Genomic DNA, 57,671 nt, shown 5'->3' on the forward strand with positions numbered 1-57,671 from the left:
GCGCGATTCCGAGCGGGAAGAACGCGTGGTGACCACGGGAACGACGGCCGCCGCGCTCTTCGAGGGCGACCGTTCCGTCGTCGCCGTACGCGCCGGGGACCGGCTGCGTGACCTCGCCTGGGAGCCCGCCGACGGCGACGTGGTCGAGCCCGTGACGCTCGACTCCCCGGACGGTCTCGACATCCTGCGGCACTCCACCGCGCACGTCATGGCCCAGGCCGTGCAGGAGCTGTTCCCCGAGGCCAAGCTCGGCATCGGGCCGCCCATCAGGGACGGTTTCTACTACGACTTCGACGTCGCCGAGCCGTTCACGCCCGACGACCTCGGCCGCATCGAGAAGCGGATGCAGCAGATCCAGAAGCAGGGGCAGCGCTTCGAGCGCCGCGTCGTCAGCGACGACGAGGCGCGCGCCGAACTCGCGGGCGAGCCCTACAAGCTGGAGCTGATCGGCCTCAAGGGCGCCGCCGCCGACGCGGCCGACGGCGCGGGCGCCGAGGTCGGCGCGGGTGAGCTGACGATCTACGACAACGTGGACGCGAAGAGCGGCGACCTGTGCTGGAAGGACCTGTGCCGGGGCCCGCACCTGCCCACCACCCGCCTCATCCCCGCCTTCAAGCTGATGCGCAGCGCCGCCGCCTACTGGCGCGGCAGCGAGCGCAACCCGCAGCTCCAGCGCATCTACGGCACGGCCTGGCCCTCGCGTGACGAGCTGAAGGCCCATCTCGCCTTTCTCGCCGAGGCGGAGAAGCGTGACCACCGGCGGCTCGGCACCGAACTCGACCTGTTCTCGATCCCGGAGGAGCTGGGTTCAGGGCTCGCGGTGTTCCATCCGAAGGGCGGGACCGTCCGCCGGGTGATGGAGGACTACTCGCGGCGCCGTCACGAGGAATCCGGCTACGAATTCGTCAACACGCCGCACATCAGCAAGCGGAAGCTCTTCGAGATCTCGGGGCATCTGCCGAACTACGCGGAATCCATGTTCCCGCCCATGGAATTCGAAGGCCAGGATTATTATCTCAAGGCCATGAACTGCCCGATGCACAATCTGATTTTCCGGGCACGCGGCCGGTCCTACCGTGAATTGCCGCTGCGGCTGTTCGAGTTCGGCACCGTCTACCGGTACGAGAAGTCGGGCGTCGTCCACGGCCTCACCCGTGCCCGTGGGTTCACCCAGGACGACTCCCACATCTACGCCACCAAGGAGCAGATGCCGGACGAGCTGGACGCCCTGCTCACCTTCGTCCTGAACCTGCTGCGCGACTACGGCCTGTCGGACTTCTACCTGGAGCTGTCCACCCGGGGCGACTCGGAGAAGTTCATCGGCGAGGCCGAGGAGTGGGCCGAGGCCACCGACGCGCTGCGCGAGGCGGCGGGCAAGCAGGGCCTCGAACTCGTCCTCGACCCCGGTGGCGCCGCGTACTACGGCCCCAAGATCTCCGTGCAGGCCAGGGACGCCATCGGCCGCACCTGGCAGATGTCCACCATCCAGGTGGACTTCCAGCAGCCCAAGCGCTTCGGCCTGGAGTACACCGCGGCCGACGGCTCCCGGCAGACCCCGGTGATGATCCACCGGGCGCTCTTCGGCTCCATCGAGCGCTTCTTCGCCGTCCTGCTGGAGCACTACGCGGGCGTCTTCCCGCCGTGGCTGGCCCCCGTGCAGGCGGTCGGCATCCCGATCGGCGACGGGCACGTCCCGTACCTGGAGGAGTTCGCCGCCGAGGCGAAGGCGCTGGGGCTGCGCGTCGAGGTGGACGGCTCGTCCGACCGCATGCAGAAGAAGATCAGGAACGCCCAGAAGGCCAAGATCCCCTTCATGGTCATCGCGGGCGACGACGACATCGCCCAGGGCGCGGTCAGCTTCCGCTACCGCGACGGCTCGCAGAAGAACGGTGTCCCGCGCGCCGAGGCCCTCCAGGAGATCGCCGAGGCGGTCCGCACCCGCGCCCAGGTCTGAGCGGCACGTCCCGGGGCGGCGGTCGTCCGCCCCGGGACCCCGCACCCGGCAGCCGCGTGCCGTCCGTACGCCATATGCTGACGGCCATGAGCAGCGAGCCGGAGCAGCAGATCGGAGTCGGGACGCCGGACGCGTTCCAGCGCCTGTGGACCCCCCACCGGATGGCCTACATCCAGGGCGAGGGGAAGCCGACGGGACCCGGCGCCGGCGACGGCTGTCCGTTCTGCGTGATCCCCGGCAAGAGCGACGAGGACGGGCTGATCACCGCCCGCGGCGAGAGCGTCTACGCGGTGCTGAACCTGTACCCGTACAACGGCGGGCACCTCCTGGTGGTGCCCTACCGGCACGTCGCCGACTACACGGACCTGACCGGTCCCGAGACCGCCGAGCTGGCCGAGCTGACGAAGCAGGCCATGACCGCGATCCGTACCGCCTCCGGGGCCCACGGCTTCAACATCGGCATCAACCAGGGCGTGGCCGCCGGGGCGGGCATCGCGCCGCACCTGCACCAGCACGTCGTGCCGCGCTGGGGCGGTGACGCCAACTTCATGCCGGTCGTCGGCCACACCAGGGTGCTGCCGCAACTGCTCGCCGACACCCGGCGGATGCTCGCCGCCGCCTGGCCCGCCTGACCCGCCCCGTCCCGCCGCGCGGCACCACCGCGCGGCGGCGGGCTCACATGTTGTACTCGTCCGCCTGACGCGGCTCGGCGGCCTCCACCTGGCCGCTCAGCGCCTGCGAGCGGCTGTCGAACGGCGCGACCTCGACGCCGTTCTCCGCCAGCACCTTTATGGCCGCCGCGTGCGCCACGCGCAGCACGGGCGTCGCCGTCCGCAGCACGTCGTCCACCATGAAGCGGTGCCGCCACGGCTTCTCCGCCCAGGTGTGCCGCAGGCCGAACGGCTCCGGCAGGCTGATCGTGCCGCCCCACTTGTCCAGCTGCGCGGGGAACCACGTCAGCGGCGCCCGCGCCGCCAGCCGCACCACCTCGCGCGGTTTCACCAGCGGCAGGTCCTGCTTGCGCTTCTTCCACGGGCGCAGCGGGTCGCGGAACTCGCGGCTCTCCGTGGAAGGACCCTTGCGGAACCAGCCGTTCAGCGGCCCGAGGGCGTGCCCGGTCACCTCGATGCGCAGCGTGTGGTGGAGCACCGTCACACTGATCATCATGGTGATGATCAGCTCACCGTCCCACAGCACGAACTGCGCGCCGACGTAGTGCCGGTCGCCCTTGTCGTACTGCTGCTCGTTGCAGATGCGCTGCACCTCGATGTTGCTGAAGCTGAACCCGTCGGCCGCCGGGCCGTCGGGCCGCGACACCTCGCCCGCGCCCTCGCCCACGTGCCGCACGACCCAGTGCACTATCGACGGCGGCGTGAAACCGCCCGTGTGCAGCGGACCGCGCTCCAGCATCCGCAGCTGGTCACCGATGGCCCGCGCGACGTCCCAGCTGCGGAATGGGTCGATCTCCCGGCCCGCGGCCTTCGGGCGCAGCTCCTCGGCCAACTGCCAGCTGCCCCAGCGCACGCCCATGCCCAGTATCCCCTTGGGCCCGGCGTAGTGGACCATGTTGCTGGCCTGCTCCGCCCGCAGCTTCGCGAGGCCGACGCGCAGCCGCTCCGCCTCGGCGTCGTTGGGGTTGCGCGGCACGGCCTCGGGGATGCGCGCGCCCGCCCCGCCGCCGCCGAGCAGCGCCGACCAGTGCGCCCGCAGGTTCTTCGCCGTGCGCTCGCAGATCTCGCGCGCCAGCAGCCAGCCGAGGACAGGGGCGGGCAGCACCGCCCACACGTACAGCTGCACCACGCCGTCCACGGGCAGCCGCAGCACCGCCAGCACGGCGAGCCCGGCGATCATGAACAGCAGCAGCGTGCCCAGCGCGCCCGCGCGGCGGCCCTGGGAGCCCGCGAACGTGCGCCGCAGCTGGAACAGCCCCAGCCACACCAGCACGCCTGGCAGGAAGAGCACGCCGAACGCCACCATGATCGCCGTGAGCTGCCGGTCCCGCTGCTTGCGGATGCGCTTCGCGTTGAGCGCGTGCTCGACGACCGTCTGCGGGTCCACGCCGAAGGACTGCACGAGCGGCTTGCGGCCGTCCCCCAGCATCCGCTTCTCCACGGCGCGCGTGAACGCCTCGCCGAGGTTCGGCTCCAGCAGGGAGAAGCGGCCCGTCTTGACCTCGGCCGCCTCGTTGGGCGTCCTGATCTCCTCGGGCGGCGAGTCCCGGTACGCCACGGAGGCGATCGCGCTCGCCACCCCCGTCAGCCCGCTGCCCACCCCTGACAGGGGCACCTGGGCGCCGGGCGCGAAGTCGAACTCCACTCCCGTCGCGCCGCCGTCCAGACCCGCCATGGGCACCCCCAGCTCTCGACCACCGCCGAACACCGGCCGCTGACAGGGCAGTTCCCCAGCGCCGGGCCGCACACACCTGAACCGCCGCAAGCCTAGCGGCGCCGAGCCCCCCTCACCCGGCGCGCGGACCATCTCCGGCCAACTTCCCGCACCCCCGCCGTCCCCCCGCCGACGGGCGCCGCACGGGCCAGGCGGCGGCGTGACTACGATGGGGCACCCCGGTGGCCGCCCGACAGCGCGGTCGCTCCGAACCCTGGGAAGGACATGCTCAACAAGTACGCGCGGGCCTTTTTCACGCGTGTCCTCACGCCGTTCGCCGCCCTGCTGATCCGCCTGCGCGTGACCCCCGACATGGTCACCCTCATAGGGACGGCCGGGGTGATGGCGGGCGCGCTGGTCTTCTTCCCCCGGGGCGAGTTCTTCTGGGGCACGGTCGTGATCACGCTGTTCGTCTTCTCGGACCTCGTGGACGGCAACATGGCCCGCCAGATCGGCACGTCGAGCCGCTGGGGCGCCTTCCTCGACTCCACACTCGACCGGGTCGCCGACGCGGCGATCTTCTCCGGCATCGCCCTGTGGTACGCCGGGCAGGGTGACGACGAGACGCTGTGCGCCGTCGCCCTCTTCTGCCTCGCCAGCGGCCAGGTCGTCTCCTACACCAAGGCACGCGGCGAGAGCATCGGCATGCCGGTCAAGGTCAACGGTCTCGTGGAGCGCGCCGAACGCCTCGTCATCACCCTCGTCCTCGCCGGCTTCGCCGGATGGGAGCGCACGTTCGACGTCCCGCACATCGGCGTCCTGCTGCCGATCGCCCTGTGGGTCGTCGCGGCGGGCAGCCTCGTCACGCTCGTCCAGCGCATGGTCACCGTGCGCCGGGAGGCGGCCGAGGCCGACGCGGCGGAGGCCGCGGCGAAGGGACACGGCACGGCATGAGGGAACGCCTCTCCGACGCCCTCTACGGCCTCGGCTGGAGCGCCGTCAAACGCCTCCCGGAACCGGCGGCCATGGCCCTGGGCCGCCGCATCGCCGACACGGCGTGGCGCCGCCGGGGGAGGGCGGTGCTGCGCCTTGAGTCCAACCTCGCCCGCGTCGTCCCCGACGCGGACCCCGCGCGGCTGCGCGAGCTGTCCCGGGCCGGGATGCGCAGCTACCTGCGCTACTGGATCGAGTCGTTCCGGCTCCCCGTCTACGGACCCGAGCGCCGCAGGACCGCCTTCGCGCCCGCCGACGCCCACCTGCTCACCGACGGGCTCGCCTCGGGACGCGGCGTCGTCCTCGCCCTGCCCCACATGGGCAACTGGGACCTCGCCGGGGCCTGGGTCGTCACGGCGCTCGAAACGCCCTTCGCGACCGTCCAGGAACGGCTGAAGCCCGAGTCCCTCTTCGACCGGTTCGTCGCCTACCGCGAAGGGCTCGGCATGGAGGTGCTGCCGCACACCGGCGGCGCCTCGTTCGGCACCCTCGCGCGGCGGCTGCGCGCGGGCGGCCTCGTCTGCCTCGTCGCCGACCGCGACCTCACCCGCTCCGGGGTCGAGGTCGAGTTCTTCGGCGAGACGGCCCGCATGCCCGCGGGCCCCGCGCTGCTCGCGCAGCAGACCGGCGCGCTGCTCCTCCCCGTGAGCCTGTGGTACGACGACTCACCGGTGATGCGGGGACGCGTCCACCCGCCGGTCCCCGTGCCCGACACTGGTACGCGTGCGGAGAAGACCGCCGTCATGACGCAGGCCCTGGCCGACACGTTCGCCGGGGCCATCGCCGCCCACCCCGAGGACTGGCACATGCTCCAGCGGATGTGGCCGGGCGACATCCCCCCACGCGCCGGGCGGTGACGTGGCACGGCGGACGGGAGCGGTGGTCGAGGCGGAACCAGCTGAAGCGGGCGAGAAGGAGCACGGCATGAGGATCGGCATCGTCTGCCCCTACTCCTGGGACGTGCCGGGCGGTGTCCAGTTCCACGTGCGGGACCTCGCCGAGCACCTGATCAGGCTCGGCCACACCGTCTCCGTACTGGCCCCGGCCGACGACGACACCCCCCTGCCGCCGTACGCCGTGTGCGCCGGGCGCGCCGTGCCCGTGCCCTACAACGGCTCCGTCGCACGGCTCAACTTCGGCTTCCTGTCCGCCGCGCGCGTCCGCCGCTGGGTGCACGAGGGCGACTTCGACGTCCTGCACGTCCACGAGCCCGCCACCCCCTCCCTGGCGCTGCTCACCTGCTGGGCGGCGCGCGGACCGATCGTCGCCACCTTCCACACGTCCAACCCGCGCTCCCGCGCGATGATCGCCGCCTACCCGATGCTCCAGCCCGCGCTGGAGAAGATCAGCGCCCGCATCGCCGTCAGCGAGTACGCCCGCCGTACCCTCGTCGAGCACCTCGGCGGCGACGCCGTCGTCATCCCGAACGGCGTGGACGTCGGCTTCTTCGCCCGCGCCGAGCCGAAGCCCGAGTGGCAGGGCGACACCATCGGGTTCGTCGGGCGCATCGACGAGCCGCGCAAGGGCCTTCCCGTCCTGATGCGCGCCCTCCCCGCCATCCTCACCGAGCGGCCCCGCACGCGGCTCCTCGTCGCGGGCCGCGGCGACGCCGAGGAGGCCGTCGCCGGACTGCCGCGCGAGATGCGCGACCGCGTCGAGTTCCTCGGCATGGTCAGCGACGAGGACAAGGCGCGGCTCCTGCGCAGCGTGGACCTGTACGTCGCCCCCAACACGGGTGGCGAGAGCTTCGGCATCATCCTGGTCGAGGCGCTGTCGGCGGGCGCGCCCGTCCTCGCCAGCGACCTCGACGCGTTCGCGCAGGTCCTGGACGGCGGCGCCGCGGGGGAGCTGTTCCCGAACGAGGACGCCGACGCCCTCGCCGCGGCGGCCGTGCGGCTGCTCGGCGCGCCGGGGCGCCTGGCCGAACTGCGCGCGCGCGGCAGCGCCCACGTACGCCGCTTCGACTGGTCCACGGTCGGCGCCGACATCCTCGCCGTCTACGAGACGGTGACCGCGGGCGCGGGCGCCGTCGCCCCCGACGACAGGACCGGGCTGCTGGGGCGGCTCGGCTTCGCCCGCGACTGACCACTAGGGTGGCCCGGCGTGACCACCGTCATCTGGATCGTCGTCGCGCTCGTCCTCTTCGCGGGCTACCTCAGCTGGACCGCCGGACGGCTCGACCGCCTGCACGCCCGCTTGGACGCCGCCCGCGCGGCCCTCGACGCCCAACTGCTGCGCCGCGCCTCCATCGCGCAGGAACTCGCCACCGCCGGGGTCTTCGACCCCGCCGCCTCGATGGTCCTCTACCAGGCCGCGCACACCGCGCGCCTGGCCCCGGAGGAACAGCGGGAGGTCGCGGAGAACGAGCTGAGCCAGGCCCTGCGCGCCGTCCTGTCCGACAGCACCCAGTTCCGCGTCGTGCAGGACGCGCCGGGCGGCGACGCGACGGCCGACGAGCTGGCCGCCGCCGTACGCCGCGTGCCGATGGCCCGGCGCTTCCACAACGACGGGGTCCGCGCCACGCGGGCCCTGCGGCGGCACCGGATGGTCCGGTGGTTCCGGCTGGCGGGCCACGCGCCGTTCCCCATGGCGTTCGAGATGGACGACGAGCCGCCGCCCGTCGTGGTCGAGTACGCGGCCGGGCGGCTCGGGCCCGGCCAGGGCTCCGCGCCGCGCGGCTGAGGCGCGGGCCGGCCACCGGTCCACCCGGGGGTGATTGGCCCTTTCCCCGGGGGCCACCGGCGCGGTTCCCTGGAGAGGTGGCACCGGCCGTCCACGCGCCACCACGGCCCCGTGGACGCCGTACGAACGGGCTTACGATGGAGTGGGCGTCCCGTCGCGTTTTCCGGCGGTACGTCCCGAATCGCCGCCCGTCCGTCCCATCCGTCGAACCGCCGAGTGAGGTCGAATCCGTGAGCACGCCCCCCAGCACCCCGCAGGCCCCCGAGACCGGCACCGCCCGCGTCAAGCGCGGCATGGCCGAGCAGCTCAAGGGCGGGGTGATCATGGACGTCGTCACCCCGGAGCAGGCGCGGATCGCCGAGGACGCGGGCGCCGTCGCCGTCATGGCGCTGGAGCGCGTCCCGGCCGACATCCGCAAGGACGGCGGCGTGGCCCGCATGTCCGACCCGGACATGATCGACGGCATCATCGAGGCGGTCTCCATCCCGGTGATGGCCAAGTCCCGCATCGGCCACCTCGTCGAGGCGCAGGTCCTCCAGGCGCTCGGCGTGGACTACATCGACGAGTCCGAGGTCCTGACCCCGGCCGACGAGGTCAACCACACCGACAAGTGGGCCTTCACCACTCCGTTCGTCTGCGGCGCCACCAACCTCGGCGAGGCCCTGCGCCGCATCTCCGAGGGCGCGGCGATGATCCGCTCCAAGGGCGAGGCCGGTACCGGCAACGTGGTCGAGGCCGTCCGCCACATGCGGCAGATCAAGGGCGACATCGGCCGCCTGCGCGCCCTCGACAACAACGAGCTGTTCGCCGCGGCGAAGGAGCTGCGCGCCCCGTACGAGCTGGTCCGCGAGGTCGCCGAGCTGGGCAAGCTGCCCGTCGTCCTCTTCTCCGCGGGCGGCGTGGCCACCCCCGCCGACGCCGCCCTGATGCGCCAGCTCGGCGCCGAGGGCGTCTTCGTCGGCTCCGGCATCTTCAAGTCGGGCGACCCGGCCAAGCGCGCCGCCGCCATCGTGAAGGCCACCACCTTCTTCGACGACCCGAAGGTGATCGCGGACGTCTCCCGCGGCCTCGGCGAGGCGATGGTCGGCATCAACATCGACGTCCTGCCCGAGGGTGAGCGCTACGCCACCCGCGGCTGGTGAGCGGGGGGCCCGCGCACGTGACCGGTCCCGTCGTCGGCGTCCTCGCCCTCCAGGGCGACGTCCGTGAGCACCTCACCGCGCTGGCGGCCGTCGGCGCGGTGCCCCGGCAGGTCCGCAGGCCGGAGGAACTGGCCGCCGTGGACGGCCTGGTGATCCCGGGCGGCGAGTCCACCACGATCTTCAAGCTCGCCGCCGCCTTCGGGCTGCTGGAGCCGCTGCGCGAGCGGGTGCGTGCCGGGCTGCCCGTCTACGGCTCGTGCGCGGGCATGATCATGCTGGCCGACAAGATCCTCGACCCGCGCTCGGGCCAGGAGACGGTCGGCGGCATCGACATGATCGTGCGGCGCAACGCCTTCGGGCGGCAGAACGAGTCGTTCGAGGCGGCCGTGGAGGTGGCCGGGGTGCCCGGCGGCCCGGTGGAGGGCGTCTTCATCCGGGCCCCGTGGGTCGAGTCCACCGGCGCCGCCGCCGAGATCCTGGCGGAGCACGAGGGCCACCCCGTCGCCGTCCGGCAGGGGCGTCTGCTCGCCACCGCGTTCCACCCGGAACTGACGGGCGACCACCGTGTGCACCGGCTGTTCGTCGGGATGATCACCGAAGCCGGTGGCGCGACGGGCGCGGACGGTGCGTGACCCGTGGTAGCGGGCTGCCGGTAGGATCACCACGTCGGTTGAAGTTCTGGTGACATCGAAGGAGCAGCGCTGTGTCCGGCCACTCCAAGTGGGCAACCACCAAGCACAAGAAGGCCGTGATCGATGCCAAGCGCGGCAAGCTGTTCGCGAAGCTGATCAAGAACATCGAGGTCGCGGCCCGCACCGGCGGCGGTGACCCGGACGGCAATCCCACGCTCTACGACGCCATCCAGAAGGCCAAGCGGAGTTCCGTCCCGAACACCAACATCGACCGCGCGGTCAAGCGCGGCGCCGGGCTTGAGGCCGGTGGCGCCGACTACCAGGCGATCACCTACGAGGGGTACGGCCCGAACGGCGTCGCGGTGCTCATCGAGTGCCTCACCGACAACCGCAACCGCGCCGCGTCCGACGTACGCGTCGCCATGACCCGCAACGGCGGGTCCATGGCCGACCCCGGCTCGGTCTCGTACCTCTTCCACCGCAAGGGCGTCGTCCTGGTGCCGAAGAACGACCTGGCCGAGGACGACGTGCTCGGCGCCGTGCTCGACGCGGGCGCCGAGGAGGTCAACGACCTCGGCGACTCCTTCGAGGTCGTCAGCGAGGCCGGTGACCTCGTCGCCGTCCGCAGCGCGCTCCAGGACGCCGGGATCGACTACGACTCGGCCGAGGCCAGCTTCGTGCCCGCCATGCAGGTCGAGCTGGACGAGGACGGCGCCCGGAAGATCTTCCGCCTGATCGACGCGCTGGAGGACAGCGACGACGTCCAGAACGTCTTCGCGAACTTCGACGTCACCGACGAGATCATGGCCAAGGTCGAGGTCTGACCCACCTCATGGCGGCGCCGGGACCTGCGCCGCTCCCCGCCGTTGTCGGTGCCGGCCGGTAGCCTGCCGGGCAGGCCGGTCGGCACGGACCGGGACGGGGACACGAGGGAGGCCGTCGGTGCGCGTACTGGGAGTTGACCCCGGACTGACCCGCTGCGGCGTGGGGGTCGTGGACGGCTCGGCGGGCCGCAGGCTCGCCATGGTCGCCGTGGGCGTCGTCCGCACCCCCGCGGATCTCGACGCCCCGCGCCGACTCGTCCTCGTCGAGGCGGGCATCGAGGAGTGGCTCGACACGCACCGGCCAGAAGCGGTCGCCGTGGAACGGGTGTTCAGCCAGCACAACGTCCGCACCGTCATGGGCACCGCCCAGGCCAGCGCCGTCGCCATGCTGTGCGCGGCCCGGCGCGGCCTGCCCGTCGCGCTCCACACCCCGAGTGAGGTCAAGGCCGCCGTCACCGGCTCGGGCCGCGCCGACAAGGCCCAGGTCGGCGCGATGGTCACCCGGCTGCTGCGGCTCGACGCACCCCCCAAGCCCGCCGACGCCGCCGACGCCCTGGCCCTCGCCATCTGCCACCTGTGGCGGGCACCGGCCGTCTCCCGCCTCCAGCAGGCACACGCCGCCGCGCGCCTCGGCGCCGCGGCCCCCGCTCCGAAGGGCATCCTCCCGTCATGATCGCCTTCGTCACAGGACCGGTCGCCGCCCTCGCCCCCGACACCGCGGTCGTCGAGGTGGGCGGCATCGGCATCGCCGTCCACTGCACGCCCGGCACCCTCGCCGGACTGCGCGCGGGGGAGGAGACCAGGCTCGCCACCTCGCTCGTCGTCCGCGAGGACTCGCTCACCCTCTACGGCTTCGCCGACGACGACGAGCGCCAGGTCTTCGAACTCCTCCAGACGGCCAGCGGCGTCGGCCCCCGGCTCGCCCAGGCGATGCTCGCCGTCCACAGCCCCGACACGCTGCGGCGTGCGGTCGCCACGGGGGACGAGAAGGCGCTCACCGCCGTCCCCGGCATCGGCAAGAAGGGCGCCCAGAAGCTCCTGCTCGACCTCAAGGACCGCCTCGGCGAGCCGGTCGGCACGCACCGGGCCGCCCTGCCCGCGCAGACCCCGGCGGGCTGGCGCGACCAACTGCTCGACGCGCTCGTCGGCCTCGGCTACGCCCAGCGCGAGGCCGACCGCGCCGTCACCGCCGTGACGCCGGACGCCGAGGCCGTCACCGCCTCGGGCGGCGAGCCCTCCGTCCCCGCCCTGCTGCGGGCCGCCCTCCAGACCCTGAACCGCGCCCGCTGACCACCCCGCACACCCCCGCCAGGAGGCGATCCCCGTGACCCGGGACGAGTACGCGACCGAGGACGAGGACCGACTCGTCCGGTCGGCGGCGGACGGCGAGGACCTCGCCGTCGAGGCCGCCCTGCGCCCCCGGGACCTCGGCGAGTTCATCGGCCAGCACCGCGTCCGCGAACAGCTCGACCTCGTCCTGCGCGCGGCGCGCGCCCGCGGCGGCACCGCCGACCACGTCCTGCTCTCCGGCGCCCCCGGCCTGGGCAAGACGACCCTGTCCATGATCATCGCGGCCGAGATGAACGCGCCCATCCGCATCACCTCGGGCCCGGCCATCCAGCACGCGGGCGACCTCGCCGCGATCCTCTCCTCCCTCACCGAGGGCGAGGTCCTCTTCCTGGACGAGATCCACCGGATGTCCCGTCCCGCCGAGGAAATGCTCTACATGGCGATGGAGGACTTCCGGGTGGACGTCGTGGTGGGCAAAGGTCCCGGCGCGACGGCCATTCCGCTCGAACTCCCGCCGTTCACCCTTGTCGGCGCCACGACCAGGGCCGGTCTGCTGCCGCCCCCGCTGCGCGACCGCTTCGGATTCACCGGCCACATGGAGTTCTACGGCACCGGCGAACTCGAACGCGTCGTCCACCGGTCCGCGGCCCTTCTCGACGTGCGCGTCACCGAGGGCGGCGCGGCCGAGATCGCGGGACGCTCCCGCGGCACACCCCGCATCGCCAACCGCCTCCTGCGCCGCGTCCGCGACTACGCCCAGGTCAGGGGGGACGGCGTCATCACCGACGACGCCGCGGCCCGCGCCCTCGCCGTCTACGAGGTGGACGAACGCGGCCTCGACCGCCTCGACCGCGCCGTGCTGGACGCCCTGCTGCGCCTCTTCGGCGGCGGGCCCGTGGGCCTGTCCACGCTGTCCGTCGCGGTCGGCGAGGAGCGTGAGACAGTGGAAGAGGTCGCCGAGCCGTTCCTCGTGCGCGAGGGGCTGCTGGCCCGCACCCCGCGGGGGCGGGTCGCCACCCCGGCGGCCTGGCGGCACATGGGTGTGGAACCACCGGTTCCCGGCGGGAACGGCGGACAAGAAGGATTGTTCGGGCCGTGACGCCGTCGGATTTCGCCGTACCGGAACTCGGATAGTCTCCTGGACGTTGTTCCGGCGGCGAAGCCTCGCCTAGACTCCGCCGATGCCATCCCCTCTACAGGACGGCATGCCCACCCCCCCCCATAGTCGGACCGCGTCAGCGGCCATGTAAGGAAATTCCTGCATCGTGGATATCGCGATTCTGTTCCCCCTCATTATGATCGTCGGCGTCATCTTCATGATGCAGCGCGGCACGAAGGCCCGGCAGCGCCAAGCCATGGAGATGCGGGACGCGATGGAGCCAGGTGCCGGCGTCCGCACCATCGGGGGCCTCTACGCCCAGATCAAGGAGGTCCGCGAGGACACGCTGCTGCTGGAGATCACCCCCGGCGTGCACGCCGTCTACGCGAAGGGCTCCGTCAGCGCCGTCCTGGACGCCGAGGAGTACGAGCGGATCGTCGATGACGAGCCGCTCTACGACGCCGACGACGCCCCGCTCGTGCCGGACGACGCCTCCTCGCTGACCCAGGACGCCGACGACGCGACGCCCGCGGACGCCGAAGGCCGCGTTGACCTGGGCAAGTCCGACACCGAGGAGACGGTCGCCCGCACGGACGACGACAGCGAGCACGGACCCAAGTCCTGACGACGACGGCACGGGCCGTTCGTCAGTCATCCCGCTGAGCCGCGCGGCGATCCCCCTGGCGCGGTCGTTGGACAGAGAGAAGACGACAAGGTGGCGACACCGAAGAAGGGCGTCAGGCCCTCCAGGAAAAGGGGCCCCTCGTCCCGCGGCGCCCACGGGCACCCGGGCAGGTCCCTGCTGTTCGTGCTGTTGGCGATCGTGGCGCTCACGGGAGGCATGTTCCTCTCCGGGCACACCACACCACGCCTCGGTATCGACCTGGCCGGCGGTACGAGCATCACGCTGGAGGCTCGCGTCGATGACGGCGACGAGTCCGCGATCAACGCGACCAACATGAACACCGCCGTGAACATCATCGAGCGCCGGGTCAACGGCCTCGGTGTCTCGGAGGCGGAGGTCCAGACCCAGGGTGACCGCAACATCATCGTCAACATCCCCCGGGGCACGGACGAGCAGCAGGCGAGGGACCAGGTCGGCACCACGGCCCAGCTGGGCTTCCGGCCGGTCCTGACGGCCGTCCCCGCCCAGGCGCTGCCGGAGGAGGAGGCCCCCGCGGACGGCGGCGAGTCCCCCGCTCCCGAGGAGTCGCCCGACGCCTCCGCGACCGACGAGCCCTCCGAGGACGCGGGCGAGCCCACGGACGACGCCTCCGCCGGTGACGACGCGGCCACGGACGACGCCGCGACGGACGACGCGACCGACGACGCGCAGGGCATGTCCACCCCGGGCGGCGCCACCACCGCGAACACCGCGAGCTTCACGTCCTTCCGCGCCGACGAGACCGACGCCCCGGCTGACGACGCGACGGACGCCCCGGCGGACGAGGCCCCCGCCGACGACGCCACCGAGGCCCCGGCGGACGAGGCCCCGGCCGAGGACGGCGGCGAGGCCGCCCAGGCCGCCGCCGACATCCAGGCCAGGCTCGACGCGCTCGACTGCTCCACCCCCGAGGCCCGCCTCGTGGCGGACCGCGAGGCCGCCGCGGCCGACGAGGGCGACAACATCATCACCTGCGACACCGAAGGCCAGTGGAAGTACGCCCTCGGCCCGGTCGCCGTCCCCGGCACCGACATCCAGGACGCCAGCTCGGTCTACGACACCCAGCGCGGCCAGGGCTGGATCGTCCAGATGGAGTTCACCGACGGTGGCTCCGACCGGTTCGCCGACATCACCGAGCAGCTCGCCACCCAGGCCCAGCCGCAGAACCAGTTCGCGATCGTCCTCGACGGCGAGGTCGTCTCCGCGCCCAGCGTCTCCCAGCGCCTGGGCGGCGGCAGCGCCGAGATCTCCGGCAGCTTCACCCAGGAGTCCGCCGAGGACCTGTCCAACATGCTCAGCTACGGCGCCCTGCCGCTGAGCTTCGACGAGGCCAGCGTCTCCACCGTCTCCCCGACGCTGGGCGACGAGCAGCTGCGCGCCGGTCTGATCGCGGGCGCCATCGGCCTCGGCCTGGTCGTCCTCTACATGGTGGTCTACTACCGCGGTCTCGCGCTGATCGCCCTCGCCAGCCTCGTGGTCTCCAGCATCCTGACCTACACGATCATGGCGCTCCTCGGCCCGGCCATGGGCTTCGCGCTCAACCTCCCGGCCGTCTGCGGCGCCATCGTCGCCATCGGCATCACGGCGGACTCGTTCATCGTGTACTTCGAACGGATAAGGGACGAGGTACGCGAAGGCCGTACGCTCCGGCCCGCCGTCGAACGGGCCTGGCCCCGCGCGCGGCGCACCATCCTCGTCTCCGACTTCGTCTCCTTCCTGGCCGCCGCGGTCCTGTTCGTGGTCACGGTCGGCAAGGTGCAGGGCTTCGCGTTCACGCTCGGCCTGACGACGCTGCTCGACGTCGTGGTGGTGTTCCTGTTCACCAAGCCGCTGATGACGCTGCTGGCGCGCCGCCGGTTCTTCTCCTCGGGCCACCCGTGGTCCGGTCTCGACCCCAAGCGGCTCGGCGCCAGGCCCCCCCTGCGCCGCAGCCGTCCCGCCCCCGTCCCGTCCGACCCAAAGGAGGCGTGAGATGTCACGGCTCGGCGCATTCGGTGCCAAGCTCTACCGAGGCGAGGTCGGCGTCGATTTCGTCGGTCGGCGGAAGTTCTGGTACCTCGTCTCCATCGCCATCACGATCCTCGCCTTCGCGGCCGTGCTCCTGCGCGGCCTCACCATGGGCGTCGAGTTCCAGGGCGGCGCGGTCTTCACCACGCCGGAGACCGACAAGCTCTCCATGAGCGAGGCCGAGTCCATCGTCGAGGAGACGACCGGGCACAGTCCCATCGTCGTGGCGCTCGGCGGCGAGGGCGCGATGCGTATCCAGGTCAGCGGCCTGGACACCGACCAGTCCAACGCGTCCCGCGAGGCACTGGCCGAGGAGCTGGAGATCCCGACCGATCAGCTCAACGCCGAGGTCATCGGCCCGAGTTGGGGCGACCAGATCGCGAACAGGGCGTGGCAGGGCCTCGGCATCTTCATGGTGCTTGTGGTCATCTACCTGGCCATCGCCTTCGAGTGGCGGATGGCCGTCGCCGCCCTCATCGCCCTGATCCACGACATCACGATCACCGTCGGCGTGTACGCGCTGGTCGGCTTCGAGGTGACGCCGGGCACGGTCATCGGTCTGCTGACGATCCTCGGTTACTCGCTCTACGACACCGTCGTCGTCTTCGACGGACTCAAGGAGCAGACGAAGAACTACACGCGCCAGACCCGGTTCACCTACGCGGAGCTGGCCAACCGCAGCCTCAACGGCACGCTGGTGCGCTCCATCAACACCTCGGTGGTCGCCCTCCTGCCGGTCGCGGCGCTGCTGTTCATCGGCGGCGGGCTCCTCGGCGGCGGCATGCTCAACGACATCGCGCTGTCGCTGTTCGTCGGCCTCACCGCGGGCGCGTACTCCTCGATCGTCATCGCGACCCCGCTGGTCGCCGACCTGAAGATGCGCGAGCCCGAGGTCAAGGCCCAGGACCGCCGTGTGCTGTCCCGCCGCGCGAAGCGCGCCGAGGCAGGGCAGGACGAGGACGACCTCGACGGCGAGTTCACCGAGGACGACGCGCGGGACGGTGAGCGCGCCGCCGAGGAGGAGCACGAACCGGCCGACGACGCCGTCGAGCACGAGCCGGAGCCCGCGGGCGCCGGCGCCGGGGCGGCGGCCGTACGCGCCCCGCGCCGTCAGCCGCCCGCCCGCAACCGCGGCCGTGGCCGTCCCTCGGGGAAGCGCCGGTGACCGGTACCGAACCCGGGCCCGCCAGCCCCCCGTCCCCGCTCCAGGGGGACGGGGGGCTGGCGCGCCTGCTCGCCGACCGCATCAGGGACGTGCCCGACCACCCGAAGCCCGGCATCGTCTTCAAGGACATCACCCCCCTGCTGGCCGACCCGGTGGCGCTGACCGCGCTCACCGACGCACTGGCCGCCTTCGGCACCGCGCACGGCGCCACCAAGGTCGTCGGCCTGGAGGCGCGCGGCTTCATCCTCGGCGCGCCGGTCGCGGTCCGCGCCGGGCTCGGCTTCGTCCCCGTGCGCAAGGCGGGCAAGCTGCCGGGGGCCACGCTGTCCCAGACCTACGCGCTGGAGTACGGCACGGCCGAGGTCGAGATCCACGCGGAGGACCTCGGCCCGCAGGACAGGGTCCTGATCGTGGACGACGTCCTGGCCACCGGCGGCACGGCCGACGCGGCGATCCAGCTGATCCGCCGCACCGGCGCCGAGGTCGCCGGACTGGCCGTGCTGATGGAGCTGAGCTTCCTCCCGGGCCGCGCCCGGATCGAGGCCGCGCTCGACGGCGCGCCCTACCAGGCGCTCCTCACCGTCTGACGGCGCCACGTCACCGAAGGACACCGGCCGGGACCCCCGCCGCCCGCGGGCGGTCCTGGCCGATGCGTGACGTGGACGGGAGGGTTCGCCGCGGGCTCGTTACCATGGCAGTCCGATCGTTTTTTGGCCGGACTCTCCCACGGCCGTCGCGGCCCCGGAGGACCGCTCCCTCTCCGGCCGCCCATGGCGGGGAGGGGCCTCGTAAAGGAGTGCCCTTGCCTGACGACGCCAAGCCGCTGACCTCGACGCAGCGGAAGAACGCGAAGCCGCCGGTGTCCCTCAGCCGCCGGGACGGCGCGGAAGGCCGCCCCCAGCCGCCCGCCCCGCCGTCCAGCCCGACGGTCTCCGGCGTCTCCGGCCGTTCCGGCTCGTCCAACCGGGTACGGGCACGCCTCGCGCGCCTCGGCGTCCAGCGCACCACCCCGTACAACCCGGTGCTCGAACCGCTGCTGCGCGTCGTCCGGGTCAACGATCCCAAGGCGGACACCGCCGTCCTGCGGCAGATCGAGCGGGCCTACCAGGTCGCCGAGCGCTGGCACCGGGGCCAGAAGCGCAAGAGCGGCGACCCGTACATCACGCACCCGCTGGCCGTCACGACGATCCTCGCCGAACTGGGCATGGACGCCGCCACCCTCATGGCCGGGCTCCTGCACGACACCGTCGAGGACACCGAGTACGGCCTCGACACGCTGCGCCGCGACTTCGGCGACCAGGTCGCGCTGCTGGTGGACGGCGTCACCAAGCTGGACAAGGTCAAGTTCGGCGAGGCGGCGCAGGCCGAGACGGTCCGCAAGATGGTCGTCGCCATGGCCAAGGACCCGCGCGTCCTGGTGATCAAGCTCGCCGACCGCCTGCACAACATGCGCACCATGCGCTTCCTGAAGCGCGAGAAGCAGGAGCAGAAGGCCCGCGAGACGCTGGAGATCTACGCCCCGCTCGCCCACCGCCTCGGCATGAACACCATCAAGTGGGAGCTGGAGGACCTGGCCTTCGCCATCCTCTACCCCAAGATGTACGACGAGATCGTCCGCCTCGTCGCCGAGCGCGCGCCGAAGCGGGACGAGTACCTGGCCACCGTGATCGACGAGGTGCAGGCCGACCTGCGCGGCGCCCGGATCAAGGCCACGGTCACCGGCCGTCCCAAGCACTACTACAGCGTGTACCAGAAGATGATCGTCCGCGGCCGGGACTTCGCGGAGATCTACGACCTGGTGGGCATCCGCGTCCTCGTGGACACCGTCCGCGACTGCTACGCGGCGCTCGGCACGGTGCACGCGCGGTGGAACCCGGTGCCCGGCCGGTTCAAGGACTACATCGCCATGCCCAAGTTCAACATGTACCAGTCGCTGCACACGACGGTCATAGGGCCTGGCGGCAAGCCGGTGGAGCTCCAGATCCGCACCTTCGACATGCACCGGCGCGCGGAGTTCGGCATCGCGGCGCACTGGAAGTACAAGCAGCAGGCCGTGGCGGGCTCCTCCAAGGTGCGCTCGGACACGCCCCGCCAGGGCGGCAGGAAGAACGGCCACACCACCGTCGATGACATGACGTGGCTGCGGCAGCTCCTCGACTGGCAGAAGGAGACGGAGGACCCGGGCGAGTTCCTGGAGTCGCTGCGCTTCGACCTGTCGCGCAACGAGGTCTTCGTCTTCACGCCCAAGGGCGACGTCATCGCCCTGCCCGCCGGGGCGACACCGGTGGACTACGCGTACGCCGTCCACACCGAGGTCGGCCACCGCACCATAGGGGCCAAGGTCAACGGCAGGCTCGTGCCGCTGGAGTCCACGCTGGACAACGGCGACACCGTCGAGATCTTCACCTCGAAGGCCGACGGCGCCGGGCCGTCCCGCGACTGGCTCGGCTTCGTCAAGTCGCCCCGGGCCAGGAACAAGATCCGCGGCTGGTTCTCCAAGGAGCGGCGCGACGAGGCGATCGAGCACGGCAAGGACGCCATCGCCCGCGCCGTCCGCAAGCAGAACCTGCCGTTCCAGCACGTGCTGAGCGGCGATGCGCTGGTCACCCTCGCGCACGAGATGCGCTACCCGGACATCTCCTCGCTCTACGCGGCCATCGGCGAGGGCCATGTCTCCGCGCCGAACGTGGTGCGCAAACTGGTCCAGGCCGCCGGTGGCGAGGAGGCCGCCAACGAGGACGTCGCCGAGTCCGCGCCGCCCGTACCCGCCCGCACCAAGCGCCGCAGCACGGCGGACCCCGGCGTGGTCGTGAAGGGCGTGGACGACGTCTGGGTCAAGCTCGCCCGCTGCTGCACCCCGGTGCCCGGCGACCCGATCATCGGCTTCGTCACGCGCGGCAGCGGCGTCTCCGTGCACCGCGCCGACTGCCTCAACGTGGACGAGCTGTCCCGGGAGCCCGAGCGCATCCTCGACGTCGAGTGGGCGCCGACGCAGTCCTCCGTCTTCCTCGTCGCCATCCAGGTCGAGGCGCTCGACCGCTCACGGCTGCTGTCGGACGTCACCCGCGTCCTGTCGGACCAGCACGTGAACATCCTGTCCGCCGCCGTCCAGACGTCGCGCGACCGGGTGGCCACCTCGCGGTTCACCTTCGAGATGGGCGACCCGAAGCACCTGGGGCACGTCCTGAAGGCCGTGCGCGGCGTGGAGGGCGTCTACGACGTCTACCGCGTCACCTCGCCCCGCAGACCCTGAGCGGCCCGGCGGGCACGACGAACGGCGGCGGCGCCGGACCACTCGGTCCGGCGCCGCCGCCGTGCGTGGGGTACCACGGGGCCGTGTCAGCCGCCGAACTCCTGGAGCCCCTTGAGCGCCTGGTCCAGCAGCGCCTGCCGCCCGGCGCGCTCCTGCTCCAGCTTGTCCGCCTTCGCCGTGTTGCCCGCCGCGCGGGCACGCTCGGCCTGCTCACGCAGCCGGTCCACGGCGTCCTGGAGCTGCCCCGTCAGCCCGGCGGCACGGGCACGCGCCTCCGGGTTGCTGCGGCGCCACTCCGCGTCCTCCGCCTCCGCGACGGCCCGCTCGACGGCGTGGATACGGCCCTCGATCCCGGCCCGCGCGTCCCGCGGCACATGCCCCACGGCCTCCCAGCGCTCACCGATCGACCGCAGCGCGGCCCGCGCCGCCCGCAGGTCGGTGATCGGGAGGATCTTCTCGGCCTCGGCCGCCAGCTCCTCCTTGCGCGCCAGGTTGTCCCGCTGCTCGGAGTCCCGCTCGGCGAACGCGCCGCCGCGCGCCTGGAAGAAGACGTCCTGCGCCGCCCGGAAGCGGGTCCACAGGTCCTCCTCGGCGTCCCGCTGGGCACGCCCGGCGGCCTTCCACTCCGCCATCAGCTCGCGGTACCTGGCGGCCGTCGTGCCCCAGTCGGTCGAGCCCGACAGCGACTCCGCCTCGGCGATCAGCTTCTCCTTGCGCCGCCGCGTCTCCTCGCGCTGGGAGTCCAGTGCGGCGAAGTGCGACTTGCGGCGCTTGGAGAACGCCGACCGCGCCTGGGAGAAGCGGTGCCACAGCTCGTCGTCCGCCTTGCGGTCGAGCCGGGGGAGCCCCTTCCAGGTGTCCACGAGGGCGCGCAGCCGGTCACCCGCGCTGCGCCACTGCTCGCTGGCGGCCAGCTCCTCGGCCTCCGCGACCAGCGCCTCCTTGGCGGTCCTCGCCTCCTCGGTCTGCCGCGCCCGCGCGGCCCTGCGCTCCTCGCGCCGGGACTCGACGACGGTGACCAGCCCGTCGAGCCGGGTCCCGAGCGCGGCGAGGTCGCCCACCGCGTGCCCCTCGTCCACCTGCGCGCGCAGGTGACCGATGGCCGTCGTGGCGTCCTTCGCGGACAGATCGGTCGTCCGGACCCTGCGCTCCAGGAGGTCGATCTCGACCACGAGGCCCTCGTACTTGCGCTCGAAATAGGCGAGTGCCTCGTCGGGCGACCCTGCCTGCCAGGAGCCGACGGTCTTCTCGCCCTCCGCCGTCCGTACGTAAACGGTCCCCGTCTCATCGACGCGGCCCCATGGCTCGCTGCTCACAGCGCCTCCTCGTTTGATGCGCACGACGGGGCGTGACGCCCCCGGCATCGTCCACACTTCTCGCCCGGTCCCACCGGCTGCCGGGTCCCCCCGGCCGGTGCCGACACCTTGCAGAGGCCAACATAGGCGACAGTCCGCCCGGCTGTCCGCACCTTGCCGGGCGGAACTTCCGGGCGGACTCCCCGGTGAGGGGCCTACGCGCCCTCGACCCGGGACACCGTCGCCTCGTCGATGACCACCGTCGCGTACGGCGCGGTGTTGCCCGAGGTCGGGTCGGGCGCCGCCGCGCCGGTCGCGGCGATGGTCTGGAGGACGTCCATCCCGGCCGTCACGGTCCCGAAGGGCGTGTAGTCCGGCGGGAGCTGGCTGTCCTCGTAGACGAGGAAGAACTGGCTGCCGCCGGTGTCACGGCCCGAGTCCTCCGTCGCGTTGTACTGGTTGGCCATCGCGACGGTGCCCGCCGGGTAGACGCTGTCCGCGATCTCCGGGGCGTCCAGGTTCTCGTCGGGGATGGTGTACCCGGGGCCGCCCGCGCCGGTGCCCTGCGGGTCACCGCACTGGAGGACGTGGATGCCCTCGGTCACGAGGCGGTGGCAGCGCGTGTGGTCGAAGAAGCCCTCGCCCGCCAGGAAGTTGAAGGAGTTCACGGTCTCGGGCGCGAGGGACGCGTCCATCGTGATCTCGATGTCGCCGCAGGTGGTGGCGAGCGCCATGGTGTACATGGCCTCGGCGTCCACCGTCATCTCGGGCGCCTCCTCCCACTGGTCCCCCGACGGCTCGCCAGGCGCGGGCGCGGCGCACGGGTCGTCGGGCGGGTCGCTCGCCTCGGGCGTCGGCTCCTCCGACGCCGCGCCGTCCGCTGCGGCGGTGGCCGTGTCGTCGTCGTCCTGGTTCACCAGGACGAGAGCCGTGACACCACCCGCCACGACGATCACCATCAAGGCGGCCATCAGCACGCGGAGCCTGCGGCTCCTGCGCTGCCGTACGGTCCGGCGCTGCTGCTGCCGTTCCCACTTGGCCCGTGCGAGCTGTCTGCGCCGCTGATCCTTGGTGGACACCGCGCTCTCCCTCTCTCGGCCGGTCCTCGACCGGCTAGCTGGACCCGTCGTGGCGTCACCGTATACGGGTTCGCCCGCGCTGCACCGCCGCCGGTAGGCTCCTGTCACGTCAGACCGCCGACGACCGAAGGACGACCGTGCTCATCGCTGGGTTCCCGGCCGGTGCCTGGGGGACCAACTGTTACCTGGTCGCGCCCGCCGCCGGCGAGGAGTGCGTGATCATCGATCCCGGTCACCGGGCGGCGCCCGGTGTCGAGGAGGCCGTCACCAAGCACCGGCTCAAGCCTGTCGCCGTCATTCTCACCCATGGGCACATCGATCATGTCGCCTCGGTGGTCCCGGTCTGCGGCGCGCACGACGTCCCGGCCTGGCTGCACCCGAAGGACCGGTACATGCTCGGCGACCCGGAGAAGGCCCTCGGCGCCCGCATCGGGCAGCCCCTGCTGGGCGAGCTGACCGTCGGCGAGCCCGACGACCTGCGGGAACTCACCGACGGCGCGCGGCTCGACCTGGCGGGCCTGTCGTTCTCCGTCGCGCACGCGCCCGGCCATACCGGGGGGTCGGTGACCTTCCGGCTGCCCGAGCGCACCGACGTCCCTCCGGTCCTGTTCTCGGGCGACCTGCTGTTCGCCGGCTCCATCGGACGCACCGACCTCCCCGGCGGAGACCACGCCGAGATCCTGCGCTCGCTGGCCCGTGTGTGCCTGCCGCTGGACGACTCGACGGTGGTCCTGTCCGGGCACGGTCCGCAGACGACCATCGGCCGTGAGCGCGCCACCAACCCGTACCTGCGGGAGACGGCCGCAGGCCAGGGCGCCGACGCCGCGCCCCCGCGACGAGGAATGTGAAGAACCTTTCGTGAGCACCTTCTCCGCCCCCAAGGGCACGTACGACCTCCTGCCGCCCGACTCCGCCGCGTTCCTCGCGGTGCGCGAGGCCCTCGCCGCCCCGCTGCGGCGCGCGGGCTACGGCTACGTCGAGACGCCCGGCTTCGAGCACGTCGAGCTGTTCTCGCGCGGCGTCGGCCAGTCCACCGACATCGTGACCAAGGAGATGTACACCCTCACCACCAAGGGCGGCACGCACCTCGCGCTGCGCCCCGAGGGCACCGCCTCCGTGCTCCGCGCGGCGCTCCAGGCCAACCTGCACCGGGCGGGGGGCCTGCCGGTCAAGCTCTGGTACTCCGGCACGTACTACCGGTACGAGCGCCCGCAGGCCGGTCGTTACCGCCACTTCTCCCAGGTCGGGGCGGAGGCGATCGGCGCGGAGGACCCGGTGCTCGACGCCGAGCTGATCGTCCTGGCCGCCGACGCCTACCGCGCGCTCGGGCTGTCCGGCGTCCGCCTGCTCCTGAACTCGCTCGGCGACCAGGAGTGCCGCCCGGCGTACCGGGCCGCCCTCCAGGACTTCCTGCGCGGCCTCGACCTGGACGAGGAGACCCGCGCCCGCATCGAGATCAACCCGCTGCGCGTCCTCGACGACAAGCGCGCCGAGGTGCAGCGTCAGCTCGCCGACGCCCCGCTCCTGTCTGATCACCTGTGCGAATCCTGCAAGGAGTACCACGAGCGGGTGCGGGAGCTGCTGTCGGCGGCGGGCGTCGCGTTCACCGACGACCCGCGGCTCGTGCGCGGCCTCGACTACTACACGCGCACGACGTTCGAGTTCGTGCACGACGGCCTCGGCTCCCAGTCGGCGGTCGGCGGCGGCGGGCGGTACGACGGCCTGTCCGAGCTGATCGGCGGGCCGCCGCTGCCCTCGGTCGGCTGGGCGCTCGGCGTGGACCGCACCGTCCTCGCGCTGCGGGCCGAAGGCGTGGAACTGCCGCTCCCGCGCGCCACGGACGTGTTCGCCGTCCCGCTGGGCGAGGAGGCGCGGCAGGCGCTGTTCGGCGTCGTCACCGAGCTGCGGCGGGTCGGGATCGCGGCGGACTTCGCCTACGGCGGGCGGGGCGTCAAGGCGTCGATGAAGGCGGCCAACCGCAGCGGCGCCCGCTTCGCCGTGGTCGCGGGGGAGCGGGACCTGGCCGAGGGCGTGGTGCAGGTGAAGGACCTCGACAGCGGGGACCAGACGCCCGTGGCGCTCGACGCGCTCCTCACCGACCTGACCGCCAGGCTCTCCGCGGGGCCGGGCGGCGCCTGACCCCGCCGTCACCGCTTCTGGGTCGCTCCGTCACTGGTGCAGAATGGCGGTACGGGCCGGACGACCGTCCCGTAACCGGATCAACCGGCCGGATCGGACGGAACGGATGGGCGGCATGGCGGCATCGGCTGTGGACGAGGTGCGGACGGGCGGGCCCGCCGCGGCGGGCCCCGCCCGGCGGCCCGGCACCGGCGCGGCGCGTGGCTTCGCGCTGCTGCTGGTGATCACCGGGGCGGCGGGTCTGCTCGCGTCCTGGGTCATCACGCTGGACAAGTTCCACCTGCTGGAGGACCCCGACTTCACCCCGGCGTGCAGCCTCAACCCGGTCGTCTCCTGCGGCTCCATCATGGAGAGCGACCAGGCCGAGGCGTTCGGCTTCCCCAACCCGATGCTCGGGCTCGCCGCGTACGCCGCCGTCGTCGCGATCGGCACGGGCCTGCTGGCGGGCGCCAGGTACGGCCGCTGGTTCTGGCTCGGCCTCCAGGCCGGGACGCTCTTCGGCGTCGCCTTCTGCACCTGGCTCCAGTACCAGTCGCTGTACGAGATCAACGCGCTGTGCCTGTGGTGCTGCCTCGCCTGGGTCGCGACCTTGACCATGTTCTGGTACACGACGGCGCACAACGTCCGGCACGGCATCCTGCCCGCCCCCGCGGGTGCGCGGCAGTTCCTGGCGGAGTTCACCTGGCTCCTGCCCGTCCTGCACACCGGGGTCATCGGCATGCTGATCCTGACGCGCTGGTGGGACTTCTGGACGAGCTGACCGGCGGGCGGCCCCGCCCCCGCACCGCGCGCCCGGCTGTCGGTGGGGTGGCTTAGGGTCGGGAGGTGTGGAGCCCGATCTGTTCACCGCCGCGGCCGAGGAGCGTGCCGAGAGGGACCCGTCCGGCCGTCCCCTCGCCGTACGGATGCGTCCGCGCACGCTCGACGAGGTCGTCGGCCAGCGTCATCTCCTACGCCCGGGGTCGCCCCTGCGGCGGCTCGTCGGCGAGGGCGCGGGAGGTCCTGCCGGTCCCTCGTCCGTGATCCTGTGGGGGCCGCCCGGCACCGGGAAGACGACGCTGGCCCATGTCGTCAGCCAGGCCACGGACAAGCGCTTCGTGGAGCTGTCCGCGATCACCGCGGGCGTCAAGGAGGTCAGGGCCGTCATCGACGGCGCGCGGCGCTCCTCGGGCGCCTACGGCAAGGACACCGTGCTCTTCCTGGACGAGATCCACCGCTTCAGCAAGGCGCAACAGGACTCGCTCCTCCCGGCCGTGGAGAACCGCTGGGTCACCCTCATCGCCGCCACGACCGAGAACCCGTACTTCTCCGTCATCTCGCCGCTCCTGTCGCGCTCGCTGCTCCTCACCCTCGAACCGCTCACCGACGACGACCTGCGCGGCCTCCTGCGCCGCGCCGTCGCGGACGAGCGGGGCCTCGGCGGCGCCGTGACGCTGCCCGCCGCGACCGAGGCGCATCTGCTGCGGATCGGCGGCGGGGACGCGCGCCGCGCCCTCACGGCGCTGGAGGCCGGGGCGGGCGCCGCGCTGGCCAAGGGCGAGGAGGAGCTGACGCTCGCCACCATGGAGCAGGCCGTGGACCGCGCGGCCGTCACCTACGACCGGGACGGCGACCAGCACTACGACGTCGCCAGCGCGCTCATCAAGTCCATCAGGGGCTCGGACGTGGACGCGGCGCTGCACTACCTGGCCCGGATGATCGAGGCGGGGGAGGACCCGCGCTTCATCGCCAGGCGGCTGATGATCTCGGCCAGCGAGGACATCGGCATGGCGGACGCGACGGCCCTCCAGACGGCGGTCGCCGCGGCGCAGGCCGTCGCCATGATCGGCTTCCCCGAGGCGGCGATCACCCTCGGCCACGCGACGATCGCCCTCGCCCTCGCCCCGAAGTCCAACACGGCGGTCGTCGCGATCGGCGAGGCGCAGGCCGACGTACGGGCCGGGCTCGCCGGTCCCGTCCCCGCGCATCTGCGCGACAGCCACTACGGCGGGGCGTCCGACCTCGGCCACGGCAAGGGCTACCAGTACCCGCACGACGTGCCGGGCGGCATCGCGGCCCAGCAGTACGCGCCGGACGCCGTGCGGGACAAGCGCTACTACCGTCCGACCACCCACGGCGCCGAGGCGCGGTACACGGAGGTCCTGGCGCGCGTCCGCCGCCGCCTCGCGGGCGAGGGCTGAGGCGGGGCGGCGCCGCCGGGGCGGTGAAGGCCGCGGGTCAGGACGCGGCGGCCTCGAAGAGGTGGTGCATCGCGCGGCGCAGCCCCGTGATGTCGCCGACCGGCTCGGGGAAGTCGAAGCGTGCGTCCCAGACCGAGGCGTCCGAGCGCAGCCGCACCCGCAGCCCGAAGCGGTCGAGGCTGAGCGGCGTGATGCTGTCCCAGGCCGGGCAGGTCGCCTCGCCCTCGTCGTTCTCGCCCTCGTCCTCCAGGAGCGCGCACAGCGACCGCAGTTGCTCCGTGTGGGCCGCGGCGAGGTGCTGGAGCAGCTCGGCCTCGTGACGCGCCAGCGGGTCGGCTGCCGCGGCGGCGAACTCCTCGGGCTCCACGTGCGCCTCGCCCCACAGGTCGTCGGCGAACGCCTCGCCGACCTCCAGGCGCAGCAGCGCCCAGTCCGCGCCGGGCGCGGGCCCCGCCGGGTGGCGTTCGGCGAGCAGGCGGGAGGCGGCGCAATGCTCGTCCTGGTCGCGGACGGCGGTCAGCCAGCCCGCGACCCAGGCGCGTCCACGGATGCGGTGGGGCACGGAGACGGGCGCGACGTCAGTGATCTCCATCACTGCCGTCACGTCGTCGTCCTGCGCGTGGGCGGCGGCCCTGGCGACCGGTGAATCGGCCGGGACCAGCAGAAACACGTCTCCCGACGGGGTGACGACGCGGGCCTGCGGGACACCGTGGCCGAGGTCCCCGAGGTCGGCGCCCGGAATCGAGAGGGCCGCCGATGCGGTTGACTCGACCAGGGTGCGTACCCGTTCGGCCGCTGAAGGCCGCCGGACGGCTGCTTCGCCACCGGGACGCGGCTGACCCTCCTCCCGGCTTCGGTTTCCGATGCCGGACATGGGGCTCCCAGGTCGAATCATGCGCACTCCTCAGCTAAGGTAAGCCTCACCTAACTTACACGGAGGTTCGTTCAACGTGAACCAGTCGCGTCCCAAGGTCAAGAAGTCGCGCGCCCTCGGTATCGCGCTCACGCCGAAGGCGGTCAAGTACTTCGAGAAGCGCCCCTACCCGCCGGGCGAGCACGGGCGGGGCCGCAAGCAGACCAGCGACTACAAGGTCCGGCTGCTGGAGAAGCAGCGGCTCCGTGCGCAGTACGACATCAGCGAGCGGCAGATGGCGCGCGCCTACGACCGCGCCCGCAAGGTCGTCGGCAAGACCGGCGAGGCCCTGATCATCGAGCTGGAGCGCCGCCTCGACGCCCTGGTCCTGCGCAGCGGACTCGCCCGCACGATCTACCAGGCGCGCCAGATGGTCGTGCACGGCCACATCGCCGTCAACGGCCGCAAGGTGGACAAGCCGTCCTTCCGCGTCCGCCCCGAGGACGTCGTCAGCGTCCGCGAGCGCAGCCGCGAGAAGCACCCGTTCCTCGTCGCCCGTGAGGGTGGGTACGCGGGCGAGGGCGAGACCCCCCGTTACCTCCAGGTCAACCTGGAGGCTCTCGCCTTCCGCCTCGACCGCGACCCCAACCGGTCCGAGATCCCGGTCATCTGCGACGAGCAGCTGGTCGTCGAGTACTACGCCCGCTGAGCCGCCCCGCCCGCCGCCTCCCCGTCGTCGGCGCGGGACGCGGCGGGCGCCGGAAGCCGGTTCCCGCCCAGCTGCGAGGGCCGCACGGACGAGCCAGCCACCGCGCTGCGCGTCTGCCCGGCGGCCGAGCGGCGGTACAGCGCGCGGGCCACGGCCTCGTCCATGTCGAGCCGCTCGCCCTCGCGCTGCAACTCCCGCTGCCGGGCCGTCCCGATCTGCTCGCGCACCATCCGCTCGCACTCCTTGTGCGGATAGTTGAAGTAGTCCGAGCCGAACAGCGGCATCCCCACGGAACGCCACAGCCGGCCCGCCGCGCCCTGGAGCACCGCCGCCTCCGCCGCGTCCCCCTCGGTCGCCGTGATCAGCGCCATCATCTCGACGGACTGCACCGTCCCGACCAGGTCGCGGAACGTGTGGCTGACCCGCAGCGAGTGCTCCATCAGCTCACGCGCCGCCGCCGTCTCCTTGCGCTGCCAGGCCGCGAAGCTGAGGACGTACAGCGCGTAGACGCTGGCCCACTGCTCCCCGCTGTCCTCGCACGCCTGCCTGACCTCCTCGCACAGCTCCACGGCCCGGTCCAGGTCACCCTGGAAGGCGATGGCCATCGCGTACTCGGAACGGCCCACCAGGACGTTGCTGTTGAGCGTGCCCATCTCCTCGTACCGCCGCAGCGCCTCGGAGAGCAGCAACTCGGCGCGAGGCATCTCGTCGTTGATGAGCGCGAGGCAGCCGGTGAGGTGGACGGCGTACGCGGCGGCGAGCTGGTTGCCCGTACGCTCGGCGCCCTCGCCGCACTCCTGGAGCACGCTGAGCGCGCCCACCGTGTCGCCCTGGAGCACCGCGACGTACCCGTAGACCCACAGCGCGTCCAGGCGCGCGTCCTCGTGGTCCGTCTCCAGCTCCAGCACGCGGTCCAGCCAGTGCCGCCCCTCGGCGATCCGGCCGCAGCCCACCCAGCAGAACCACAGGGTCGCGGCGAGGTGCAGGGCGTAGCGGCCGTCCTCCTCGTCCTCCAGCGCGTACTCCAGCGCGGCCCGCAGGTTCGGCATCTCGACGTCGAGCCTGGCCGCCACCTCCGCCTGGCGCGCGCTGAACCACTCCAGCTCGCAGTACGTGACCAGGCCCGTGCACCAGTCGCGGTGCCTGCGGCGCATCCGGGCGGCGTCGCCCGTCGCCTCCAGCCAGTCGGCGCCGTACGCCCGCAGCGTGTCGAGCATCCGGTAGCGGACCCCTGCGCGCGTCTCCTCCTTGCTCACGATCGACTGCGCGACCAGCTCGGACAGCACGTCCAGGGCCTCGTCCGCCGTCAGTTCGGGGCCGCCGCAGACGTACTCCACCGCGTCGAGGTCGAAGTCGCCCGCGAAGACGGACAGCCGGGCCCACAGCAGCCGTTCCTGGGGCGTGCACAGCTCGTGGCTCCAGCCGACGGCCGTCCGCAGCGTCTGGTGGTGCGCGGGCGCGCCCCGCGCGCCGCCCACGAGCAGCCGGAAGCGGTCGTCGAGGCGGGCGAGGGTCTGCTCCAGCGACAGGGTGCGCAGCCGCCCCGCGGCCAGTTCGAGCGCCAGCGGGATGCCGTCGAGGCGGTGGCAGATCTCCTCGACCAGCCGCCGGTTGTCGTCCGTCACGGAGAACCCGGGGACGACGGCCGAGGCCCGCGCGGCGAACAGCTCCGCGGCCTCCTCCAGCGGACGGCCGCCGTCCGGCTCGCTCACCGCCGTCGCGGCGGGCGTCGGGCCGGGCGCAGGGGCCGTCAGCGGGCCGAGCGGGAACAGCACCTCGCCCGCCACGCCGAGCGGCCTGCGCCCGGTGACGAGCACCCGCAGGCGCGGGGCGCGCCGCAGCAGCTCGTGCACGAGGTCGGCGCACGGCTCCACCAGGTGCTCGACGCAGTCGAGCACCAACAGCAGCCGCCGGTCGGCCAGATGGTCGGTCAGCACGGTGAGCGGCGGACGCCGGGAGTGGTCGATGACGCCCAGGGCCTCGACGACGGCGTGCGCCAGCAGGTCGGGGTCGCGGACCGCCGCCAGCTCCACCAGCCAGACGCCGTCACAGAAGCGTTCCTGTGACTGACGGGCCGCGTGCAGCGCCGTCCGGCTCTTGCCGACGCCGCCCGCCCCGGTCACCGTGACGAGCCGGGAGCGCGCCACCTCCTGTTTCAGCGCGGTGGTCTCGGCCCGACGGCCGATGAAGGCCGTCAGCTCCGCCGGGAAGTTGCCCGGCCTCCGCCCGATGCCCGGTGCGTCCCGAGCCGAGGGCTCGGCATCTTGAAAGCCTCGCATGAAACACGGAGCGTACTGGTCGATATGCAGAACGTACAATTCCGGTCGCCCGGCTTGGCACGGGCGGGTGTTGTGCGGTACGAGGGGCGGCGGCCGGCGCGATAGGGTCGGGGCTCCGCCGCCATGCTCGGAAGGGCCCCGCCGACCCGGGCGCGCGGCCGGTGGACCGGCATCATCCCGATGTCCGTCCGACATCCGTACGAGGGAGGCGGTGCGTCCGTGTCCGGTGGTGAAGTGGCCGGTCTGCTGGTGGCCGTCTTCTGGGCGATCCTCGTCTCCTTCCTCGCCGTCGCGCTCGTCCGACTCGCGCAGGCCCTGCGCGCCGCGACGCGGATGCTGGAGGAGGTCACCGAGCGGGCCGTGCCCCTCCTCGGCGAGGCGTCCGCGACCGTGCGCTCCGCGCAGACCCAGCTGGACCGGGTGGACACCATCGCCGCCGACGTCGAGGACGTCGCCGCCAGCGCCTCCGCGCTGTCCGCCACCGTCGCCACGACCTTCGGCGGGCCCCTCGTGAAGGTCGCCGCCTTCGGCTACGGCGTACGCCGCGCGCTGGCCCGCCGCCGCACGGCCGACGAGCCGTCGCGTACCCTCCGCACCGTGCCCGGCCGCACGCTGCCGGGCCCCCGGCGCCGCCGCACCGGGCGTCCAGGAAAGGACTGACCCACCCGTGATCCGCCGCGCCTTCTGGTTCACCACCGGCGCAGCCGCCGGTGTCTGGGCCACCACCAAGGTCCAGCGCACCCTGCGCGAGCTGGCACCCGAGAGCCTCGCGGTCCGGGCCGCCGACCGCGCCGCGGCGGCCGGGCGCCGCGCGCGCGTCTTCGCCCTGGACGTGCGCACCGGCATGGCGCAGCGCGAGACCGAACTCAACGACGCCCTGGGCCTGGACGCGGAGCCTCCCGCGTCCGCCCGCGTGCTCCCCCCGCCCCGACCGTCCGGGAACACCCCCCGGGAACCCGAAAAGAGGACCACTGATGGAGTCGGCTGAAATCCGCCGCCGCTGGCTGAGCTTCTTCGAGAAGCGCGGGCACACGGTCGTGCCCTCGGCGTCGCTGATCGCGGACGACCCGACGCTGCTCCTGGTCCCCGCGGGCATGGTGCCGTTCAAGCCCTACTTCCTCGGCGAGGTCGCCCCGCCGCACCCGCGCGCCGTGAGCGTGCAGAAGTGCGTGCGCACGCCCGACATCGAGGAGGTCGGCAAGACCACGCGGCACGGCACGTTCTTCCAGATGTGCGGCAACTTCTCGTTCGGCGACTACTTCAAGGAGGGCGCCATCACGCTCGCCTGGGAGCTGCTGACGTCCTCCGTCGCCGACGGCGGCTACGGCCTCGACCCCGAGCGGCTGTGGATCACCGTCTACGAGCAGGACGACGAGGCCGAACGCATCTGGCGCGACGTCGTCGGCGTGCCCGCCGAGCGCATCCAGCGTCTCGGGATGGGCCCCAACTTCTGGTCCATGGGCGTCCCCGGCCCCTGCGGGCCCTGCTCGGAGATCAACTACGACCGTGGCCCCGCGTTCGGCGCCGAGGGCGGCCCCGCCGTCAACGACGAGCGCTACGTCGAGCTGTGGAACCTGGTGTTCATGCAGTTCGAGCGCGGCGCGGGCGAGGGCAAGGACGCCTACCCGATCCTCGGCGAGCTGCCCGCCAAGAACATCGACACCGGGCTCGGCCTGGAACGGCTGGCGATGGTCCTCCAGGGCGTCCACAACATGTACGAGACGGACACCCTGCGTCCCGTCATCGACCGCGCCGGGGAGCTGACCGGCGTCGCCTACGGCGCGGGCGAGGACAGCGACGTGTCCCTGCGCGTCGTCGCCGACCACATGCGGACCTCCGTGATGCTCATCGGCGACGGCGTGACGCCGGGCAACGAGGGCCGCGGCTACGTCCTGCGCCGCATCATGCGCCGCGCCGTCAGGAACATGCGCCTCCTCGGCGCCACCGGCGAGGTCGTCGGCGACCTCGTGGACGTCGTCCTCGGCTCGATGGGGCAGCAGTACCCCGACCTGCTCACCGACCGCCGCCGCATCGAGACCGTCGCCCTCGCCGAGGAGGCGGCGTTCCTCAAGACGCTCAAGGCCGGGACCAACATCCTCGACACCGCCGTCAGCGACACCAGGTCGGCGGGCGGCACCGTGCTGACGGGCGACAAGGCGTTCCTGCTGCACGACACCTGGGGCTTCCCGATCGACCTCACGCTGGAGATGGCCGCCGAGCAGGGCCTGTCCGTGGACGAGGCCGGTTTCCGGCGGCTGATGAAGGAGCAGCGGGACCGCGCCAAGGCCGACGCCCGCGCCAAGAAGCAGGGCCACGCCGACCTGTCGGCCTACCGCGAGGTGGCGGACGCGGCCGGTCCCTCCGAGTTCATCGGCTACGCGCACACCGCCGGTGAGGCCACCGTCGTCGGCGTGCTGGTGGACGGCGTGCCCGCGCCCGTCGCCACCGAGGGCGACGAGGTCGAGATCGTCCTCGACCGGACGCCGTTCTACGCCGAGGGCGGCGGACAGCTCGCCGACACCGGTCGTATCCGCCTCGCCTCCGGCGCGGTGGTCGAGGTGCGCGACGTGCAGCAGCCGGTGCCGGGCGTGTTCGTGCACAAGGGCGTCGTGCAGGTGGGCGAGGTGACGCTCGGCGCTCCCGCCGACAGCCGCATCGACCTCGCGCGCCGCCGTGCCATCGCCCGCGCCCACAGCGCCACCCACCTGACGCACCAGGCGCTGCGGGACGCCCTCGGCCCGACCGCCGCGCAGGCGGGCTCGGAGAACTCCCCGGGCCGCTTCCGCTTCGACTTCGGCTCGCCCACCGCCGTGCCGGGCAGCGTCCTCGCGGACGTCGAGCAGAAGATCAACGAGGTGCTGGCCCGCGAACTCGACGTCACCGCCGAGGTGATGTCGATGGACGACGCCAGGAAGCAGGGCGCCATCGCCGAGTTCGGCGAGAAGTACGGCGACCGGGTGCGCGTCGTCACCATCGGCGACTACTCCAAGGAGCTGTGCGGCGGCACGCATGTGCACAACACGGCGCAGCTCGGCCTGGTCAAGCTGCTGGGGGAGTCGTCCATCGGCTCGGGCGTGCGCCGCGTCGAGGCGCTGGTCGGCGCCGACGCCTACCGCTTCCTCGCCCGCGAGCACACGGTCGTCGCGCAGCTCACCGAGCTGGTGAAGGGGCGGCCCGAGGAACTGCCCGAGCGGATCTCGGGGATGCTCACGCGGCTGAAGGACGCCGAGAAGGAGATCGAGCGCTTCCGCGCCCAGAAGGTGCTGGAGGCGGCCGGTGGACTGGCCGCCGCCGCCCAGGACATCGGCGGCGTCGCGTTCGCCTCGGGGCGGGTGCCCGACGGCACGACGGCCGACGACCTGCGCCGTCTCGTGCTCGACGTGCGCGGCCGGTTCCCCGGGGACCGGGCCGCGGTGGTCGCGCTGTTCACCGTGGTCAACGGACGGCCGCTCACCGTCGTCGCGACCAACGAGCAGGCCCGCGCGCGCGGGCTCAAGGCCGGTGACCTCGTCCGCGCCGCGGCCAAGGCGCTCGGTGGCGGTGGCGGCGGCAAGCCGGACGTCGCGCAGGGCGGTGGGCAGGACCCGACCGCCGTCGAGGAGGCGCTGGCCGCCGTCGAGCGACTGGTCACGGAAGCCGCCTGATGCGCAGGGGCAGACGGCTCGGCGTCGATGTCGGCGAGGCCAGGATCGGCGTCGCGAGCTGTGACCCCGACGGGGTGCTCGCGACGCCGGTGGAGACGGTGCCGGGACGTGACGTCCCGGCCGCCCAGCGGCGGCTGGCGCAGCTCGTCGCCGAGTACGAGCCGGTCGAGGTGGTGATGGGCCTGCCCCGGTCGCTGAACGGACGGGAGGGCCCGGCCGCCGCGCGGGTGCGCGCGTTCGCGCGCGAGACGGCGCGGCGGGTGGCCCCGGTGCCGGTCAGGCTGGTGGACGAGCGGATGTCCACGGTCAGCGCCGCCCGTGACATGCGGGCCGCCGGGGTCTCCGCGCGCAAGGGCCGCGCGCGTATCGACCAGGCAGCCGCCGTCGTTATCCTCCAGACGGCCCTGGAGAGCGAGCGGGCTTCGGGGCAGCCACCGGGGCAGTGCGTCGAAGTGGTTGTCTGATCGCGGTACGGTAACGTTCCGCGCCAAGGACGGTCGGGCTGGTTGCGGGGGGTCCGCCGACCGCCGTCTCGCGTCACAAGGGGATCGATGACTGAGTATGGCCGGGGGCCTGGCCCCGAACCGTGGTACCCGGACAACGATCCGCTGTACGGGGAACGCGACTGGTCGGCCGAGCAGGGCCAGGGAGCGCCCCAGCAGGGGCAGCAACAGGGGTGGGACCAGTACGGCCAGCCCCAGCAGCAGTACCCGCAGCAGGGCCAGGGCTACGACCCGCAGTACGGGCAGCAGCCGCAGGACCAGCAGCAGTACTACGGCCAGCAGCAGGGGGGCTGGGACGGCGGCGGTCAGTACGGGGGCGGCCAGTACGACCAGTCGGGCCAGTACTACACCGGCGACCCGTACGCGGCGCAGCAGACCGGCGCGTACCCCACGGGCGAGTACCAGGACCCGTACGGCGCGCAGCAGCAACAGCAGCAGGCGCAGGGGTACCAGGGCGCGGACGCGCAGCAGCAACATCAGGACCAGCAGCAGCACTACGCCCAGGACTCCTACGGGCAGGAGCCCTACCCGCAGCAGCACCAGCAGCAGCCCGGCCCCGGCCCCGAGGCGCCGCCCGCCGGGCCGAGGGCGCCGGGCCAGCGCCGTCACGACACAGGACCCGACAGCCCGCCCGACACCGAGGCCGACCCCGAGACGGGCTGGGACCCCGGCCCGGACCAGGGCGAGAGCGACTTCTTCGGCAAGCAGGACGACGACTGGTCCGAGGCCGACGACCGCGCGGGCCGCCGTGCGGACAAGGGTGACAAGGACGACAAGAAGAAGCGCAGGCGCGGCGGTTGCGGCTGCATGGTCGCCGCCGCCCTCGTCGTCGGCGGTCTCGGCGGTGTCGCCTACTGGGGTTACGGCTTCTACCAGGACCGCTTCGGCCCCCCGGCCGACTACGCGGGCGAGGGCACCGGCGAGATCGAGGTCACGATCCCCGAGGGCTCGTCCCTCTCCGACATCGGCAACCTCCTGCGCAACGAGGGCGTCGTCCAGAGCCATGACGCGTTCGTCGCCGCCGCAGGGGCCGACGGCCAGCTCATCGAGGCGGGCATCTACACGCTCCGCAACGAGATGTCCGCCGAGTCCGCCGTCGCGCTGCTGCTCGAAGGGCCGGGCGGCAACGCGCTGATCATCCCCGAGGGCCAGCGCGCCATCCAGACGTACGCCGCCATCGACGAGCGGCTGGGCCTGGAGGAGGGCGCCACCGAGGAGATCGCCGAGTCCGCCGACATCGGGCTGCCCGAGTGGGCCGAGGGCGACGTCGAGGGCTTCCTGTGGCCCGCGCGCTACGACGTGGGCGAGAACACCACCCCCGAGGACCTGCTGACGCAGATGGTGGACCGCGCCGAGGCGGAGTTCACCGAGATCAACCTGGAGGACGCCGCGGCCGGGCTCGACCGCACGCCCCGCGAGATACTCACCATCGCGTCGCTCATCCAGGCCGAGGCCCAGGAGGACGGCGAGTTCCCCAAGGTCTCGCGCGTCATCTACAACCGCCTCGACATCGACATGCGGCTCCAGTTCGACTCGACGGTCAACTACGCGATGGGCCGCTCGACGCTCGACGTCTCGCTGGAGGACATCCAGGTCGATTCCCCGTACAACACCTACGAGGAGTACGGCCTGCCCCCCGGCCCGATCGACAACCCGGGCCACCAGGCGCTGGAGGCGGCGCTCAACCCGGAGGACGGGCCCTGGCTCTACTTCGTCACCGTCACGCCGGGCGACACCCGCTTCACCGACGACTTCGACGAGCACGAACGCAACCGCGAGGACTTCAACGAGGCCCAGCGGCAGGCCCGTGAGGAAGGGGACGGATGACCTCCGCCCCACCCCGCCGCGCCGCGGTCCTCGGCTCCCCGATCGCCCACTCGCTCTCCCCGGTCCTCCACCGCGCCGCCTACCGGGCCCTGGGCCTCGCGCGGTGGTCCTACGACCGGTTCGAGATCGACGAGGCCGCGCTCGCGCCGTTCGTCACCGCACTCGGCCCCGAGTGGGCCGGGCTGTCGCTGACGATGCCGCTGAAGCGCGCCGTCATGCCGCTGCTGGACGAGATCAGCCCGGTCGCCGCGTCCGTGGAGGCCGTGAACACCGTCCTGTTCACGCCCGAAGGCCGCCGCCTCGGCGACAACACCGACATCCCGGGCATCGAGGCGGCCCTGCGCGAACGCGGCGTCACCCGCGTCGGGCGCGCGGCGATCCTCGGCGCGGGCGCCACCGCGTCCTCCGCCCTCGCCGCCCTCGCCCGCGTGTGCGACGGCGAGGTGACGGCGTACGTCCGCGGCCCCGCGCGCGCCGCCGAGATGCGCGGCTGGGGCGAACGGCTCGGCGTCCCCGTCGCCACCGCCGACTGGTCGCGCGCCCACGAGGCGCTGACCGCGCCGCTCGTCGTCGCCACCACCCCCGCGGGGGCCACCGACGCCCTCGCCGCCGCCGTGCCGGAGCGCCCCGGCACGCTCTTCGACGTCCTCTACGACCCCTGGCCCACCCCGCTCGCCGCCGCCTGGCGCGCGCGCGGCGGCCGGGTCGTCGGCGGCCTCGACCTGCTCGTCCACCAGGCCGTCCTCCAGGTCGAACGGATGACGGGCGCCCCCGCCGCGCCGCTGGCCGCCATGCGCGAGGCGGGCGAGAACGCCCTCGCCGCCGCCTGATCCCCCCCGGCCGTCTCGCGGTTCAGACCACTTCCTGGCCACCCGCCGGGACATGGCAGGATCGTGACGGAGACATCGGCAGGGTCGTACAGGCCGAGGCATCGCACGAGGCATCGCAAGGAGCACCGTTGAGCAGGTTGCGCTGGCTGACCGCGGGGGAGTCGCACGGACCCGCACTGGTGGCGACGCTGGAGGGGCTGCCCTCCGGCGTACCGGTCACCACCGACCTGGTGGCGGACGCGCTGGCCCGCCGGCGGCTCGGCTACGGGCGGGGCGCCCGGATGAAGTTCGAGCGCGACGAGGTCACGTTCCTCGGCGGCGTCCGTCACGGGCTGACCCTCGGCTCCCCGGTCGCCGTCATGGTCGGCAACACCGAGTGGCCCAAGTGGGAGCAGGTCATGTCCGCCGACCCGGTGGACCCCGCGGAACTGGCCGCCCTGGCACGCAACGCTCCGCTCACCCGGCCGCGCCCCGGCCACGCCGACCTGGCCGGGATGCAGAAGTACGGCTTCGACGAGGCCCGTCCCATCCTGGAACGCGCCTCCGCCCGGGAGACGGCGGCCCGCGTCGCCCTCGGCGCCGTCGCCCGCTCCTACCTCAAGGAGACCGCCGGGATCGAGATCGTCTCGCACGTCGTGGAGCTGGGCGCCGCGGCTGCCCCGCACGGTGACCTGCCGGTCCCGGCCGACACCGCGCGGCTCGACGCCGACCCGGTGCGCTGCCTCGACCCGGGCGCGAGCGCGGCGATGGTCGCCGAGATCGACCAGGCGCACAAGGACGGCGACACCCTCGGCGGCGTCGTGGAGGTCCTCGCGTACGGCGTCCCGGTCGGCCTCGGCTCGCACGTCCACTGGGACCGCCGCCTCGACGCCCGGCTCGCGGGCGCGCTGATGGGGATCCAGGCCATCAAGGGCGTGGAACTGGGCGACGGCTTCGGGCTCGCGCGCGTCCCCGGCTCGCGGGCGCACGACGAGATCATCGCCACCCCCGACGGCATCCGCCGCGCCTCCGGCCGCTCCGGCGGCACCGAGGGCGGCCTCACCACCGGTGAACTCCTGCGCGTACGCGCCGCGATGAAGCCCATCGCGACCGTGCCGCGCGCCCTCGCCACCGTGGACGTCGCCACCGGCGAGACGGCCCGCGCGCACCACCAGCGGTCCGACGTCTGCGCCGTGCCCGCCGCGGGCATCGTGGCCGAGGCGATGGTGGCGCTGGTGCTGGCCGACGCCGTCGCCGAGAAGTTCGGCGGCGACAGCGTCCCCGAGACGCGGCGCAACGTCACCGGCTTCCTCGACTCGCTGGAGGTCAGGTGACCGCCGCCCCCGCCGCCGGACCCGCCGCCGTCCTCGTCGGGCCGCCCGGTTCCGGCAAGTCCACCGTCGGCGCGCTCCTCGCCGGGCGCCTCGGCAGGACCGTCCGCGACACCGACGCCGACGTCGAGCGCACCGCAGGCAAGCCGATCTCCGAGATCTTCATCGACGAGGGCGAGGCGCACTTCCGCGCCCTGGAGGCCGACGCGGTACGCGCCGCGCTCACCGGGCACGACGGCGTCGTCTCCCTCGGCGGCGGCGCCGTGCTGGACGCGGGCACCCGCGCCCTGCTGGCCGGGCTGCCCGTCGTCTTCCTGGACGTGCCGCTCGCCGAGGCCATGAAGCGCGTCGGCCTCGACGTCTCCCGCCCGCTGCTGGCCGTCAACCCCCGGCAGCGCTGGCGCGCCCTCATGGAGGAGCGCCGCCCCCTGTACACGGAGGTCGCCCGCGCGGTCGTGACGACCGCAGACCGCACCCCGGACGAGGTCGCCTCCGCGGTCCTCGACGCATTGGAGCTGACGACAGCATGACCACACCCGCAGCGCCCGAGGAGAAGACCGTCACGGTCACCGTCGGCGGCGAGGCAGGGACCACCCCGTACGACGTCCTCATCGGCCGCCGCCTGCTGGACGAGCTGCCCCGCCTGGTCGGCGCCGAAGCCCGCCGGGTCGCCGTGCTGCATCCCGAGGCGCTGGCCGAGACCGGCGAGGTGCTGCGCCAGGACCTCGCCGAGCAGGGCTACGAGGCCATCGCCGTCCAGCTGCCGAACGCCGAGGAGGCCAAGACGGCCGAGGTCGCCGCGTACTGCTGGAAGGCGCTCGGCCAGACCGGCTTCACGCGCAGCGACGTGATCGTGGGCGTCGGCGGCGGCGCGACCACCGACGTCGCGGGCTTCGTCGCCGCGACATGGCTGCGCGGGGTGCGCTGGGTCGCCGTCCCCACCACGGTGCTCGGCATGGTGGACGCGGCCGTCGGCGGCAAGACGGGCATCAACACCGCCGAGGGCAAGAACCTCGTCGGCGCCTTCCACCCGCCCGCCGGGGTGCTGTGCGACATGGCCGCGCTCGACTCGCTGCCGCTCCACGACTACGTCTCGGGGCTTGCCGAGATCATCAAGGCGGGCTTCATCGCCGACCCGGAGATCCTGCGGCTGATCGAGTCCGACCCGCAGGCCGCGCGCCGCCCCGACGCGCCGTTCGCCGCCGAGCTGATCGAGCGCGCGGTCCGCGTCAAGGCCGAGGTCGTCAGCGGCGACCTGCGCGAGTCGGGGCGCCGCGAGATCCTCAACTACGGGCACACCCTGGCGCACGCCATCGAGAAGAACGAGCGCTACAACTGGCGGCACGGCGCCGCCGTCGCCGTCGGCATGGTCTTCGCCGCGGAACTGGGCCGCATCGCGGGCCGCCTCGACGACGCCACCGCCGACCGGCACCGCGCCGTCCTCACCTCGGTCGGCCTGCCCGTCACCTACCGGGGCGACCAGTGGCCGCGCCTGCTGGACACGATGCGGATCGACAAGAAGACCCGCGGCGACCGGCTGCGCTTCATCGTCCTGGACGGCCTGGCACGGCCCACCGTCCTGGAGGGCCCCGACCCGGCCATGCTGCTGGCCGCGCACGCGGAGATCGCCGCGTGAGCCGCCGCGTCCTGGTCGTCAACGGCCCGAACCTCGGCCGCCTCGGCTCCCGCGAGCCGGACGTCTACGGCTCCACCTCGTACGCAGGGCTCGTCGCACGCTGCACGGCCGTGGGCGAGGAGCTGGGCCTCGACGTCGAGGTGCGCGAGACGAACGACGAGGGCGAGCTGATCCGCTGGCTGCACGAGGCCGCGGACGGGGCGATCCCCGTCGTGCTGAACCCCGGCGCGTTCACGCACTACTCGTACGGCATGCGGGACGCCGCCGCGCAGCGCACGGCGCCGCTGATCGAGGTGCACCTCTCGAACCCCCACCGGCGCGAGGAGTTCAGGCACACGTCGGTCGTCGCGGCCGTCGCCAGCGGCACGGTCGCGGGCTTCGGGATCGGCTCGTACGTCCTCGCGCTGCGCGCCGTCGCCGAGGAACTGGCGGGCTGACGCGGGCGCGGCACCCGGGGGCCGTCCCGCGCGTTGTGCCGGGTGGGGCGGGCCGTGCGGGCGCCCGTGCGCGCTCATGCGCCCCCGCCCCGGGTGAACGCGGACGGAAGCGGGAATGCGGAGATCACGAGGCGACACGGACGACCGGTACCGTGTGGAGCGTTCGAATACATGCGCGGGCCGACAGGCCCCGCGCGGACCTTCCAGGTGGGGGAGCTGATGCACCAGCCCGGCGCGATGCCGGTGCCGCCCACGGCACCGGCCGACGGCCTGACGACCGGCCACGTCCAGCTGCCGCCAGGCGGCATGGTCCCGGCCCCGGCCGCCCCGCCCGGCGCGGCCGTCCCCGACACGGCGCACGCCGGGGTCGCGGTCCTGCTGATCGGCCCGGCGGGGGCGGGGAAGACGACGGTGGCCCGTCACTGGGCCGGTCTGCGCCCGGTGCCCACCGCGCACATCAGCCTCGACGACGTCCGCGAGTGGGTGCGGGCCGGATTCGCCGATCCCCGTGCGGGATGGGACGACCGCTCCGAGGCCCAGTACCGCCTCGCCCGCCGCACCTGCGGCTTCGCCGCGCGCAACTTCATGGCCAACGGCATCTCCTGCATCCTGGACGACGCCGTCTTCCCCGACCGGCCCGCCGTCGGGCTCGGCGGCTGGAAACGGCACGTGGGCCCCGGGCTCATCCCCGTCGTGCTGCTGCCGGGGCTGGACGTCGTCCTCGAACGGAACGCGGCCCGCACCGGCACCCGCCGCCTCTCCGACGAGGAGGTCGCCACCATCCACGGCCGCATGGCCGGGTGGTACGGCTCCGGCCTGCCCATCATCGACAACTCGCGGCACGACGTGCCCACCACGGCGCGGATGCTGGACGAGGCCGTCGCCCGCAGCCTCACCAGTCCGCCGCAGTGGTGAGGCCCACGCGACGGCACGCGCGCCCGTGCGCCCGCTCGTCCGGACGCGTCGAGCCAGCCGTCCGCGTCCCCGCTGCGTAGGCTCGACGCATGTCCGAGGTACTCGCCGGTCGGCGCTCACAGCTGCGTGCCCGCTCCGCCCCGGCGGGTGCGGGCGCCATCGTCGTGTCCAGACCTGCCAACGTCCGCTACCTCGCCGGTCCCGTGCCCGCAGGGGCGGCCCTGCTGCTGGGCCCCGAGGGGGACGACGTGCTCCTCGCCCACCGCGACCCCACGGTGGACCCGGTCGGCCCGCCCCCGTCGGGCCCGCGCTGGCCGGGGCCCGGCGTCCCCGAGGAGTCGGGGCTGCGCACGGCCGTCCTGGAGGCGGGTGAGGACCCGGCCGTCGCCGCCGTGCGGATGGCCGCGACGGCGGGCGTGACGTCCCTCGCCGTCGAGGAGCACCACCTCACCGTGACGCGGCACCGCAAGCTCGCCGCCGCCGCCCCCGGCGCCCTCCTCACCGACCTGGACCGCGCGGTGGAGCGGCAGCGCCTCGTCAAGGACGAGGAGGAGATCGCCGCGCTGCGCGGCGCCGCCGAGATCACCGACCGCGCCCTGGGCGAGCTGCTGGAGTCCATCCTCGTGGGCAGGACGGAGCGCCATCTGGCGCTGGAGCTGGAACGGCGGCTGGTCGATCACGGCGCGGACGGGCCCGCGTTCCCCACCTCGGTCGCCACCGGCGGCAACTCGGGCCTGGCCGGGCACCGGCCGACCGACCGCCGGGTCGAGGAAGGGGATTTCCTGACCGTGCGGCTCGGCGCCAGCTTCCGCGGCTACCGCTGCCAGATCGGCCGGACGTTCGTCATCGGCACGACCCCGGCCGACTGGCAGATCGAGCTGTACGAGGTCGTCTTCGCCGCTCAGCGGGCCGCGCGGGAGGCGCTGGTGCCGGGCGCGGAGCTGCGCGCGGTGGACCGGGCGGCGCGGGACGTCATCACGGCGGCCGGGCACGGGACCGCGCTGGGGCCGGTCACGGGGTACGGGGTGGGCCTGGAGATCGGGGAGGACCCTCGGCTGTCCCCCGCCGCCATGGGTAGACTTGGCCCCTGTGTGCCGGTCACCGTCGAGCCGGGGGTCCATCTTCCAGGCCGGGGCGGTGTCCGGATCGACGACACGCTCGTCGTCCGCCCACCGGCGGACGGCGGACCTGAGCTACTCACCATCACGACCAAGGAGCTCCTCGCCCTGTGACCCCGTCCGGGGACAGCCGCGCGGGGGGACCGTGGTCTCCCCAAGCAGCAGTGTGTAGGAGATTCCGCAACCGTGGCCACCACGAACGACCTCAAGAACGGCATGGTGCTCAAGCTCGACAGCGGCCAGTTGTGGTCCGTAGTCGAGTTCCAGCACGTCAAGCCCGGCAAGGGCGGCGCCTTCGTCCGTACCAAGCTCAAGAACGTGCTCTCAGGCAAGGTGGTGGACAAGACCTTCAACGCGGGCACCAAGGTGGACACGGCCACGGTGGACCGGCGGGGGATGCAGTTCTCCTACAAGGACGGCTCCGACTTCGTCTTCATGGACACCGAGACGTACGAGCAGCTCTACGTCACGCCGGAGACCGTGGGCCAGGCGGCCAACTACCTGCTGGAGGGCCAGGACTGCACCGTGGCCATCCACGAGGAGAACCCGCTGTTCGTCGAGCTGCCCGCGGCCGTCGAGCTGGTCATCGAGTACACCGAGCCCGGTGTGCAGGGTGACCGTTCCACCGGCGGCACCAAGCCCGCGCGGCTGGAGACCGGTTACGAGATCGGCGTCCCGCTGTTCATCACCACCGGCGAGAAGATCAAGGTGGACACCCGCTCCGGCGATTACCTCGGCCGGGTGAACAGCTAACCGTGGCCGCCCGCAGCAAGGCCCGCAAACGAGCCCTGCAGATCCTCTTCGAAGCCGACCAGCGCGCCGCAGCGCCGACCGAGGTGCTCGCCGGCTGGGTCGCCCTCGCGCGGGGCGACGAGCGCCAGCCACCGGTGAGCGAGTACACCCGCACCCTGGTGGAGGGCTACGAGCCGCGCGCCGAGCGGATCGACGAGCTGATCGCCCAGTACGCCGTCAGCTGGCCGCTCGACCGGATGCCGGTCGTGGACCGCAACATCCTGCGGCTCGCCGCCTACGAGCTGATCTGGGAGGACGACACTCCCGACGCCGTGGTGCTGGACGAGGCCGTGCAGCTCGCGCGCGAGTTCTCGACGGACGAGTCCCCGGCGTTCGTGAACGGTCTGCTGGGCCGCCTGAAGGACCTGAAGCCCTCCCTGCGCCGCTGACGGCGCCGAGGGCCCGCGAGGGTCCCCGCGGCGGCGGCACGGCCGCCCGTGGTCACGTGAGGCGGGGCACCGCTCGGTGCCCCGCCTCCGGTGTGTCCGCAGGCGGGCCGGGATCAGCTCTCGTCCGCCTGGACCGCCCGGCGCGCGTCGGCGCCGAGCACGCCCCAGCTGATGAGCTGCTCGGTCAGCACGGAGGGCGACTGGTCGTAGATCACGGCCAGTGTCCGCAGGTCGTCCTGGCGGATCGAGAGGACCTTGCCGTTGTAGTCACCGCGCTGGCTCTGGATGGTCGCGGTGTAACGCTGCAACGGGCCCGCCTTCTCGCTGGGCACGGTGGCGAGCCGCTCCAGGTCGAGGACCAGTTTCGGCGGCGGCTCGGCGGCGCCACCGGGCGTGGAGCCGGGCAGCAGCTCCTGGACGGGCACCCCGTAGAAGTCCGCCAGCTCCGCGAGGCGCTGCACGGTGACGGCACGGTCGCCGCGCTCGTAGGAACCGACCACGACCGCCTTCCAGCGGCCTTGCGACTTCTCCTCGACCCCATGGAGCGACAGACCCTGCTGGGTGCGGATGGCCCGGAGCTTCGCTCCGAGCTGTTTGGCGTATTCGCTGGACATGTGTCTCCCCGGACGGCTTTTGGTAACTCACTGTGATGTTACGCAGCGTGATTTATCCCGTCAAGCCGGGATCGCAGAGTTGCCTCTGACCTGGGGCGATGCGGAGCGTGCCGAAGGGCCTGATACGCTCGACGGCGATCGAACGACGTCCTTTAAGACCCGTCCCGTGAGGCGGGGAAGGAGGTCCTGCGCCATGGACGACAGCAGCACCGTACCGACCCACCCCGACGCCGCCGACCCGTCCGCCCCCCGCTCCGTGCTGGAGGCCCCGGACATCGCGCGCGCCCTGACCCGTATCGCCCACGAGATCGTCGAGCGCGCCAAGGGCGCCGACGACGTGGTGCTCCTCGGCATCCCGACCAGGGGTGTCTTCCTCGCCCGGCGGCTCGCCGCCCGGCTGCGCGAGATCACCGGCCATCCGGTGCCCGTCGGCTCCCTCGACATCACGATGTACCGGGACGACCTGCGGATGCGCCCCGCCCGCGCGCTGGCACGCACCGAGATCCCGGGCGACGGCATCGACGGCCGTCTGGTGATCCTCCTGGACGACGTGCTCTTCTCGGGACGCACCATCAGGGCCGCCCTCGACGCGCTGAACGACATCGGGCGCCCCCGCGCCGTGCAGCTCGCCGTGCTCGTCGATCGGGGCCACCGCGAGCTGCCGATCAGGGCCGACTACGTCGGCAAGAACATCCCCACGTCGCAGCGTGAGACCGTCCGGGTCCTGCTCACCGAGGAGGACGGCCGCGACGGCGTGCTCCTCGGCGTGCGCGGGCAGTCCCCGGCCGCCGACGGGCGCTGACCCATGTCCCTCGCCGGGCCGTAGCCCCGTCATGCCAGCACGCCGCACACCCCCCTTTTCGGCTCTCGGCCAGGCCATCGCCTGGACCCACGGAAGGCACTGATGAAGCGTCACCTCATCTCGGCCGCCGATCTCACGCGCGACGACGCCGTCCTCGTCCTGGACACCGCCGAGGAACTCGCCCGCGTCGCCGACCGGCCGATCAAGAAGCTGCCCACCCTGCGCGGCCGGACGGTCGTCAACCTGTTCTTCGAGGACTCGACCCGCACCCGGATCTCCTTCGAGGCGGCGGCGAAACGTCTCTCCGCCGACGTCATCAACTTCTCCGCCAAGGGCTCGTCCGTCTCCAAGGGCGAGTCCCTGAAGGACACCGCGCTCACCCTGGAGGCGATGGGCGCCGACGCGGTCGTCATCCGCCACCACGACTCGGGCGCCCCCCACCGGCTGGCCACCTCCGAGTGGATCGGCGGCGCCGTCGTCAACGCGGGCGACGGCACGCACGAGCACCCGACGCAGGCGCTGCTCGACGCGTTCGCCATCCGCCGCCGCCTCGTCGCCGGGCCCTCGGGCGGCCTCGGCAAGGACCTGTCGGGGCGGCGGGTCACCATCGTCGGCGACATCCTGCACAGCCGCGTGGCCCGCTCCAACATCCACCTGCTCACGACCCTCGGCGCGCAGGTCACCGTCGTCGCGCCGCCCACCCTGCTGCCGGTCGGCGCGGGCGTGTGGCCCTGCGAGGTGTCCTACGACCTCGACGCCGTCCTGCCGACGTCGGACGCCGTGATGATGCTGCGCGTCCAGCGCGAGCGCATGAACGCCGCGTACTTCCCCACCGAGCGTGAGTACGCCCGCCGTTACGGTCTCGACGGCGACCGGATGGCCCGCATGCCCGAGCACGCGATCGTCATGCACCCCGGCCCGATGAACCGCGGCATGGAGATCACCGCCGAGGTCGCCGACTCGCCCCGCTGCACCGCCGTCGAGCAGGTCTCCGGCGGCGTCAGCGTCCGGATGGCCGTCCTGTACCTGCTGCTCGGCGGCTCGGAGCCGGCCGTGAGCACCACCCGCACCGAGGAGAACACGCTGGCATGAGCGCTGACCCGACCGACCAGAACCGGACACTGATCCGCGGCGCCCGCGTCCTCGGCGGCGACCCGGCCGACCTCCTGATCGACGGCGGCACCGTCGCCGCGACCGGCACCGGCCTCGCCGCGGACGGCGCCGAGGTCATCGACGCCACCGGCCTCGTGCTGCTGCCAGGGCTCGTGGACCTCCACACCCACCTGCGCGAACCGGGCCGCGAGGACTCCGAGACCGTCCTCACCGGCACCCGCGCCGCGGCGGCCGGTGGCTTCACCGCCGTGCACGCCATGGCCAACACCTTCCCCGTCGCCGACACCGCCGGTGTCGTCGAGCAGGTCTGGCGCCTCGGCGCCGCCTCCGGCTACTGCGACGTCCAGCCGGTCGGCGCCGTCACCGTCGGCCTCGGCGGCAGGCAGCTCGCCGAACTCGGCGCCATGCACGACTCCGCCGCCGGGGTGACCGTCTTCTCCGACGACGGCAAGTGCGTGGACGACGCGGTCATCATGCGGCGCGCGCTGGAGTACGTGAAGGCGTTCGACGGCGTCGTCGCACAGCACGCCCAGGAGCCGCGGCTCACCGAGGGCGCCCAGATGAACGAGGGCACCGTCTCCGCCGACCTCGGCCTCGGCGGCTGGCCCGCCGTCGCCGAGGAGTCGATCATCGCCCGCGACGTCCTGCTCGCGGCGCACGTCGGCTCCCGCCTGCACATCTGCCACGTCAGCACGGCGGGTTCCGTCGAGCTGGTCCGCTGGGCCAAGTCGAAGGGCTGGCGCGTCACGGCCGAGGTGACGCCCCACCACCTGCTGCTGACCGACGAGCTGGTCCGCTCCTACGACCCCGTCTACAAGGTCAACCCGCCGCTGCGCACCGAGGAGGACGTCCTCGCGCTGCGCGCCGCGCTCGCCGACGGCACCATCGACTGCGTGGCCACCGACCACGCCCCGCACCCGCACGAGGACAAGGACTGCGAGTGGGGCGCGGCGGCCATGGGGATGATCGGCCTGGAGACGGCGCTGTCCGTCGTCCAGCACACGATGGTGGACACCGGGCTGCTCGACTGGGCCGGGGTCGCCGACCGGATGTCGTACCGGCCCGCCGCCATCGGGCGGCTCACGGGCCAGGGCAGGCCGGTCGCCGTCGGCGAGCCCGCCAACCTGACCCTGGTGGACCCCGCGCACCGCGCGCCCGTCGATCCCGCGGCCTTCGCCTCCCGCAGCCGCAACACGCCCTACCGCGGCCGTGAGCTGCCGGGCCGGGTCGTCCACACGTTCCTGCGCGGACGGGCCACGGTCCGGGACGGGAAGCTCGCATGAACGCGCCGCACGCCCTCACCGCACTCGCCGCCCCGCTGGCCGAGGAGACCCGCAGGTCGCAGGAGGTCACCGACTGGGGCGAACGCATCGCCTGGCTCGTCGGCATCGCCCTGTTCGTCGCCCTGGTCTACTGGCTGATGCGCGAGGGCTGGAAATGGCGGGCCACGCTCCAGGGCGACCTGCCGGAACTGCCCCCCGTGCCGGAGGACGACGCCACGCCCCGCCTCACGCTCACCGGCCGCTACCACGGCTCGACGACCGCGGGGCAGTGGCTCGACCGCATCGTCGCGCGCGGCCTCGGCGCCCGCAGCCGGGTCAGGCTCGACCTGACGGACGCGGGCGTGACGGTCACCGGCACCGGCGCCGGTGACTTCCTGATCCCCGCCGCCCGGCTGCGCGGGGCCCGCCTCGACAAGGGCATCGCGGGCAAGGTCCTCACCGAGGGCGGCCTGCTCGTCCTGACCTGGGAGCACGGCGACCGGCTGCTCGACTCAGGGTTCCGCTCGGACACCGCCGCCGGGCACGCCGCCTGGGTCGAGGCCCTGGGCACCTATCTGCCGGAGGGCGTCGCCGCCCCCGCCTCCGGCCCACCCACCACCCCCGGCCCGCACAGCGAAGAAGGCGCACGATGACCACAGCCAGCCCGACCCCCGCGCTGCTCGTCCTGGAGGACGGCCGCACCTTCCGCGGCCAGGCGTACGGCGCGGTGGGGGAGACCTTCGGGGAGGCCGTCTTCTCGACCGGCATGACCGGTTACCAGGAGACGCTGACCGACCCCTCCTACCACCGCCAGATCGTCGTGATGACCGCGCCGCACATCGGCAACACGGGCGTCAACGACGAGGACCCGGAGTCCCGCCGCATCTGGGTCGCCGGGTACGTCGTCCGCGACCCCGCCCGTACCCCGTCCAACTGGCGCTCCGTGCGCACGCTGGACGAGGAGCTGGCCGCCCAGGGCGTCGTCGGCATCGGCGGCGTGGACACCCGCGCCCTCACCCGCCACCTGCGCGAGCGCGGCGCGATGCGCGCCGGGATCTTCTCCGGCCCGGCCCTCGGCGCCCGGGAGGACGACCTCCTGGCCCGCGTACGGTCCGCGCCGCAGATGGCGGGCGCCGACCTGGCCGCCGAGGTGGCCGTCACCGAGCCGTACACCGTGCCGGCCCTCGGCACCAAGCGCCTGGCGGTCACCGCCGTGGACCTCGGCATCAAGGGCATGACGCCGCACCGCATGGCCGAGCGCGGCATCGAGGTGACCGTCGTGCCCGCCACCGCCACGCTGGACGAGATCTACGCGTCGTCGCCCGACGGCGTGTTCTTCTCCAACGGCCCCGGCGACCCCGCCACCGCCGACCACCCCGTCGCGCTGATGCGCGGCGTCCTGGAACGCGCCACCCCGCTGTTCGGCATCTGCTTCGGCAACCAGGTCCTCGGCCGGGCACTCGGCTTCGGCACCTTCAAGCTGAAGTACGGCCACCGCGGCATCAACCAGCCGGTGAAGGACCTGGCCACCGGCAAGGTCGAGGTCACCGCGCACAACCACGGCTTCGCCGTGGACGCGCCGCTCGACGGTCCTTCCGAGACCCCCTTCGGCCGCGCCGAGGTCTCCCACGTCTGCCTGAACGACGACGTCGTCGAGGGGCTGCGGCTGCTCGACCGGCCCGCCTTCAGCGTCCAGTACCACCCCGAGGCCGCGGCGGGCCCGCACGACGCGGCCTACCTGTTCGATCGTTTTGTTTCCCTGATGGAGGACCGGCGTGCCTAGGCGTTCGGATATCACGTCCGTACTGGTGATCGGCTCCGGTCCGATCGTGATCGGGCAGGCGGCCGAGTTCGACTACTCGGGCACGCAGGCCTGCCGTGTGCTCAAGGCCGAGGGGCTGCGGGTCGTCCTCGTCAACTCCAACCCGGCCACCATCATGACCGACCCGGAGATCGCCGACGCGACCTATGTCGAGCCGATCACCCCGGAGTTCGTCGAGAAGATCATCGCGAAGGAGCGCCCCGACGCGCTCCTGCCGACCCTGGGCGGCCAGACCGCGTTGAACGCCGCCATCGCCCTGCACGAGGCGGGCACGCTGGAGCGCTACGGCGTGGAGCTGATCGGCGCCAGCGTCGAGGCCATCAGGAAGGGCGAGGACCGCGAGCTGTTCAAGGGCGTCGTGGAGACCGTGCGCGGCCAGCTCGGGCACGGCGAGTCGGCCCGCTCCGTCATCTGCCACTCGATGGACGACATCCTCGCGGGCGTGGAGGAGCTGGGCGGCTACCCGGTCGTCGTCCGCCCCTCGTTCACCATGGGCGGCGCCGGTTCCGGCTTCGCGCACGACGAGGACGAGCTGCGCCGCATCGCCGGGCAGGGCCTCGCCCTGTCCCCGACGACCGAGGTGCTGCTTGAGGAGTCGATCCTCGGCTGGAAGGAGTACGAGCTGGAGCTGATGCGCGACCGCAACGACAACGTGGTCGTCGTCTGCTCCATCGAGAACCTCGACCCGATGGGCGTGCACACCGGCGACTCCATCACGGTCGCGCCCGCGATGACGCTGACCGACCGCGAGTACCAGATCCTGCGGGACATCGGCATCGCCGTCATCCGCGAGGTCGGCGTGGACACCGGCGGCTGCAACATCCAGTTCGCGGTGAACCCCGAGGACGGCCGGGTCGTCGTCATCGAGATGAACCCGCGCGTCTCCCGCTCCTCCGCGCTCGCCTCCAAGGCCACCGGCTTCCCGATCGCCAAGATCGCCGCCCGCCTGGCCATCGGCTACACGCTGGACGAGATCCCGAACGACATCACCGAGAAGACGCCCGCGTCCTTCGAGCCGACGCTCGACTACGTCGTCGTCAAGGTGCCCCGGTTCGCGTTCGAGAAGTTCCCGGCCGCCGACGCCACGCTGACGACGACCATGAAGTCCGTCGGCGAGGCCATGGCGATCGGCCGCAACTTCACCGAGGCGCTCAACAAGGCGCTGCGCTCCCTGGAGAAGAAGGACGCGCCGTTCGACTTCTCCGCCCTCGCCCCCGGCGCCGCCGACTCCGCCGCCCCGGCAGACCCCGCCGACAAGGAAGCCCTGCTGCGGCTCGCCGCCGTCCCCACCGACGGGCGGCTGGGCACCGTCATGCGTGCCGTCGTCGCGGGCGCGACCCCGGAGGAGGTCTTCGAGGCCACCCGCATCGACCCCTGGTTCGTGGACCAGCTGTTCCTCGTCCACGAGACGGCCCGGCTGATCGCCGACGCCGACCAGCTCGGCCCGGAACTCCTGCGCACCGCCAAGCGCCACGGCTTCTCCGACGCCCAGATCGCGGACATCCGCGGCCTGCGCGAGGAGGTCGTGCGCCAGGTGCGGCACGCCCTCGGCGTCCGGCCGGTCTACAAGACGGTGGACACCTGCGCCGCCGAGTTCGCCGCCCGCACCCCGTACCTGTACTCCTCCTACGACGAGGAGACGGAGGTCACCCCGCGCGAGCGGCCCGCCGTCCTCATCCTCGGCTCGGGCCCCAACCGCATCGGCCAGGGCATCGAGTTCGACTACTCCTGCGTCCACGCCTGCTTCGCGCTCAGCGACGCGGGCTACGACACGGTGATGGTCAACTGCAACCCGGAGACCGTCTCCACCGACTACGACACCTCCGACCGGCTGTACTTCGAGCCGCTCACGCTGGAGGACGTCCTGGAGATCGTCCACGCGGAGACGCAGGCGGGGCCCGTCGCGGGCGTCCTCGTGCAGCTCGGCGGCCAGACGCCGCTCGGGCTCGCGCAGGCGCTGAAGGACAACGGCGTGCCGGTCGTCGGCACCTCGCCCGAGGCGATCCACCTCGCCGAGGACCGGGGCGCGTTCGGCCGCGTGCTGGAGGAGGCCGGGCTGCCCGCGCCCAAGTACGGCACCGCCTTCTCCTTCGACGAGGCCGCCGCGATCGCCACCGGCATCGGCTACCCCGTCATGGTCCGCCCCAGCTACGTCCTGGGCGGGCGCGGCATGCAGATCGTGTACGACGAGCCCGCGCTCGCCGCGTACCTGCGCGAGCACGCCGGGCTGATCGCCGAGCACCCCGTCCTGATCGACCGCTTCCTCGACGACGCGATCGAGATCGACGTGGACGCCCTCTACGACGGCGAGGAACTGTTCCTCGGCGGCGTCATGGAGCACATCGAGGAGGCCGGTATCCACTCCGGCGACTCGGCCTGCGCCCTGCCGCCGATGACCCTCGGCGCCCACGACATCAAGCGCCTGCGCGCCTCCACCGAGGCGATCGCGCGCGGCGTCGGCGTCCGGGGGCTGATCAACATCCAGTTCGCCCTGGCCGGGGACATCCTGTACGTCCTGGAGGCGAACCCGCGTGCCTCCCGCACCGTGCCGTTCACCTCCAAGGCCACCGCCGTGCCGCTGGCCAAGGCGGCGGCCCGCATCTCGCTGGGCGCCACCGTCGCGCAGCTGCGCGCCGAGGGGATGCTGCCCGCCGAGGGCGACGGCGGCAGCCTGCCGCTGGACGCGCCGATCTCCGTCAAGGAGGCCGTGATGCCGTGGTCCCGCTTCCGGGACATCCACGGGCGCGGCGTGGACACCGTCCTCGGCCCCGAGATGCGCTCCACCGGCGAGGTCATGGGCATCGACACCGTCTTCGGCACCGCCTACGCCAAGTCGCAGACCGCCGTCTACGGCACGCTGCCGACGAAGGGCCGGGCGTTCGTCTCGGTCGCCAACCGCGACAAGCGCGCCATGATCTTCCCGGCGCGCGCCCTCGCGGAGCACGGCTTCGAGCTGCTGGCCACCTCGGGCACCGCCGAGGTGCTGCGGCGCAACGGCATCCACGCCACCGTCGTCCGCAAGCAGGGCGAGGGCCCGGGGCCGGAGGGCCAGCCGACCATCGTCCAGCTCATCCACGAGGGACAGGTCGATCTGATCGTCAACACGCCCTACGGCACCGGGGGTCGGCTCGACGGCTACGAGATCCGCACCGCCGCCGTCGCCCGCGGCGTGCCGATCCTGACCACCGTGCAGGCGCTGGCCGCCGCCGTCCAGGGCATCGACGCGCTGCTGCGCGGCGACATCGGCGTCCGCTCGCTCCAGGACCACGCGCGCGACCTGACCGCCGCGCGCGAACGGTGAGCCGCGTGAGCCTCTACGGCGCCCTCTACAGCACCGTCCTGCGCCGGATCGACGCCGAGGCGGCGCACCGGCTCGCGTTCGCCCTCATCCGGGCGACCGCCCGCGTCCCCGGGCTGCGGGCAGCCGTCCGCGCCGCGTTCGCGCCGCCGCACCCGGAGCTGCGCGTCACGGCCCTCGGGCTCGACCTGCCGGGGCCCTTCGGCCTCGCCGCCGGGTTCGACAAGAACGCGGTGGGCATCGACGGCCTCGGCATGCTCGGCTTCGACCACGTCGAGATCGGCACGGTCACCTGCCTGCCCCAGGCGGGCAACCCGCCGCGGCGCCTGTTCCGCCTCGTCCGCGACCGCGCGCTGCTCAACCGCATGGGGTTCAACAACGACGGGTCGGCCGCCGTCGCCGCGCGGCTCGCCCGCCGCGGCCGGCCGCGCGGCGGCCCGGCCGTGGGCGTCAACATCGGCAAGACCAAGGCCGTCACGGACGAGGACGCCGTGGCCGACTACGTCACCTCGACCGAGCGCCTGGCGCAGCACGCCGACTACCTCGTGGTCAACGTCTCCTCGCCCAACACGCCCGGGCTGCGCGACCTCCAGGCCACCAGCCGCCTCCACCCGCTGCTGAGCGCCGTCCGCGAGGCCGCGGGGCGCGCCGTCCCCGAGCGGCGGGTGCCGCTGCTCGTCAAGATCGCGCCCGACCTCGCCGACGAGGACATCGACGCGATCGCCGACCTGGCCCTCGACCTCGGGCTCGACGGCATCATCGCCACCAACACCACCGTGTCCCGCGAAGGGCTCAGCAGCCCGGCCGACGCCGTCGCCGCGCTCGGCCCCGGCGGCATCTCGGGCGCCCCGCTGAAGGACCGGTCCCTCGCCGTCCTGGCGCGCCTGTACGGGCGCGTCGGCGGGCGGGTGACGCTCGTCGGCGTCGGCGGCGTCGAGACCGCCGACGACGCCTGGGCGCGCGTCCTCGCGGGCGCGACCCTCGTCCAGGGCTACAGCGGCTTCATCTACGAGGGCCCTGCCTGGGCCCGCGCCGTCAACCGGGGGCTGGCCGCGCGGCTGGCGGCGAGCCCGTACGCGACCCTCGCCGACGCGGTCGGCGCCCACGCAGGAAGGACCTCCGTATGACGAACGCGCCAGAACCGTTCGGCGCCCGCCTGCGCCGTGCCATGGACACACGCGGCCCGCTGTGCGTCGGCATCGACCCGCACGCCGCCCTCCTGGCCGACTGGGGGCTCGGCGACGACGTCGCGGGCCTGGAGCGCTTCACGCACACCGTGGTGGAGGCGCTGGCCGACCGGGTCGCCGTCCTGAAGCCGCAGAGCGCCTTCTACGAGCGCTTCGGCTCGCGGGGCGTGGCGGTGCTGGAGCGGGCGGTCGCGGACGCCAGGGACGCCGGTGCGCTCGTCCTCATGGACGCCAAGCGCGGCGACATCGGCTCCACCATGGCCGCGTACGCCGCCGCGTTCCTCGGCGAGGGCGCCCCGCTGCGCTCCGACGCGGTCACCCTGAGCCCCTACCTCGGCTTCGGCGCGCTGCGGCCCGCCCTCGACCTGGCCGCGGCGACCGGCTCGGGCGTCTTCGTGCTCGCCCTGACGTCCAACCCGGAGGGCCCCGAGGTCCAGTCCGCCGTGACCGCCGCGGGGGCGTCCCTGGGCCGTCTGGTGCTCGACAGGCTGCGCGCGGAGAACGCGGGGGCGTCCCCGCTCGGCTCGTTCGGCGCCGTCGTGGGCGCCACGCTCGCCACCGGGCCCGGCGGGACGCCCGCGGGGCCGGGCGGGCTCGCGATCAACGGGCCGCTGCTGGCGCCCGGCATCGGCGCGCAGGGGGCGACCGCCGCCGACCTGCCGCGCGTGTTCGGCGACGCGGTGGGGAACGTGCTGCCGAGCGTCAGCCGGGGTGTGCTGCGGCACGGTCCCGGCGTCGCCGCGCTGCGGGACGCGGCGGCCAGGGAGGCGGCCGAGGTGGCCCGCTTCACCGGCGTCGGCGTGTAGCGGGCCGGTTCCCGGAACCGAACGGCCCGTGCGGTCGTGCTCATATGTCGGAAATGTCGCCAAGGGCTCACAGCTGACCAGGACTTTTTGTCGATTACCGCTGACTAAACGCCGTGAGCCCCGCTAGTCTCCACCGAGAGCGGGGCGCCGAGCGCGTTGTTCGTTGCCCCGCCGGTGCGGTGCCGTTAGGTTCCTCACCGTTCCATGTTCCGTATCCGACAGTTCGACAACCGAGGTGACGCAGGCGTGGCTCTTCCGCCCCTTACCCCTGAACAGCGCGCAGCCGCGCTTGAGAAGGCAGCCGCGGCTCGCCGGGAGCGCGCCGAGGTCAAGAATCGGCTCAAGCACTCCGGCGCCTCGCTGCACGATGTCATCAAGCAGGGCCAGGAGAACGATGTCATCGGCAAGATGAAGGTCAGTGCCCTCCTGGAGTCGATGCCCGGCGTCGGCAAGGTCCGTGCCCGGCAGATCATGGAGCGGCTCGGCATCTCCGAGAGCCGCCGCGTCCGCGGGCTCGGTTCGAACCAGATCGCCTCGCTGGAGCGTGAGTTCGGCACCGGTGCCGCCTGAGATTTTCCCGCTCCGCCGGGAACCGGGATAATCACCGTATGACCGATCGTCCGCGGCTGACCGTGCTCTCCGGCCCCTCCGGGGTCGGCAAGAGCACGGTCGTCGCCCATCTGCGCAAGGCCCACCCCGAGCTGTGGCTGTCCGTGTCGGCCACCACCCGGCGGCCACGGCCCGGGGAACGCCACGGCGTCCAGTACTTCTTCGTGGACGACGGCGAGTTCGACAAGCTGGTCGCCAACGGCGAGCTGCTCGAATGGGCGGAGTTCGCCGGGAACCGCTACGGCACGCCCCGCCGGGCCGTCCTCGAACGGCTGGAGCGGGGCGAGCCCGTCCTCCTGGAGATCGATCTCCAGGGCGCACGCCAGGTCCGCGCCTCCATGGCCGACGCGCGCCTCGTCTTCCTGGCCCCGCCCAGCTGGGACGAGCTGGTCCGCCGCCTCACCGGCCGCGGCACCGAGCCGCCCGACGTGATCGAACGGCGGCTCACCGTCGCCCGTACCGAGCTGGCCGCGGAGCCCGAGTTCGACGTCACACTCGTGAACACCTCGGTCGAGGCGGTCGCGGCCGAGCTGCTAGCCTTGATTCGTTAGGCCACAACCAGGGAAAGGCGACGCGTGTCCTCCTCCATGACCACGCCCGAGGGCATCATCAACCCGCCGATCGACGAGCTGCTTGAGGCCACCGACTCGAAGTACAGCCTGGTGATCTACGCGGCCAAGCGCGCGCGGCAGATCAACGCCTACTACTCCCAGCTCGGTGAAGGGCTGCTGGAGTACGTCGGGCCGCTGGTGGACACCCATGTCCACGAGAAGCCGCTGTCCATCGCGCTGCGCGAGATCAACGCGGGCCTGCTCACCTCCGAGGCCGTCGAAGGCGCCACCGACTGAGTGGTGCCAGGGGCGGTGCCCCGGCAGTTCGTCCCCGGGCCCGGCGGCCACCCGCTGCCGGGCCCGCGGCATGTCGCGCCGCGGTGACCGCCGCGTGCGCCCAGTGACGTCAGTACGCGGAGGTGCCGGTGAGGGATCAGCCCAGGGTCGTGCTCGGGGTGGGCGGCGGGATCGCCGCGTACAAGGCGTGTGAGCTGCTGCGGCGCCTCACCGAGTCGGGGCACGCCGTCCGGGTGGTGCCCACGGCCGCCGCGCTGCGGTTCGTCGGCGCCCCCACCTGGTCCGCCCTGTCCGGCGCGCCCGTCGCGACGGAGGTGTGGGACGACGTGCACGAGGTGCCGCACGTCCGCATCGGCCAGGAGGCCGACCTCGTCGTCGTGGCCCCGGCGACCGCCGACGTCCTCTCCCGCGCCGCCACCGGCCGCGCCGACGACCTGCTGACCAACGTCCTGCTCACCGCCCGCTGCCCCGTGGTCTTCGCGCCCGCGATGCACACGGAGATGTGGGAGCACCCCGCCACCCGGGAGAACGTCGCCACGCTCCGCCGCCGGGGCGCCGTCGTGATCGAGCCCGCCGAGGGGCGGCTCACCGGCGCCGACACCGGCAAGGGCCGCCTGCCCGACCCGGCCGCGCTCTTCGACGTCTGCCGCCGGGTGCTGGCCCGCGGCGCCGCGCCCGTCCCCGCCGACCTGGCCGGGCGGCACGTGGTGGTCAGCGCCGGGGGCACCAGGGAGCCGCTGGACCCCGTCCGCTACCTCGGCAACCACTCCTCGGGCAAGCAGGGCTACGCCCTCGCCCGCACCGCCGCCGCGCGGGGCGCCCGCGTCACCCTGGTCGCCGCCAACACGGCCCTGCCCGACCCGGCGGGCGTGCGCGTCGTCCCGGTCGGCAGCGCGGACGAGCTGGAGAAGGCGGTCAGGGAGGCCGCGGCCGACGCCGACGCCGTCGTGATGGCCGCCGCCGTCGCCGACTTCAGGCCCGCCGTGCGCGCCGGGCAGAAGATCAAGAAGCGCGAGGGCCACGAGCCCGAGCCGATCGCCCTGGTCCGCAACCCCGACATCCTCGCGGGACTGGCCGCCGACCGGCCGCAGGGGCAGGTGGTCGCCGGGTTCGCCGCCGAGACCGAGGACGTCCTCGCCAACGGCCGCGCCAAGCTCGCCCGCAAGGGCTGCGACCTCCTGGTGGTGAACCGCGTCGGCGAAGGGCTCGCGTTCGGCACCGAGGAGAACGAGGCCGTCATCGTCGAGGCGGGCGGCGCCGAGACGCCGGTGCCCCACGGGCCGAAGGAGGCGCTGGCCGACCGCGTCTGGGACGTCGTCGCGCGCCTCCTGGACGCCCGCTGACC

General features: G+C 73.1%; 54 protein-coding genes (1 of these 54 cut by a window edge). 48 read left to right on the forward strand and 6 right to left on the reverse strand.

Annotated features, from left to right (window positions below; all coding sequences use genetic code 11):
• On the forward strand, positions 1-1,954 hold the 3' portion of the coding sequence (thrS, locus tag IF27_RS18630; protein WP_052850789.1) for a threonine--tRNA ligase. It extends 26 nt beyond the left edge of the window; 1,954 of the gene's 1,980 nt are visible here — the last part of the coding sequence; its start codon lies off the left edge, out of view; it ends in the stop codon at positions 1,952-1,954.
• 74 nt (positions 1,955-2,028) lie between these two features.
• A complete protein-coding gene (locus IF27_RS18635; RefSeq protein ID WP_052850790.1) occupies positions 2,029-2,586 on the forward strand; it encodes an HIT family protein in 558 nt (185 codons plus the stop codon).
• A 43-nt stretch (positions 2,587-2,629) separates the two neighbouring features.
• On the opposite strand, the gene IF27_RS18640 is transcribed toward IF27_RS18635, so the two are convergent.
• The gene (locus IF27_RS18640; protein WP_052850791.1) at positions 2,630-4,300 is read right to left on the reverse strand and encodes a hypothetical protein; all 1,671 of its coding nucleotides are present in this window, start codon (positions 4,298-4,300) and stop codon (positions 2,630-2,632) included.
• A gap of 264 nt (positions 4,301-4,564) precedes the next feature.
• Here IF27_RS18640 and pgsA point away from each other — a divergent pair, with 264 nt between their 5' ends.
• From pgsA to IF27_RS18715, 15 genes are all read left to right on the forward strand, one after another.
• Entirely contained in the window at positions 4,565-5,233 is a 669-nt protein-coding gene (gene pgsA / locus IF27_RS18645) for a phosphatidylinositol phosphate synthase (RefSeq protein WP_052850792.1), read from the forward strand.
• On the forward strand, positions 5,230-6,129 hold the full coding sequence (locus IF27_RS18650) for a phosphatidylinositol mannoside acyltransferase (protein WP_052850793.1): 900 nt from the start codon (positions 5,230-5,232) through the stop codon (positions 6,127-6,129). Before pgsA ends, IF27_RS18650 begins: the two co-directional genes overlap by 4 nt.
• Positions 6,130-6,196: 67 nt before the next feature.
• Positions 6,197-7,357 (forward strand): glycosyltransferase family 4 protein, encoded by a 1,161-nt coding sequence (locus tag IF27_RS18655; protein WP_052850794.1) that lies wholly within the window; start codon positions 6,197-6,199, stop codon positions 7,355-7,357.
• Between the two features lie 18 nt (positions 7,358-7,375).
• A complete protein-coding gene (locus IF27_RS18660) occupies positions 7,376-7,954 on the forward strand; it encodes a hypothetical protein (protein ID WP_052850795.1) in 579 nt (192 codons plus the stop codon).
• A 230-nt stretch (positions 7,955-8,184) separates the two neighbouring features.
• A complete protein-coding gene (gene pdxS / locus IF27_RS18665; RefSeq protein WP_052850796.1) occupies positions 8,185-9,096 on the forward strand; it encodes a pyridoxal 5'-phosphate synthase lyase subunit PdxS in 912 nt (303 codons plus the stop codon).
• 17 nt (positions 9,097-9,113) lie between these two features.
• Positions 9,114-9,728: a pyridoxal 5'-phosphate synthase glutaminase subunit PdxT gene (pdxT, locus tag IF27_RS18670; protein WP_052850797.1), complete on the forward strand. Its 615-nt coding sequence runs from the start codon at positions 9,114-9,116 to the stop codon at positions 9,726-9,728.
• Positions 9,729-9,799: 71 nt separating this feature from the next.
• Positions 9,800-10,552 carry a YebC/PmpR family DNA-binding transcriptional regulator gene (locus tag IF27_RS18675; protein ID WP_052850798.1) on the forward strand — a complete coding sequence of 251 codons (753 nt, stop codon included), beginning with the start codon at positions 9,800-9,802 and terminating at the stop codon, positions 10,550-10,552.
• A 118-nt stretch (positions 10,553-10,670) separates the two neighbouring features.
• Positions 10,671-11,225 carry a crossover junction endodeoxyribonuclease RuvC gene (gene ruvC, locus IF27_RS18680; protein ID WP_052850799.1) on the forward strand — a complete coding sequence of 185 codons (555 nt, stop codon included), beginning with the start codon at positions 10,671-10,673 and terminating at the stop codon, positions 11,223-11,225.
• Positions 11,222-11,842: a Holliday junction branch migration protein RuvA gene (ruvA, locus tag IF27_RS18685; RefSeq protein WP_052850800.1), complete on the forward strand. Its 621-nt coding sequence runs from the start codon at positions 11,222-11,224 to the stop codon at positions 11,840-11,842. The genes ruvC and ruvA overlap by 4 nt, the downstream gene beginning before the upstream one ends.
• A gap of 34 nt (positions 11,843-11,876) precedes the next feature.
• On the forward strand, positions 11,877-12,941 hold the full coding sequence (ruvB, locus tag IF27_RS18690) for a Holliday junction branch migration DNA helicase RuvB (protein WP_052850801.1): 1,065 nt from the start codon (positions 11,877-11,879) through the stop codon (positions 12,939-12,941).
• Between the two features lie 166 nt (positions 12,942-13,107).
• Positions 13,108-13,566, forward strand: coding sequence for a preprotein translocase subunit YajC (yajC, locus tag IF27_RS18695; RefSeq protein ID WP_110946033.1), 459 nt, complete (start codon positions 13,108-13,110; stop codon positions 13,564-13,566).
• A gap of 90 nt (positions 13,567-13,656) precedes the next feature.
• Entirely contained in the window at positions 13,657-15,576 is a 1,920-nt protein-coding gene (secD, locus tag IF27_RS18700) for a protein translocase subunit SecD (RefSeq protein ID WP_420822028.1), read from the forward strand.
• Between the two features lies 1 nt (position 15,577).
• Entirely contained in the window at positions 15,578-16,777 is a 1,200-nt protein-coding gene (secF, locus tag IF27_RS18705) for a protein translocase subunit SecF (protein WP_052850803.1), read from the forward strand.
• 56 nt (positions 16,778-16,833) lie between these two features.
• Positions 16,834-17,364 carry an adenine phosphoribosyltransferase gene (locus IF27_RS18710; protein ID WP_052850884.1) on the forward strand — a complete coding sequence of 177 codons (531 nt, stop codon included), beginning with the start codon at positions 16,834-16,836 and terminating at the stop codon, positions 17,362-17,364.
• Positions 17,365-17,579: 215 nt separating this feature from the next.
• A complete protein-coding gene (locus tag IF27_RS18715) occupies positions 17,580-20,030 on the forward strand; it encodes a RelA/SpoT family protein (RefSeq protein WP_052850804.1) in 2,451 nt (816 codons plus the stop codon).
• 86 nt (positions 20,031-20,116) lie between these two features.
• Here the strand turns inward: IF27_RS18715 and IF27_RS18720 are convergent, their stop codons facing one another.
• The gene (locus tag IF27_RS18720; RefSeq protein ID WP_052850805.1) at positions 20,117-21,346 is read right to left on the reverse strand and encodes a DUF349 domain-containing protein; all 1,230 of its coding nucleotides are present in this window, start codon (positions 21,344-21,346) and stop codon (positions 20,117-20,119) included.
• Positions 21,347-21,540: 194 nt separating this feature from the next.
• Positions 21,541-22,404 carry a peptidylprolyl isomerase gene (locus tag IF27_RS18725; protein WP_052850806.1) on the reverse strand — a complete coding sequence of 288 codons (864 nt, stop codon included), beginning with the start codon at positions 22,402-22,404 and terminating at the stop codon, positions 21,541-21,543.
• Between the two features lie 137 nt (positions 22,405-22,541).
• On the opposite strand from IF27_RS18725, the gene IF27_RS18730 reads away from it, so the two are divergent.
• From IF27_RS18730 to IF27_RS18745, 4 genes are all read left to right on the forward strand, one after another.
• Entirely contained in the window at positions 22,542-23,252 is a 711-nt protein-coding gene (locus tag IF27_RS18730; RefSeq protein WP_052850807.1) for an MBL fold metallo-hydrolase, read from the forward strand.
• A gap of 10 nt (positions 23,253-23,262) precedes the next feature.
• Positions 23,263-24,543, forward strand: a complete 1,281-nt coding sequence (hisS, locus tag IF27_RS18735) for a histidine--tRNA ligase (RefSeq protein ID WP_052850808.1) — start codon at positions 23,263-23,265, stop codon at positions 24,541-24,543.
• A 115-nt stretch (positions 24,544-24,658) separates the two neighbouring features.
• Positions 24,659-25,303: a vitamin K epoxide reductase family protein gene (locus tag IF27_RS18740; RefSeq protein WP_052850885.1), complete on the forward strand. Its 645-nt coding sequence runs from the start codon at positions 24,659-24,661 to the stop codon at positions 25,301-25,303.
• 67 nt (positions 25,304-25,370) lie between these two features.
• Positions 25,371-26,723 carry a replication-associated recombination protein A gene (locus IF27_RS18745; protein WP_052850809.1) on the forward strand — a complete coding sequence of 451 codons (1,353 nt, stop codon included), beginning with the start codon at positions 25,371-25,373 and terminating at the stop codon, positions 26,721-26,723.
• Between the two features lie 37 nt (positions 26,724-26,760).
• On the opposite strand, the gene IF27_RS18750 is transcribed toward IF27_RS18745, so the two are convergent.
• Positions 26,761-27,393, reverse strand: a complete 633-nt coding sequence (locus IF27_RS18750) for a DUF2470 domain-containing protein (protein ID WP_420822029.1) — start codon at positions 27,391-27,393, stop codon at positions 26,761-26,763.
• A gap of 280 nt (positions 27,394-27,673) precedes the next feature.
• Between IF27_RS18750 and rpsD the strand changes: the two genes are divergently transcribed.
• Positions 27,674-28,285 carry a 30S ribosomal protein S4 gene (rpsD, locus tag IF27_RS18755; protein WP_052850811.1) on the forward strand — a complete coding sequence of 204 codons (612 nt, stop codon included), beginning with the start codon at positions 27,674-27,676 and terminating at the stop codon, positions 28,283-28,285.
• On the opposite strand, the gene IF27_RS18760 is transcribed toward rpsD, so the two are convergent.
• Complete coding sequence (locus IF27_RS18760) at positions 28,273-30,564, reverse strand: ATP-binding protein (protein ID WP_052850812.1); 2,292 nt, start codon at positions 30,562-30,564, stop codon at positions 28,273-28,275. The two genes, rpsD and IF27_RS18760, sit on opposite strands and share 13 nt — an antisense overlap.
• 219 nt (positions 30,565-30,783) lie before the next feature.
• Between IF27_RS18760 and IF27_RS18765 the strand changes: the two genes are divergently transcribed.
• The 14 genes from IF27_RS18765 to nusB all read left to right on the forward strand — a co-directional run bounded on the left by IF27_RS18765 (position 30,784) and on the right by nusB (position 43,965).
• The gene (locus tag IF27_RS18765) at positions 30,784-31,224 is read left to right on the forward strand and encodes a DUF948 domain-containing protein (protein ID WP_052850886.1); all 441 of its coding nucleotides are present in this window, start codon (positions 30,784-30,786) and stop codon (positions 31,222-31,224) included.
• A gap of 7 nt (positions 31,225-31,231) precedes the next feature.
• Complete coding sequence (locus IF27_RS18770; RefSeq protein ID WP_052850813.1) at positions 31,232-31,552, forward strand: DUF6167 family protein; 321 nt, start codon at positions 31,232-31,234, stop codon at positions 31,550-31,552.
• Entirely contained in the window at positions 31,539-34,208 is a 2,670-nt protein-coding gene (gene alaS, locus IF27_RS18775; RefSeq protein WP_052850814.1) for an alanine--tRNA ligase, read from the forward strand. The genes IF27_RS18770 and alaS overlap by 14 nt, the downstream gene beginning before the upstream one ends.
• Positions 34,208-34,672, forward strand: a complete 465-nt coding sequence (gene ruvX / locus IF27_RS18780) for a Holliday junction resolvase RuvX (RefSeq protein ID WP_052850815.1) — start codon at positions 34,208-34,210, stop codon at positions 34,670-34,672. Before alaS ends, ruvX begins: the two co-directional genes overlap by 1 nt.
• An 87-nt stretch (positions 34,673-34,759) precedes the next feature.
• Positions 34,760-36,538 carry an endolytic transglycosylase MltG gene (mltG, locus tag IF27_RS18785; RefSeq protein WP_052850816.1) on the forward strand — a complete coding sequence of 593 codons (1,779 nt, stop codon included), beginning with the start codon at positions 34,760-34,762 and terminating at the stop codon, positions 36,536-36,538.
• The gene (locus tag IF27_RS18790) at positions 36,535-37,368 is read left to right on the forward strand and encodes a shikimate dehydrogenase (RefSeq protein ID WP_052850817.1); all 834 of its coding nucleotides are present in this window, start codon (positions 36,535-36,537) and stop codon (positions 37,366-37,368) included. Before mltG ends, IF27_RS18790 begins: the two co-directional genes overlap by 4 nt.
• A gap of 128 nt (positions 37,369-37,496) precedes the next feature.
• Positions 37,497-38,681 (forward strand): chorismate synthase, encoded by a 1,185-nt coding sequence (aroC, locus tag IF27_RS18795; RefSeq protein ID WP_052850818.1) that lies wholly within the window; start codon positions 37,497-37,499, stop codon positions 38,679-38,681.
• The gene (locus IF27_RS18800) at positions 38,678-39,208 is read left to right on the forward strand and encodes a shikimate kinase (RefSeq protein WP_052850819.1); all 531 of its coding nucleotides are present in this window, start codon (positions 38,678-38,680) and stop codon (positions 39,206-39,208) included. The genes aroC and IF27_RS18800 overlap by 4 nt, the downstream gene beginning before the upstream one ends.
• Entirely contained in the window at positions 39,205-40,314 is a 1,110-nt protein-coding gene (gene aroB, locus IF27_RS18805; RefSeq protein WP_052850820.1) for a 3-dehydroquinate synthase, read from the forward strand. The genes IF27_RS18800 and aroB overlap by 4 nt, the downstream gene beginning before the upstream one ends.
• The gene (gene aroQ, locus IF27_RS18810; RefSeq protein WP_052850821.1) at positions 40,311-40,751 is read left to right on the forward strand and encodes a type II 3-dehydroquinate dehydratase; all 441 of its coding nucleotides are present in this window, start codon (positions 40,311-40,313) and stop codon (positions 40,749-40,751) included. The genes aroB and aroQ overlap by 4 nt, the downstream gene beginning before the upstream one ends.
• A 54-nt stretch (positions 40,752-40,805) precedes the next feature.
• Positions 40,806-41,666, forward strand: a complete 861-nt coding sequence (locus tag IF27_RS18815; RefSeq protein ID WP_420822030.1) for an AAA family ATPase — start codon at positions 40,806-40,808, stop codon at positions 41,664-41,666.
• Positions 41,667-41,755: 89 nt separating this feature from the next.
• Complete coding sequence (locus IF27_RS18820; protein ID WP_052850822.1) at positions 41,756-42,898, forward strand: M24 family metallopeptidase; 1,143 nt, start codon at positions 41,756-41,758, stop codon at positions 42,896-42,898.
• 72 nt (positions 42,899-42,970) lie between these two features.
• Positions 42,971-43,537, forward strand: a complete 567-nt coding sequence (gene efp, locus IF27_RS18825) for an elongation factor P (RefSeq protein WP_052850823.1) — start codon at positions 42,971-42,973, stop codon at positions 43,535-43,537.
• A 2-nt stretch (positions 43,538-43,539) separates the two neighbouring features.
• Entirely contained in the window at positions 43,540-43,965 is a 426-nt protein-coding gene (gene nusB / locus IF27_RS18830) for a transcription antitermination factor NusB (protein ID WP_052850824.1), read from the forward strand.
• 113 nt (positions 43,966-44,078) lie between these two features.
• Here nusB and bldD read toward each other — a convergent pair whose 3' ends face one another.
• Positions 44,079-44,579, reverse strand: coding sequence for a transcriptional regulator BldD (gene bldD, locus IF27_RS18835; protein WP_052850825.1), 501 nt, complete (start codon positions 44,577-44,579; stop codon positions 44,079-44,081).
• 193 nt (positions 44,580-44,772) lie between these two features.
• Between bldD and pyrR the strand changes: the two genes are divergently transcribed.
• The 12 genes from pyrR (at position 44,773) to coaBC (ending at position 57,669) form a co-directional block, all read left to right on the forward strand.
• A complete protein-coding gene (gene pyrR, locus IF27_RS18840) occupies positions 44,773-45,381 on the forward strand; it encodes a bifunctional pyr operon transcriptional regulator/uracil phosphoribosyltransferase PyrR (protein WP_052850826.1) in 609 nt (202 codons plus the stop codon).
• Positions 45,382-45,483: 102 nt separating this feature from the next.
• Positions 45,484-46,473, forward strand: coding sequence for an aspartate carbamoyltransferase catalytic subunit (locus IF27_RS18845; RefSeq protein WP_052850827.1), 990 nt, complete (start codon positions 45,484-45,486; stop codon positions 46,471-46,473).
• Positions 46,470-47,777 (forward strand): dihydroorotase, encoded by a 1,308-nt coding sequence (locus IF27_RS18850; protein WP_052850828.1) that lies wholly within the window; start codon positions 46,470-46,472, stop codon positions 47,775-47,777. The genes IF27_RS18845 and IF27_RS18850 overlap by 4 nt, the downstream gene beginning before the upstream one ends.
• Positions 47,774-48,409, forward strand: a complete 636-nt coding sequence (locus IF27_RS18855) for a PH-like domain-containing protein (protein WP_223291105.1) — start codon at positions 47,774-47,776, stop codon at positions 48,407-48,409. The genes IF27_RS18850 and IF27_RS18855 overlap by 4 nt, the downstream gene beginning before the upstream one ends.
• Positions 48,406-49,539, forward strand: coding sequence for a glutamine-hydrolyzing carbamoyl-phosphate synthase small subunit (gene carA, locus IF27_RS18860; protein ID WP_052850829.1), 1,134 nt, complete (start codon positions 48,406-48,408; stop codon positions 49,537-49,539). The genes IF27_RS18855 and carA overlap by 4 nt, the downstream gene beginning before the upstream one ends.
• On the forward strand, positions 49,532-52,879 hold the full coding sequence (gene carB / locus IF27_RS18865) for a carbamoyl-phosphate synthase large subunit (RefSeq protein WP_052850830.1): 3,348 nt from the start codon (positions 49,532-49,534) through the stop codon (positions 52,877-52,879). Before carA ends, carB begins: the two co-directional genes overlap by 8 nt.
• 5 nt (positions 52,880-52,884) lie before the next feature.
• The gene (locus IF27_RS18870) at positions 52,885-54,003 is read left to right on the forward strand and encodes a quinone-dependent dihydroorotate dehydrogenase (RefSeq protein WP_052850888.1); all 1,119 of its coding nucleotides are present in this window, start codon (positions 52,885-52,887) and stop codon (positions 54,001-54,003) included.
• Positions 54,000-54,869, forward strand: coding sequence for an orotidine-5'-phosphate decarboxylase (gene pyrF / locus IF27_RS18875; protein WP_052850831.1), 870 nt, complete (start codon positions 54,000-54,002; stop codon positions 54,867-54,869). Before IF27_RS18870 ends, pyrF begins: the two co-directional genes overlap by 4 nt.
• Positions 54,870-55,115: 246 nt before the next feature.
• Positions 55,116-55,439, forward strand: coding sequence for an integration host factor (locus IF27_RS18880; RefSeq protein ID WP_052850832.1), 324 nt, complete (start codon positions 55,116-55,118; stop codon positions 55,437-55,439).
• 38 nt (positions 55,440-55,477) lie between these two features.
• Entirely contained in the window at positions 55,478-56,029 is a 552-nt protein-coding gene (gene gmk / locus IF27_RS18885; RefSeq protein ID WP_052850833.1) for a guanylate kinase, read from the forward strand.
• Between the two features lie 24 nt (positions 56,030-56,053).
• A complete protein-coding gene (gene rpoZ, locus IF27_RS18890) occupies positions 56,054-56,326 on the forward strand; it encodes a DNA-directed RNA polymerase subunit omega (protein WP_052850834.1) in 273 nt (90 codons plus the stop codon).
• Positions 56,327-56,454: 128 nt separating this feature from the next.
• Positions 56,455-57,669, forward strand: coding sequence for a bifunctional phosphopantothenoylcysteine decarboxylase/phosphopantothenate--cysteine ligase CoaBC (gene coaBC, locus IF27_RS18895; protein WP_052850835.1), 1,215 nt, complete (start codon positions 56,455-56,457; stop codon positions 57,667-57,669).
• Positions 57,670-57,671 lie beyond the last annotated feature (2 nt).

It is taken from the genome of Streptomyces avicenniae, assembly GCF_000719135.1.
Taxonomy (GTDB): Bacteria; Actinomycetota; Actinomycetes; order Streptomycetales; family Streptomycetaceae; genus Streptomyces; species Streptomyces avicenniae.

Excerpts from the sequence above, each read along its gene's own strand:
- ruvA (WP_052850800.1), top strand. The coding sequence starts at position 11,222 with ATGATCGCCTTCGTCACAGGACCGGTCGCCGCCCTCGCCCCCGACACC.
- pyrR (WP_052850826.1), top strand. The coding sequence starts at position 44,773 with ATGGACGACAGCAGCACCGTACCGACCCACCCCGACGCCGCCGACCCG.
- secF (WP_052850803.1), top strand. The coding sequence starts at position 15,578 with ATGTCACGGCTCGGCGCATTCGGTGCCAAGCTCTACCGAGGCGAGGTC.
- pgsA (WP_052850792.1), top strand. The coding sequence starts at position 4,565 with ATGCTCAACAAGTACGCGCGGGCCTTTTTCACGCGTGTCCTCACGCCG.
- pyrF (WP_052850831.1), top strand. The coding sequence starts at position 54,000 with ATGACGAACGCGCCAGAACCGTTCGGCGCCCGCCTGCGCCGTGCCATG.
- IF27_RS18790 (WP_052850817.1), top strand. The coding sequence starts at position 36,535 with ATGACCTCCGCCCCACCCCGCCGCGCCGCGGTCCTCGGCTCCCCGATC.
- IF27_RS18650 (WP_052850793.1), top strand. The coding sequence starts at position 5,230 with ATGAGGGAACGCCTCTCCGACGCCCTCTACGGCCTCGGCTGGAGCGCC.
- IF27_RS18640 (WP_052850791.1), bottom strand. The coding sequence starts at position 4,300 with ATGGCGGGTCTGGACGGCGGCGCGACGGGAGTGGAGTTCGACTTCGCG.
- alaS (WP_052850814.1), top strand. The coding sequence starts at position 31,539 with ATGGAGTCGGCTGAAATCCGCCGCCGCTGGCTGAGCTTCTTCGAGAAG.
- IF27_RS18740 (WP_052850885.1), top strand. The coding sequence starts at position 24,659 with ATGGCGGCATCGGCTGTGGACGAGGTGCGGACGGGCGGGCCCGCCGCG.
- gmk (WP_052850833.1), top strand. The coding sequence starts at position 55,478 with ATGACCGATCGTCCGCGGCTGACCGTGCTCTCCGGCCCCTCCGGGGTC.
- aroB (WP_052850820.1), top strand. The coding sequence starts at position 39,205 with ATGACCACACCCGCAGCGCCCGAGGAGAAGACCGTCACGGTCACCGTC.
- IF27_RS18760 (WP_052850812.1), bottom strand. The coding sequence starts at position 30,564 with ATGCGAGGCTTTCAAGATGCCGAGCCCTCGGCTCGGGACGCACCGGGC.
- mltG (WP_052850816.1), top strand. The coding sequence starts at position 34,760 with ATGACTGAGTATGGCCGGGGGCCTGGCCCCGAACCGTGGTACCCGGAC.
- bldD (WP_052850825.1), bottom strand. The coding sequence starts at position 44,579 with ATGTCCAGCGAATACGCCAAACAGCTCGGAGCGAAGCTCCGGGCCATC.
- IF27_RS18855 (WP_223291105.1), top strand. The coding sequence starts at position 47,774 with ATGAACGCGCCGCACGCCCTCACCGCACTCGCCGCCCCGCTGGCCGAG.
- carA (WP_052850829.1), top strand. The coding sequence starts at position 48,406 with ATGACCACAGCCAGCCCGACCCCCGCGCTGCTCGTCCTGGAGGACGGC.
- IF27_RS18845 (WP_052850827.1), top strand. The coding sequence starts at position 45,484 with ATGAAGCGTCACCTCATCTCGGCCGCCGATCTCACGCGCGACGACGCC.
- IF27_RS18635 (WP_052850790.1), top strand. The coding sequence starts at position 2,029 with ATGCTGACGGCCATGAGCAGCGAGCCGGAGCAGCAGATCGGAGTCGGG.
- IF27_RS18655 (WP_052850794.1), top strand. The coding sequence starts at position 6,197 with ATGAGGATCGGCATCGTCTGCCCCTACTCCTGGGACGTGCCGGGCGGT.
- IF27_RS18820 (WP_052850822.1), top strand. The coding sequence starts at position 41,756 with ATGTCCGAGGTACTCGCCGGTCGGCGCTCACAGCTGCGTGCCCGCTCC.
- ruvX (WP_052850815.1), top strand. The coding sequence starts at position 34,208 with ATGCGCAGGGGCAGACGGCTCGGCGTCGATGTCGGCGAGGCCAGGATC.
- IF27_RS18850 (WP_052850828.1), top strand. The coding sequence starts at position 46,470 with ATGAGCGCTGACCCGACCGACCAGAACCGGACACTGATCCGCGGCGCC.